47 protein-coding genes and 1 other annotated feature are annotated in these 57,671 nt (G+C 46.3%); of the genes, 40 read left to right on the top strand and 7 right to left on the bottom strand.

Translation table 11 applies throughout. The annotated features are described in order from the left end of the window. The first annotated feature begins 60 nt into the window (after window positions 1–60). From AB4114_RS21680 to leuS, 10 genes are all read left to right on the top strand, one after another. Window positions 61–555, top strand: coding sequence for a YqeG family HAD IIIA-type phosphatase (locus AB4114_RS21680; RefSeq protein WP_441990323.1), 495 nt, complete (start codon window positions 61–63; stop codon window positions 553–555). 9 nt (window positions 556–564) lie between these two features. Next, window positions 565–1,680, top strand: a complete 1,116-nt coding sequence (yqeH, locus tag AB4114_RS21675; protein WP_441990322.1) for a ribosome biogenesis GTPase YqeH — start codon at window positions 565–567, stop codon at window positions 1,678–1,680. A gap of 17 nt (window positions 1,681–1,697) precedes the next feature. Beyond that, window positions 1,698–2,561, top strand: coding sequence for a shikimate dehydrogenase (aroE, locus tag AB4114_RS21670; protein WP_441990321.1), 864 nt, complete (start codon window positions 1,698–1,700; stop codon window positions 2,559–2,561). Window positions 2,562–2,581: 20 nt separating this feature from the next. Beyond that, complete coding sequence (gene yhbY / locus AB4114_RS21665) at window positions 2,582–2,875, top strand: ribosome assembly RNA-binding protein YhbY (RefSeq protein WP_441990320.1); 294 nt, start codon at window positions 2,582–2,584, stop codon at window positions 2,873–2,875. Between the two features lie 12 nt (window positions 2,876–2,887). Beyond that, on the top strand, window positions 2,888–3,475 hold the full coding sequence (nadD, locus tag AB4114_RS21660; protein WP_441990319.1) for a nicotinate-nucleotide adenylyltransferase: 588 nt from the start codon (window positions 2,888–2,890) through the stop codon (window positions 3,473–3,475). After that, window positions 3,465–4,037, top strand: coding sequence for a bis(5'-nucleosyl)-tetraphosphatase (symmetrical) YqeK (yqeK, locus tag AB4114_RS21655; protein ID WP_441990318.1), 573 nt, complete (start codon window positions 3,465–3,467; stop codon window positions 4,035–4,037). The genes nadD and yqeK overlap by 11 nt, the downstream gene beginning before the upstream one ends. Window positions 4,038–4,056: 19 nt before the next feature. Then, window positions 4,057–4,404 (top strand): ribosome silencing factor, encoded by a 348-nt coding sequence (gene rsfS, locus AB4114_RS21650; RefSeq protein WP_028557974.1) that lies wholly within the window; start codon window positions 4,057–4,059, stop codon window positions 4,402–4,404. Next, complete coding sequence (locus AB4114_RS21645; protein ID WP_441990317.1) at window positions 4,401–5,297, top strand: CvfB family protein; 897 nt, start codon at window positions 4,401–4,403, stop codon at window positions 5,295–5,297. Before rsfS ends, AB4114_RS21645 begins: the two co-directional genes overlap by 4 nt. Window position 5,298: 1 nt before the next feature. Next, window positions 5,299–6,060, top strand: coding sequence for a class I SAM-dependent DNA methyltransferase (locus AB4114_RS21640; RefSeq protein WP_441990316.1), 762 nt, complete (start codon window positions 5,299–5,301; stop codon window positions 6,058–6,060). A gap of 74 nt (window positions 6,061–6,134) precedes the next feature. Continuing rightward, window positions 6,135–6,378: a binding site (T-box leader), on the top strand. A gap of 76 nt (window positions 6,379–6,454) precedes the next feature. After that, the gene (leuS, locus tag AB4114_RS21635; protein ID WP_441990315.1) at window positions 6,455–8,914 is read left to right on the top strand and encodes a leucine--tRNA ligase; all 2,460 of its coding nucleotides are present in this window, start codon (window positions 6,455–6,457) and stop codon (window positions 8,912–8,914) included. Between the two features lie 28 nt (window positions 8,915–8,942). On the opposite strand, the gene comER is transcribed toward leuS, so the two are convergent. Then, entirely contained in the window at window positions 8,943–9,776 is an 834-nt protein-coding gene (comER, locus tag AB4114_RS21630) for a late competence protein ComER (protein ID WP_441990314.1), read from the bottom strand. Window positions 9,777–9,969: 193 nt separating this feature from the next. On the opposite strand from comER, the gene AB4114_RS21625 reads away from it, so the two are divergent. Both AB4114_RS21625 and AB4114_RS21620 read left to right on the top strand, forming a co-directional pair. Then, entirely contained in the window at window positions 9,970–10,572 is a 603-nt protein-coding gene (locus AB4114_RS21625) for a ComEA family DNA-binding protein (RefSeq protein WP_441990313.1), read from the top strand. 103 nt (window positions 10,573–10,675) lie between these two features. Then, window positions 10,676–11,188 carry a deoxycytidylate deaminase gene (locus AB4114_RS21620; RefSeq protein ID WP_441990312.1) on the top strand — a complete coding sequence of 171 codons (513 nt, stop codon included), beginning with the start codon at window positions 10,676–10,678 and terminating at the stop codon, window positions 11,186–11,188. Window positions 11,189–11,349: 161 nt separating this feature from the next. Here AB4114_RS21620 and AB4114_RS21615 read toward each other — a convergent pair whose 3' ends face one another. Together AB4114_RS21615 and AB4114_RS21610 are read right to left on the bottom strand one after the other, a co-directional pair. Further along, window positions 11,350–12,621: an MFS transporter gene (locus AB4114_RS21615; protein ID WP_441990311.1), complete on the bottom strand. Its 1,272-nt coding sequence runs from the start codon at window positions 12,619–12,621 to the stop codon at window positions 11,350–11,352. Between the two features lie 12 nt (window positions 12,622–12,633). Beyond that, complete coding sequence (locus tag AB4114_RS21610) at window positions 12,634–13,089, bottom strand: MarR family winged helix-turn-helix transcriptional regulator (protein ID WP_441990310.1); 456 nt, start codon at window positions 13,087–13,089, stop codon at window positions 12,634–12,636. Window positions 13,090–13,353: 264 nt separating this feature from the next. Here AB4114_RS21610 and AB4114_RS21605 point away from each other — a divergent pair, with 264 nt between their 5' ends. From AB4114_RS21605 to holA, 4 genes are all read left to right on the top strand, one after another. Continuing rightward, the gene (locus AB4114_RS21605) at window positions 13,354–15,927 is read left to right on the top strand and encodes a DNA internalization-related competence protein ComEC/Rec2 (RefSeq protein ID WP_441990309.1); all 2,574 of its coding nucleotides are present in this window, start codon (window positions 13,354–13,356) and stop codon (window positions 15,925–15,927) included. Between the two features lie 250 nt (window positions 15,928–16,177). Next, a complete protein-coding gene (locus tag AB4114_RS21600; protein WP_171635196.1) occupies window positions 16,178–16,726 on the top strand; it encodes an RNA polymerase sigma factor in 549 nt (182 codons plus the stop codon). Beyond that, on the top strand, window positions 16,723–17,958 hold the full coding sequence (locus AB4114_RS21595) for a zf-HC2 domain-containing protein (RefSeq protein ID WP_441990308.1): 1,236 nt from the start codon (window positions 16,723–16,725) through the stop codon (window positions 17,956–17,958). Before AB4114_RS21600 ends, AB4114_RS21595 begins: the two co-directional genes overlap by 4 nt. Window positions 17,959–18,165: 207 nt before the next feature. Continuing rightward, window positions 18,166–19,185 carry a DNA polymerase III subunit delta gene (holA, locus tag AB4114_RS21590; RefSeq protein ID WP_441990307.1) on the top strand — a complete coding sequence of 340 codons (1,020 nt, stop codon included), beginning with the start codon at window positions 18,166–18,168 and terminating at the stop codon, window positions 19,183–19,185. Between the two features lie 88 nt (window positions 19,186–19,273). Here the strand turns inward: holA and rpsT are convergent, their stop codons facing one another. Beyond that, entirely contained in the window at window positions 19,274–19,525 is a 252-nt protein-coding gene (gene rpsT, locus AB4114_RS21585) for a 30S ribosomal protein S20 (protein WP_056609803.1), read from the bottom strand. Window positions 19,526–19,997: 472 nt separating this feature from the next. Continuing rightward, entirely contained in the window at window positions 19,998–20,678 is a 681-nt protein-coding gene (locus AB4114_RS21580) for a DNA-binding response regulator (protein WP_441990306.1), read from the bottom strand. A 256-nt stretch (window positions 20,679–20,934) separates the two neighbouring features. Here AB4114_RS21580 and gpr point away from each other — a divergent pair, with 256 nt between their 5' ends. From gpr to AB4114_RS21510, 14 genes are all read left to right on the top strand, one after another. After that, complete coding sequence (gene gpr / locus AB4114_RS21575) at window positions 20,935–21,933, top strand: GPR endopeptidase (protein WP_441990305.1); 999 nt, start codon at window positions 20,935–20,937, stop codon at window positions 21,931–21,933. A 336-nt stretch (window positions 21,934–22,269) separates the two neighbouring features. Next, window positions 22,270–23,499, top strand: a complete 1,230-nt coding sequence (gene spoIIP / locus AB4114_RS21570; RefSeq protein WP_441990304.1) for a stage II sporulation protein P — start codon at window positions 22,270–22,272, stop codon at window positions 23,497–23,499. A 32-nt stretch (window positions 23,500–23,531) separates the two neighbouring features. After that, window positions 23,532–23,924 carry a hypothetical protein gene (locus AB4114_RS21565; RefSeq protein ID WP_441990303.1) on the top strand — a complete coding sequence of 131 codons (393 nt, stop codon included), beginning with the start codon at window positions 23,532–23,534 and terminating at the stop codon, window positions 23,922–23,924. 73 nt (window positions 23,925–23,997) lie between these two features. Beyond that, the gene (gene lepA, locus AB4114_RS21560; RefSeq protein WP_436235820.1) at window positions 23,998–25,812 is read left to right on the top strand and encodes a translation elongation factor 4; all 1,815 of its coding nucleotides are present in this window, start codon (window positions 23,998–24,000) and stop codon (window positions 25,810–25,812) included. Window positions 25,813–25,895: 83 nt separating this feature from the next. Then, a complete protein-coding gene (gene hemW / locus AB4114_RS21555) occupies window positions 25,896–27,047 on the top strand; it encodes a radical SAM family heme chaperone HemW (protein WP_441990302.1) in 1,152 nt (383 codons plus the stop codon). Window positions 27,048–27,188: 141 nt separating this feature from the next. Next, window positions 27,189–27,662, top strand: a complete 474-nt coding sequence (locus AB4114_RS21550; RefSeq protein ID WP_312886367.1) for an N-acetyltransferase — start codon at window positions 27,189–27,191, stop codon at window positions 27,660–27,662. 110 nt (window positions 27,663–27,772) lie between these two features. Next, the gene (gene hrcA / locus AB4114_RS21545; RefSeq protein ID WP_441990301.1) at window positions 27,773–28,801 is read left to right on the top strand and encodes a heat-inducible transcriptional repressor HrcA; all 1,029 of its coding nucleotides are present in this window, start codon (window positions 27,773–27,775) and stop codon (window positions 28,799–28,801) included. Window positions 28,802–28,818: 17 nt separating this feature from the next. Next, window positions 28,819–30,342: a TCP-1/cpn60 chaperonin family protein gene (locus AB4114_RS21540; protein WP_441990300.1), complete on the top strand. Its 1,524-nt coding sequence runs from the start codon at window positions 28,819–28,821 to the stop codon at window positions 30,340–30,342. Window positions 30,343–30,424: 82 nt separating this feature from the next. After that, complete coding sequence (gene grpE, locus AB4114_RS21535) at window positions 30,425–30,988, top strand: nucleotide exchange factor GrpE (RefSeq protein ID WP_441990299.1); 564 nt, start codon at window positions 30,425–30,427, stop codon at window positions 30,986–30,988. Window positions 30,989–31,203: 215 nt separating this feature from the next. Continuing rightward, entirely contained in the window at window positions 31,204–33,042 is a 1,839-nt protein-coding gene (gene dnaK / locus AB4114_RS21530; protein ID WP_441990298.1) for a molecular chaperone DnaK, read from the top strand. A gap of 125 nt (window positions 33,043–33,167) precedes the next feature. Then, the gene (gene dnaJ, locus AB4114_RS21525) at window positions 33,168–34,301 is read left to right on the top strand and encodes a molecular chaperone DnaJ (RefSeq protein WP_441990297.1); all 1,134 of its coding nucleotides are present in this window, start codon (window positions 33,168–33,170) and stop codon (window positions 34,299–34,301) included. 222 nt (window positions 34,302–34,523) lie between these two features. Next, window positions 34,524–36,674: an alkaline phosphatase PhoX gene (locus AB4114_RS21520; protein ID WP_441990296.1), complete on the top strand. Its 2,151-nt coding sequence runs from the start codon at window positions 34,524–34,526 to the stop codon at window positions 36,672–36,674. Between the two features lie 190 nt (window positions 36,675–36,864). Then, window positions 36,865–37,020, top strand: coding sequence for a YfhD family protein (locus AB4114_RS21515; protein ID WP_441990295.1), 156 nt, complete (start codon window positions 36,865–36,867; stop codon window positions 37,018–37,020). After that, the gene (locus AB4114_RS21510; protein ID WP_441990294.1) at window positions 37,020–37,295 is read left to right on the top strand and encodes a hypothetical protein; all 276 of its coding nucleotides are present in this window, start codon (window positions 37,020–37,022) and stop codon (window positions 37,293–37,295) included. Before AB4114_RS21515 ends, AB4114_RS21510 begins: the two co-directional genes overlap by 1 nt. A gap of 81 nt (window positions 37,296–37,376) precedes the next feature. On the opposite strand, the gene AB4114_RS21505 is transcribed toward AB4114_RS21510, so the two are convergent. Then, window positions 37,377–38,183: a glycerophosphodiester phosphodiesterase gene (locus AB4114_RS21505; protein WP_441990293.1), complete on the bottom strand. Its 807-nt coding sequence runs from the start codon at window positions 38,181–38,183 to the stop codon at window positions 37,377–37,379. A gap of 209 nt (window positions 38,184–38,392) precedes the next feature. Between AB4114_RS21505 and prmA the strand changes: the two genes are divergently transcribed. The 5 genes from prmA (at window position 38,393) to deoC (ending at window position 43,094) form a co-directional block, all read left to right on the top strand. Beyond that, entirely contained in the window at window positions 38,393–39,367 is a 975-nt protein-coding gene (gene prmA / locus AB4114_RS21500; RefSeq protein ID WP_441990292.1) for a 50S ribosomal protein L11 methyltransferase, read from the top strand. 10 nt (window positions 39,368–39,377) lie between these two features. Continuing rightward, the gene (locus AB4114_RS21495) at window positions 39,378–40,049 is read left to right on the top strand and encodes a site-2 protease family protein (protein ID WP_441990291.1); all 672 of its coding nucleotides are present in this window, start codon (window positions 39,378–39,380) and stop codon (window positions 40,047–40,049) included. A gap of 123 nt (window positions 40,050–40,172) precedes the next feature. Continuing rightward, entirely contained in the window at window positions 40,173–40,940 is a 768-nt protein-coding gene (locus AB4114_RS21490; protein WP_441990290.1) for a 16S rRNA (uracil(1498)-N(3))-methyltransferase, read from the top strand. 6 nt (window positions 40,941–40,946) lie between these two features. After that, window positions 40,947–42,281 carry a tRNA (N(6)-L-threonylcarbamoyladenosine(37)-C(2))-methylthiotransferase MtaB gene (gene mtaB, locus AB4114_RS21485; protein ID WP_441990289.1) on the top strand — a complete coding sequence of 445 codons (1,335 nt, stop codon included), beginning with the start codon at window positions 40,947–40,949 and terminating at the stop codon, window positions 42,279–42,281. 132 nt (window positions 42,282–42,413) lie between these two features. Then, the gene (gene deoC, locus AB4114_RS21480; RefSeq protein WP_171635220.1) at window positions 42,414–43,094 is read left to right on the top strand and encodes a deoxyribose-phosphate aldolase; all 681 of its coding nucleotides are present in this window, start codon (window positions 42,414–42,416) and stop codon (window positions 43,092–43,094) included. Here deoC and AB4114_RS21475 read toward each other — a convergent pair. Further along, window positions 43,057–44,064, bottom strand: a complete 1,008-nt coding sequence (locus AB4114_RS21475; protein ID WP_441990288.1) for a Na/Pi cotransporter family protein — start codon at window positions 44,062–44,064, stop codon at window positions 43,057–43,059. The genes deoC and AB4114_RS21475 overlap by 38 nt on opposite strands. Before the next feature lie 119 nt (window positions 44,065–44,183). On the opposite strand from AB4114_RS21475, the gene AB4114_RS21470 reads away from it, so the two are divergent. From AB4114_RS21470 to AB4114_RS21450, 5 genes are all read left to right on the top strand, one after another. After that, window positions 44,184–45,557, top strand: coding sequence for a class I SAM-dependent rRNA methyltransferase (locus tag AB4114_RS21470; RefSeq protein ID WP_441990287.1), 1,374 nt, complete (start codon window positions 44,184–44,186; stop codon window positions 45,555–45,557). 605 nt (window positions 45,558–46,162) lie between these two features. Further along, the gene (gene addB / locus AB4114_RS21465; protein ID WP_441990286.1) at window positions 46,163–49,693 is read left to right on the top strand and encodes a helicase-exonuclease AddAB subunit AddB; all 3,531 of its coding nucleotides are present in this window, start codon (window positions 46,163–46,165) and stop codon (window positions 49,691–49,693) included. A gap of 21 nt (window positions 49,694–49,714) precedes the next feature. Beyond that, the gene (gene addA / locus AB4114_RS21460; protein ID WP_441990285.1) at window positions 49,715–53,677 is read left to right on the top strand and encodes a helicase-exonuclease AddAB subunit AddA; all 3,963 of its coding nucleotides are present in this window, start codon (window positions 49,715–49,717) and stop codon (window positions 53,675–53,677) included. Window positions 53,678–53,720: 43 nt separating this feature from the next. After that, on the top strand, window positions 53,721–54,902 hold the full coding sequence (locus AB4114_RS21455) for an exonuclease SbcCD subunit D (protein WP_441990284.1): 1,182 nt from the start codon (window positions 53,721–53,723) through the stop codon (window positions 54,900–54,902). 112 nt (window positions 54,903–55,014) lie between these two features. Continuing rightward, on the top strand, window positions 55,015–57,671 hold a 2,657-nt coding region (locus AB4114_RS21450; protein ID WP_441990283.1), incomplete at its 3' end, for an AAA family ATPase.

Genomic DNA, 57,671 nt, shown 5'->3' with positions numbered 1-57,671 from the left:
AACGAGGCACTATGATATAGTTTCACGTATATGTCAAGGAAGCAGTTGGAGGGAATTTGTTTGCTGAAAAAGCTTGTACCCAGACAGTCTGTTCATACAATTTATGATATTGATGCCAATCACCTGTGGGGATTCGGTATTCGCGGAATTATAACGGATCTTGATAATACACTTGTCGGTGCAGCGGATCCACATGCGACACCTGAGTTAATAGAATGGCTGAATCATTTGCAGCAGATCGGCTTCAAAGTAGTCATTGTGTCGAACAACCATCATAACCGGGTGTCGACCTTTGCTAAGCCATTGGGCATTCCGTTTATTCACCGTGCCAAAAAACCGACGAATGCTTCCTTCCATAAAGCGATGAAGTTGCTTGGAACGAATGCGCGACAGACGACTGTTATCGGGGATCAAATGCTGACAGATGTGCTGGGCGGCAATCGAATGGGGTTATACACGATCCTCGTTCAACCCATCTCAAGAAAAGATGAAGGCTTCTTCACGAAAGTGAACCGCCAAATTGAGAAATGGGCTCTAGCAAGGATGAAGAAATAGGGAGGTTTCATGAGTACAGAAACAATACAACATTGTGCGGGTTGCGGCATAGGGCTGCAAACAGAAGACAAAAGTAAGCTGGGCTTTATACCAGAGGCTGCCTTGCAAAAGGATCCTTTGATTTGCCAGCGCTGTTATCGGATTAAGCATTATAATGAGTCTTCGAGTATTACCCTTCAACAAGATGACTTCCTGAAATTATTAGGACATGTTGGACAAACGAAGGCGTTAGTCGTGAAAATCGTGGATATTTTTGATTTTGAAGGCAGTATGATTAGTTCACTTGCCCGATTCATTGGTAATAATCCCGTTTTACTCGTGGTTAACAAAATTGATTTACTTCCGAAAGTGACGAATGCCAACAAGATCATCAACTGGGTGCAGCGCAGAGTCAAGGAAGAGAACCTCAAGGTTGTTGATATCGTGCTTTGCAGCGCGAAGAAAAACATCGGTTTCGATCGTGTTATTTCGGCTGTACAAGAATATCGTGGCAACATGGACGTGTACGTGGTTGGTGCTACGAACGTAGGGAAATCGACGCTCATTAATCGCCTGATCAGTGATTACAGTGATCTCGAAGCTGAATTGACGACGTCACAATATCCGGGAACTACGCTTGATCTAGTCAAAATCCCACTCGATGATGGGAAATTCATTATTGATACGCCTGGGATTGTCTACAAGCATCGTCTTACGGAGGTAGTGAAGAAGCGTGATTTAACGCCACTCATGCCGGACAAACCGTTGAAACCAATGGTATTTCAACTTAATGAGGGACAAACGTTATTTTTTGGTGCGTTAGTTCGTTTTGATTTTATCCAAGGTGAGCATCAATCCTTCACGATATATACGTCGAATGCCATTCAGATTCATCGTACGAAGTTAGAGAAAGCGGATCAGTTATATGAAGAACACWAGGGTGTCATGCTGACGCCTCCGGCACAGGCTGATCTTGAAGAGCTTCCGAAGCTGGTCAAACATCCGTTGCACATTCCGAAGGGGAAACAGATGGATGTGCTGATCTCTGGATTAGGCTGGATTAAAGTGAATAGTTTAGCAGGTGCTGGGCTTGCTGTACATGCACCGAAAGGTATCAAAGTCATTACACGGGAGTCGTTGATTTAGGGGGACATAGGGAGATCATGGAGAAACCAGTGACGCCGATCGATAGTCATACAGTTTTGTACGGGGTTTTCGGGGATCCGATCAGGCATTCTCGTTCACCGATAATGTTGAATCGTGCTTTTCAGGAAGCGGGCATCAATGGGGTATATGCAGCGTTTCATGTTAAGCCAGAAGCGCTTGGGGAAGCAGTTCGGGGAATTAGGGCACTGGGGTATCGCGGAGTGAATGTGACGATTCCTCATAAAGTTGATGTCATGAATTACCTCGATGAGATCGATGAAGGAGCTTTGATCGTTGGCGCAGTGAATACCATTGTGAATGAGAATGGGAAGCTCAAAGGCTTTAATACGGATGGGATCGGATATGTTCGTTCTTTGAAAGAAGAGACGGGCATCGAGCTCAAAGGTAAACGAGTTCTAGTTCTTGGGGCAGGCGGCGCGGCGAGAGGTGTAGCTTATGCACTTGCGAAAGAAGGTGCGAGCTGCATTTATATCGCGAATCGTACCAAGGAGCGTGCAATCGAATTGGCAGCCACAATTGGCGCTTTCACCGAAACCGTTGGTTTAGGGATGGACGAGCTGGAGAACGTTGTGGACAATGTTGAATTCGTCCTGAATACGACTTCCGCGGGTATGCATCCTAATGTTGATGAGCTCCCTTTACCGCTTCACATGCTCCGACCGCATCATCTCGTTAGTGATCTTATTTATAACCCGCGGATCACGAGATTTCTTCGTGAAGCGGAAGCAATTGGCGCGCGCATTCATGGCGGGCTTGGCATGTTTATTTATCAAGGCGCATATGCCTTCGAGTATTGGACGGGAACCCCTGCGCCGGTTGCGGCGATGAGACAGGTGGTAGAACAGTCATTAACTGAATAAGAATGAATAGAGGGACATCCATGTTAACAGGCAAACAGAAAAGACATTTGCGCTCTTTGGCGCACCATGTAGATCCAATTTTTCAAGTAGGTAAAGGTGGCGTAAATGAGCATTTAATTCGTCACATTCAAGAAGCTATTGAGGTGCGTGAATTGATCAAAATCACCGTGCTCAACAATAGCGGTGAAGATCGCCAAGAAGTCGGAGCGGAGTTGTCCGAGAAATCAGGCGCGGAGCTGGTTCAGGTTATTGGTAAAATCGTTGTGTTGTACAAAGAATCGCGTGACAATAAGAAGATTGAACTGCCGCGCTAATGAGGTGGACGTATGCTTGTCGGAATTATGGGAGGCACGTTCGATCCCATTCATACCGGTCATTTAATCGCAGCTGAACGTGCGAGGGTGGAAGGGGGCTTGGACGAGGTTTGGCTAATGCCAGCGAACGTCCCGCCGCATAAACCTAATGCCCCAAAAGGAACGAGCCAGCAGCGTTGGGAGATGGTTTGCCTTGCTGCAGAAGGCAATCCTTTTTTTCGTCCTATCGATATCGAAATTAACAAAGGCGGCGTATCTTATAGTATCGATACGATCGAGCTGTTGAAATCGCAATATCCGGACATCGCGTTCACTTACATTATTGGCGCGGATATGGTTCAGTATTTGCCGCAGTGGCATCGCATCGATGACATCGTGCGGCATATTCATTTTATTGGATTAGCCAGACCTGGTTATGAACTGGACTTGAAACAGCTTCCCGAACATATACGAAACCGAGTGAAGCTTGTTCCGATGCCCCTCGTTGAAATATCATCGACAGCTATTCGGGCGTTGAGGCAGAAGAGGGATCCTGTCAGGTATCTTGTGCCAGATAAGGTTGGGCAATTCATGGAGGTGAATGGCTTATATGAAACGTGAAGACCTCATGGCAGCTGTGAAGGAGCAAATGCCGGAGCGGCGTTGGCAGCATACGCTTGGTGTGATGGAAACGAGCGTTATGCTGGCTGAACGATTTGGCGGGGATGCGGTCAAAGCGGATGTTGCAGCGATTTTGCACGATTATTGCAAGTATTGGCCAACTGGTGAGCAAGCTAAGATTATTCGTGAGAACGATTTACCGCAAGATTTGTTAGTTTTCGATAAGGAGCTATGGCATTCACACGCAGGCGCTTTCATCGCGAAGACGCAATTCGGGATCGACGACGAGGAAATTTTAGATGCGATTCGGTTTCATACGTCTGGTCGAGAACAGATGACGCTGCTCGACAAAATTGTTTGCTTGGCAGATTATATGGAGCCAGGTCGTGATTTTCCAGGAGTCGAATCTATTCGTGAACTGGCAAAGACGAGTCTTGAACGCGCGTTGATTGCCGGTTTTGACTCCACGATCAACTTCTTGATTTCCAAAGGAAAGCGCATTTATCCATTAACAATTCTGACACGGAATGATTTATTGGAACAAATACAACTACACACCTAATGACATGGAGGATGATTGCATGAGTAAAAACCCAGAAGAAATATTAGCATTCGTTGTTGAGGCAGCGGAAGACAAGAAAGCGGCAGATATCGTTAGCCTGAATTTGAAAGGTGTATCCTTAATTGCTGATTATTTCGTTATTTGTCACGGGAATTCGGAAACACAAGTTCAAGCGATTGCGGGCGAGGCTCGTAAAAAAGCACACGAACATGGTGTTCATATTCGAGGGTTTGAAGGCGTTGATACCGCAAGATGGGTACTGCTTGATTTAGGGGATGTTGTTCTCCACGTTTTCCATCGTGATGACCGTGAATACTATAACATCGAAAGACTTTGGTCCGATGCTAAAGTTGTGGAACGCGTATGAGAATGGAAGCAGGATCCCTTGTTACCTTAGAGGTAGCAAGGGAAGTTCCACCAAACGGCTTTTTCCTCACGGATGGCTACCAAGATTTTCTACTACCATACGCGGAAATCGTAGATAATCGAATTAGTCCGGGAGATAAAGTGGAAGTTTTCTTATTCCACGATACTCAGGATCGAATCATGGCCACTATGAAACGTCCACTTCTGACCATGGGTCAGGTGGGGCTTCTAGAGGTTGTTGATATTCATCCGCGTTTTGGCTATTTCTTAGAAATGGGTCTAGGGCGTCATCTTCTTTTACCATATCGCAATGTGCCTGAGTTCGAAGATCTTCGCCCTCAAGTTGGGGACAAAGTGTTTGCAACGCTTGCACACGACCGACAAGGTCGATTGATTGCGAAGCTGGCACTTGAAGAAGATTTGGCACCGCTTTGTGTGAGAGCGCCATCGAGCTGGACGAACCAATGGGTGAAAGCACGGGTGTATCGCCCTCTGCAAATGGGTACTTTTGTCATATGTGAAGCAGGAGTCCTAGGGTATGGCGTCATCGGTCTTATCATCCCACAAGAGCGTACACGGTTACTTCGCGTAGGTGAGCAAGTGGATGTTAGGATTGCTTTCGTCCGTGAAGAAGATGGACGAGTTAATCTATCCATGAGGCTTCCTAAGGAAAAAGGACGCGATGAAGATGCAGATCGCATTCTTGAAGTGCTGCGTGAACGCCCAGGAAATGCGATGCCATTTTCGGATAAAACACAAGCTGATGTAATTAAAGATAAATTCGGACTAAGTAAGGCAGCCTTCAAACGTGCCTTAGGTAAACTTATGAAAGATGGGCTCATCTATCAGGAAGCAGATTGGACCTATCTGAAACAAGAGGAGACGCAAGGCTGAGATGAGTTACGAAAAATTCGCCTACACGTACGATCGCTTGATGAACAGCATGCCGTATGAAGACTGGCTTCGATTTATTAAGGAAAGTTTCGTGCGGTTTGGCGTAAAGCCTGCAACGCTCGTTGATTTAGGTTGCGGAACAGGTAATTTGTCGATTCCATTGGCTGCTGAAGGCATTATGGTGAGTGGCATTGATCTCTCCGAGGATATGTTGGCTGTCGCTGAGCAGAAGTATAGCGAACAGCCCAGCCAACTTCGCGGCGGTGGCATTCGTTGGATTCAGCAAGATATACGTGAATGGGAGCTTGGCGAGGAAGTGGATGTCGCGATCTCTTGTTGTGACAGCCTCAACTATTTGCTAGAGGAAGAGGATATTGTGGATGCTTTCCGTCAAACATGGGCGGGACTCAAGCCAGGTGGGTTATTCCTCTTTGACGTACATCCGCCACAGCAATTGTTCGCCTATGCAGAATCGCAGCCTTTTTTTCTAAACGAAGACGATGTTGCTTACATTTGGACAAGCGAATTAGATGAGGAACGTGTTCAGATTGAACATGAATTAACGATCTTCGTTAAGGACAGCGGCCAGCAGGAAACCTTCCGTCGCATTGACGAAACGCATGAACAACGAGCGTATCGCTTGCAGTGGTTGGAACAAATGCTGATCGAGGTAGGTTTTCGTGAGGTGCATCAAGCAGCCGACTTTACGTGGGAACAACCAACAGAGAAGACGGAGCGCGCTTTCTTTATTGCGAAAAAATAATACTGATGACAGGATTTGCCCTCGGCTTGACAGTTCGGCATTATTTTACATATAATCAAAGCTAATCAGTTGTATGGAAAGCTTAGATGAGGAATAGTACCTTGTACAGCATCTTTYAGAGAGTCGGAGCTAGGGTGTGAGCCGGCAGATGTTCGTCTAGAGAACTCGCCTCGGAGCTAGAAGGTGAACCGCCTGATCCTTGATCAGATGCGCTAGCTGGATCGTCTCACCCGCGTTAAGGGGCAGAGTGAACACAGGTGAAGAACGCCTTGTGTTAACTAGGGTGGTACCACGGGAATTATACCTCTCGTCCCTAGCGATATCCGCTAGCGATGTGAGGTTTTTTTGTGCGTATTTGCATACATGAGCAGTAACTTAGGGAGGCATGGAAGGTATGACACAAGAATTGAAAGAAACAAAAGAACAACAAGGCTATAACCCACAAGCCATTGAACCGAAATGGCAGGCCTACTGGGATGCGAAGAAAACATTTAAGGTATTGGAAAATTCGGATAAACCGAAATTTTATGCCTTGGATATGTTTCCCTATCCATCCGGTGCTGGCTTGCACGTAGGGCATCCAGAAGGCTACACAGCGACAGATATCGTTTCCCGTTTCAAACGGATGAGAGGCTTTAATGTCCTTCACCCGATGGGATGGGATGCGTTCGGTCTTCCTGCTGAGCAATATGCTTTAGACACAGGAAATGACCCGCGTGAATTTACGAAAAAAAATATTGATACGTTCCGCCGTCAAATTAAATCACTTGGTTTCTCTTACGATTGGGATCGTGAGATTAGCACGACGGATCCGGAGTACTACAAATGGACGCAGTGGATATTCATCCAACTGTACAATAAAGGTCTTGCTTACGTTGATGAAGTTCCAGTTAACTGGTGTCCGGCACTAGGTACTGTACTCGCAAATGAGGAAGTTATTGACGGACTAAGCGAGCGTGGTAGCCATCCGGTTATTCGGAAACCGATGCGTCAGTGGATTTTGAGAATTACGGAGTATGCGGAGCGTTTGCTTGAAGATCTTGAGGAGCTTGATTGGTCCGAAAGTATTAAGGATATGCAGCGCAATTGGATTGGGAAATCAACGGGTGCAGAAGTTACATTCGCGATTGAGGGTCAAAGCGAGAAGAGCCTTACGGTATTTACAACTCGTCCAGATACATTGTTCGGAGCAACTTATTGTGTATTAGCGCCGGAGCATGAGCTTGTTGCACAGATCACAACAGAAGCGCAATCAGCAGCCATCAAAGAATATCAAGAGAAAGCTTCACGCAAAAGCGATTTGGAGCGTACTGATTTGGCGAAAGACAAATCAGGTGTGTTCACAGGAGCTTATGCGATCAACCCAGTTAATGACACGAAAGTGCCAATCTGGATCGCTGATTATGTCCTTGGCGGTTACGGCACAGGGGCGATCATGGCGGTTCCAGGACACGACCAACGTGACTGGGAATTTGCGAAGCAATTTGATTTGCCAATTATCGAAGTGGTCCAAGGCGGAGATGTGGAGAAGGAAGCCTATGCAGGCGATGGCAAACATGTGAATTCCGGTCCAATCGATGGAATGAACATCGAGCAAGGCATCAGCCATATGATCGCTTGGTTAGAGCAAAATGGTAAAGGCCGCGGCAAAGTAACGTACCGTTTGAGAGACTGGCTGTTCAGCCGTCAACGCTACTGGGGTGAGCCGATTCCGATTCTTCACCTTGAAGATGGCACCATGAAACCTGTTCCTGTGGATCAACTGCCATTATTGCTTCCACAAGTGGATGAAATCAAACCGTCCGGTACTGGGGAGTCACCGCTTGCTAACGTTTCTGAATGGGTGAATACGATTGACCCAGAAACAGGTATGAAAGCTCGTCGTGAGACGAATACGATGCCACAATGGGCGGGAAGCTGCTGGTATTATCTGCGTTTCATCGATCCAAAGAATGATCAAGCCTTCTGTTCGGATGAGCTGCAAAAGCAATGGTTGCCGGTTGATCTATACATCGGTGGAGCAGAGCACGCAGTTCTTCACTTGCTGTATGCGCGCTTCTGGCATAAAGTGCTTTACGATCTAGGTTTTGTCCATACCAAAGAGCCTTTCCATAAGCTTGTTAACCAAGGGATGATTCTTGGCGAGAACATGGAGAAAATGAGTAAATCACGCGGCAATGTTGTGAATCCAGATGATATCGTGAGCGATCAAGGTGCGGATACACTTCGTATTTATGAAATGTTCATGGGACCATTGGAAGCGACGAAACCGTGGAATACAACAGGAGTAGACGGGATCTACCGTTTCTTGAATCGCGTGTGGAGGCTGTTCGTTGATGATAACGGTCAGGTCCACGCCAAAATCAGCGGGGATGAAACGCTAGGCAGCGATACATTCAAACGTACATGGCACCGTTCGATCAAGAAAATTACGGAAGATTTCGATGCGCTTCGCTTCAATACTGCGATTAGCCAAATGATGATCTTCGTCAACGAGGCTTACAAAACAGAGCGCCTGCCACTAGAAGCAATGAAAAACTTCGTGCAAATGCTTTCCCCGATCGCACCTCACTTAGCAGAAGAGCTTTGGGAGAAATTAGGCGGCGTGGAATCCATTACGTACGAAGCATGGCCAGCTTATGATGAAGCATGGACCGTGGATAATGAAGTTGAAATCGTTGTGCAGATCAATGGGAAAATTGTTGATCGTGTGATGATTTCCAAAGATACAGATGAAGCAGCGATGGAGAAAATGGCTTTTGAACTCGACAAAGTCAAAGAAGCGACCGCCGGAAAGGCCGTTCGCAAATTGATTGTTGTAAAGGGTAAATTAGTCAACATCGTTGTAAGTTAAGAAATGAAGGTGTAATGCGTTGGGAAGGCTACTGCTTTTGATTTAAGGCGAAAAGCTGCTCAGCCTTCTCAATGTCTTCTTCATATTTCGCATGTGTCGCATTAATAACTTGAGAGAAAACTCCGCAAAGCTCTTTTTCCAAAATACGCAAACCCTCTGCCGTAATGCCTCCAGGAACAGATACCCGCTTTTGTAAGCTAACAGGGTTGAAGCCTCCCGTAGTAAGTAACTTTCCTGTACCTAACGTCATTTCACTTGCCAGCAATGTGGCCTCTTCAGCAGAAATACCCGTTTCCTCTACAGCCGCATCAATGAATGCTTGAATAAAGCTAGCTAGAAAAGCAGGCCCACAACTAGATAAATCTGATGAAATTCTCGTATAATTCTCGGATACACGTATGGGTGTAGAAATATGTGTGAAAATATTTTCAAGCCATTCTTTATCTTCAGGCTGCATGCGATTTCCGTGAATACATAACGTAGCACCACTTAAAACGTAGTTCGTGATACTCGGTATGATTTTACTTATTTTAGCTGGTAAAAGACCTTCCAAATGCTTAATCAGAATAGGACTCGTGATGGATATTATAAATTGAGAGGAAAGCACGTCCTCTTTGATTTCATCAATAACCTTTATGAATTCAGATGGTTTCACACATAAGAAAATCAAATCACTTCCACGCACGACTTCACGATTCGTTTCTGCCACGATCAGGCCAGGATAGTTCTCCGCGAGTAGTTCAACTTTACGTAATGTTCGATTGCTAGCAATAATTTGCTCGGGATTGAATGCCCCGGAATGAATGAATGCTTCAATCAGTATACTTCCCATACTTCCAGTACCGATGAATCCAGCTTTCATCAAGTGATCCCTCCCGATAAAATCAGTCTTTATACGAATACCAACCTATAATCGCGGTCGCTCAGCCATGGATGGCAAGGATAGAGGTCCAAGCATCGTCTCAATCGTATCGTGACTAGTTGTGTAGTCATTGGGACGCTTTTTCAAGTATATGGCTGCTCAAACGCAAATATGCTAAGAAAGAAGGTAGTTTGTGGATTTTTTTGGAAATAAAATGAAGCGAATCGGGCTGATTCTTGGCGCTGTTTCGCTCTTTGTTTGGGTTGTATGGCCATTTCTACGTGGTGGACAGCCAACCATTCAAACAGCGTTCATGCCAATCAATACGCAGATGGAAGAATTGCTTTTGCAAGGGGAAAATGAGAAAAAAGCGGCAGCAGGGAAATCTGTCCCCGTTGTTACTGCAAAACCAAAAGCAACACCAAAGGCGAATTCGAATGAAGCATCGTCATCTTCAGAAGTGATATCCACACCCTCAAGTACAACGGGAGCATCCACGCAAACTTCACTCTCGACCTCAGCGCCTCATCCAACCTCTGCTGCTAGTCCTGTACCTCCTCTAATAACTGTAGCTCCATCGAATGAAGCTCAGAAGGGACTTCTAGATTTAAACACGGCTACACTGGAGCAGTTAGATAAACTGCCTGGGATCGGTGAAAGTAAAGCCAAAGCTATTCTTGAGTACCGTATGAAAAAGGGACGTTTCAAGCGAGTCGAAGAACTCAAGGATGTGAAAGGGATCGGAGAGAAAATGTTCGAGAAGCTGAAGGGATCAATATTTGTAGGGCCAGTCTAGCGTCGTCTTTTCATTTCTAGCAAAATATGAGAAAATACTAGAAATCGTTTTAACTACGAAAATAGTATTGGAGTACTTAGTCATCAGGAGGGAGTCAATCATCATGAGCATCCGGAAAGATTGGGATACGTATTTCCTCGATATTGCCTATATGGCGTCCACACGGTCGCGGTGTAATCGCAGACATGTTGGAGCGGTACTTGTTCAAGGGAAGAAGTTGCTCGGAACCGCGTATAATGGAGCACCGATGGGTGTAGCGGATTGCACGGAAGCAGGCTGCATGCTTGTGGAAGAAATCGAGCTGAAGGTCGTTGCCGATGTAGAAGAAGTCGTGCGGAAACACCGTTGCATACGTACCATTCATGCGGAGCAGAATTTGTTGCTATTTACCGATCGGGAAGATCGCGAGGGTTCTACCGTATATGTTACGGATCAGCCTTGCTGGACCTGTGCGAACATGTTGGCTAACAGCGGAGTGACAGAGATCGTGTTTCATCGGGGGTATCCGAAGGATCATGAGAAGGTTAGCGAGTTGATGGGAGCTAGAGGGATTTCATTCCGCCAGATGACCGCATATGAGCCGCCAGCGGGTACGGTATCTGAGGTCGTGAACTAACTAGCACAGCGCCAGATTTGACGAAGCCAAGAGAGACCGCGATCATGCAAATGTGCTTGTTTGATTCGTATTCGACAGCTAGGGAATTGGTCATTGTTTTGACAACTCCCATAGCTGCTTATACGGCAGTGCCTATGCTTGAGCGACTACATGTAAAGGTTTTACAACAGTACTGCCTGTTCTTTGGGCTTTTTAAGATGGCGCTGTATACGAATAGCGAATAAAGCGGCAATGAAGCAGGTAAGACCAGCAATGAAGAAAGATTGCGAGTAGCTGCCAAGCCAGTCACGCATTAGACCTGCTCCGTATGCGGCAAAAGAGGCACCGATCTGGTGAGCCACCACAATCCAGCCGAATATCATGCCAGATTTTTCTTTACCGAAAGTTTCACCTGCAAGTTTAGCGGTAGGCGGTACGGTTGCGATCCAATCGAGTCCGTAAAATACCGAGAACACGACTAGCATGTACGGAGTAGTAGCCAAGGCATACGGTAAAAAAATGAGGGATAAACCGCGCAGACCGTAGTACCAGAAAAGTAGCCAGCGGCTGTCGAATCGATCAGTTAACCAGCCAGATATCGTTGTTCCGAATAAATCAAAAGCGCCCATCATGGCTAGAAGCCCAGCAGCGGCAACTTCCATCATCCCGTAATCTCCGCAAGCGGCAATGAGGTGAGTGCCGATCAAACCATTTGTCGAGAATCCACAAATGAAGAAGGTGCCCGCGAGCAGCCAAAATGTTTTATTTTTAGATGCAATAACGAGGTTCTGGATAGGGGTAAGAAATACATTGCCCTTGAAAGGCTCTGGCTTTACAACCTCTATAGTACCGTATGGCGCTGCACCAACATCTGAAGGATTGTTCTTCATCCATATGGCTACCAGAATAAAGACAACTACGATAGCGGCTACCGCTGCATACATGGCATACCGCCAGCCGTAATCGGAAGTCACCATTGCAATCAATGGGAGGAATAGCAACTGACCAGTTGCTGCACTTGCCGTCAGTATGCCAACTACGAGTCCCTTACGCTTGACGAACCATATATTGCTGACAGTGATGCCAAGCACGTTTGCCATCATTCCGCTTGCAAGACCCGAAACGACTCCCCACAGTAAATCGAACTGCCACAAGGAAGTAATCAGCGGCGTGACGGCGAGGCTAGCACCTAGAACGGACAATGCTAGCATTACAACCTTGCGGATACCTAAGCGCAATAACAGTGCTGCAGAAAACGGACCAACAAGTCCATATAATAAAATTCCGATAGAAGCAACACTTGATATAGCCCCGCGGCTCCAGCCGAATTCTTCTTGGAAAGGGATCATCAAGACGCTTGGCATGGAACGTATGCCTGCTGACACCAGTAATGTGACAAACGTTAGCAATACAATAATCCAGCCGTAATAAAACTTGCTAGTTGTTTGATTCATGTTCTACACCTCTTAAATTTCTAATTTCTCACTGGCCGATTCCAAAGATTGCGTCAAGATCATAGCAACCTCATCTCCAAGAATAGCCTTATAGGTCCGAAGAAGCTCCTTCGATGCTGCACGAAGCGAAGGCTCGAGTTCAATAGCTTTTTCTGTGGGAAAGACGAGTACAGTTTTTCCTTTAACTTGGCGCTCTACGAGTCGTTTTTGCTCCAGCTTATCGATAAATCTGGTAAGCGTAGATGGCGTAATATGGAGCTTTTCTGAAAGCTCTTTCTGAGGAATTCCAGGTTTTGCAACAACCAGTCTGAGTAAATAACCATAAGCAGGTGCAAGCCCTGTTGTTGCAAAAGCATCGTCGGCCATTCGGCTAATTGCCCGACTTAGCCGATTTGTAGTGAAGTATAAGCATTGATGCAAAAAAGCTTCGTTGTCATCCGTTTCTGGTGTTTGAACGTTGATAGTCATGTCATGTTCTCCTTTGTATTTTGTATGTACAACGAATATAATCCATGTGCTTTTGCCTGTCAATTGTATTTATTAAACAAGATCGTGTTCAGGTTAGCGGATGAGGATGTAAAGAGATAGTTCAAAGGATCCATAACCGTGAACTAAACTGAATGTTGTTAAGGGGAAGAACCTCTTTCTAGAAGCATCCCATTGTGGCTGCGCTAGAGAGAGGTTTTTTGTTTGGAATTGTAAGGAAGTAAAAATGAAGGAGTGAACTTGCAAGTGAAAAGACCAGTTGTTCAAGGATGCTGTCTGTGGATAAGTGGCTATGTGCTCGCGATCTATACCGAGCTCGCTTGGTTGACATGGATGACAAGCGCGCTGCTGTTAGCCGCGCTGGTCATCCTCTACGCGCTGCGTCTGCCTGGCCGGCAGCCGCTGGGCGCCTTGCTGCTGGTCGTAATAGCCTACGGCTATTATCAAGGGACCGACCAGCGCAACATTACTGCGCTGCCGCTGGCGCAGCAGCAGCAGCAGATCAGCCCTGACGGCAGCGAGGTCACGCTGCTCGGCCAGTTTGCCAGCCCTGTCACCATTGACGGTGACAGGGCTAGCTTCACCTTGGAAGCGGAGTCCGTCCGCTTCCAAGACAACACCGCTTTCCCGCTCGGCGGGGAAAGCGTGCAGGTCTCGCTGCGCCTGATGGAGCAGGCGCAGCAGACGATCGCGTCGGGCTGGCGCCGCGGCGACGCCCTCACGCTAACGGGGACGCTGCGCAGCCCGTCCCCGGCCCGCAACTTCGGCGGCTTCGACTACCGCCGATATTTGCGCCTTCACCACACCCATTGGCTGCTTTCAGCCAAAGGGGTGGATCAGGCGCAGGTGCAGCCTGCGGCAGCGCACTTCAGCGTCGTCCAGCTGCTGCGCTGGAACGACGAGCTGCGCGCTGCGCTCAGCAGGCGCATGGACGTGATCTTTCCCGCGTCGCAGGCGGGATTCATGAAAAGCATGCTGATCGGCCTTACGGATGATCTGGACCCAGATCGCTTCCAGCAATTTTCGGAGCTGGGACTGACACATATTTTAGCAATATCAGGCTTGAATATTGCTGTTTTTTTAGGCGTGTGCATCTGGATCTTGCGCCGTTTTAAAGTCACCAAAGAAACCTATTTGCTCATCTGCATGGGCCTGATCCCGTTCTACGTCCTCGTGACTGGGGCATCGCCGTCCATTGTCAGGGCAGGGCTTATGTCGATGATCGCCCTGTATGCCGCTCGGCGTGGAGGTATGAAAGAGGTGTTGCACATACTAGCCGTGGCAGCGTGGGCTATGCTTGTATGGGACCCTTACTTTTTGCTAGATGTAAGCTTTCAACTTTCCTTTCTAGTCACACTTGGACTCATCCTCGGCGTGCAACGCGTAACGGTATTGCTCTCACCGTACCTAAATTCGCCCACGCTCAAAAACACCCTCGCCATCACACTCGTTTCCCAATCCGTCTCTTTTCCGGTATCCATTTACTATTTCAATCAGTTTTCCTTGTTATCTTGGATCGCGAACGCAGTGTTAGTCCCTGTCATCAGCATGATCGTGTTTCCAGCAGGCTTGGTTGCCTTAGCGCTAGGGCTAATTTACATTCCTTTAGGTCAAAGAATAGGACTACTCATCTCCTGGCTGAATCAAGCGATTTTCTGGATTACGGATCAACTACAACAGATTCCTCATCTCACCATGATTTGGCCATCGCCAAGTATGGCTTGGATCTGTTTTTACTATGGATTCCTAGTTATTATCTATGTACTCTGGCATCGCAGTTACCTAAGTTCGAAGGATGAGCTCCCCATTTTATTGGAAGTCGACAGCAGGAAAAGTCCACAGAGAATCCCTATCAAACTCAGTTTACTCCTGGCAATAGGCGGCTTTCTCTTCCTGTTATGGATGGGGTATTCACCAAATCGCTTTCAACGAACAGGTCTTGTCCAATTTATCGATGTGGGGCAAGGGGACGCCATCCTTATTCGAACGCCATACGGTCGCCATGTATTAATCGATGGAGGAGGGACGCTCACGTTCCGTAAGCCAGGTGATGATTGGAAAATTCGTAAGGATCCGTTTGAAGTAGGCCAAAAACTACTAGTTCCTCTCCTGAAAAAAAGAGGCATTCAAAGTCTAGATCTTCTCGTACTTACCCATGAGGATGCGGACCACAGTGGCGGTTTACAGGCTGTTATAGAACAAATTCCAGTGAAGCAATTTCTATTTAACGGAACATTTAAGGAAAGCAGCTCCATGACGACCTTTTTTTCTGCACTGGTTCAAAAGGAAGTTCCTTTATTACCTGCGCAAGTAGATGATTGGATCGACATCGATCCTGTTACGAAATTGCAGGTGATTTATCCGCTTGAAACGAATCCGACAATGATTGAAATTGTCAAAGAGCAGAATGCGAGATCCGTTGTTTTCTTGCTCGAAATGCGAGGAACACGCTGGCTGTTTACAGGAGATATGGAGAAAGAATCCGAAGCGGCCGTGCTGGATTTTTTACGTGATCATCCTGCTCTACTAGCTTCAACCAGCACCGGTGCTAGTATCAGCAACAACAACAAAATCGATGTCCTAAAAGTTGCCCACCATGGCAGCAAGACCTCAACTACCTCAGAATGGTTAACGTATTGGAAACCTGCTGTGGCAGTCATCTCGGTGGGCGCTATGAATACCTATGGCCATCCTTCTCCAGAAATTACAGATCGCTTGGTCAACGCGAATGTGGCCATTTATCGCACAGATCGAATGGGGGAAGTGCAGATGGAGGTGCGGAATTCGGGGATTTTTACAAGAATGAAGTTTTGGAACTAGATAAGTAAAGGAGTTAGGAGGTATAGGCCATAGCAGCAGCATTTCCTGATGGAATGCTCTTATATGGCTTTTTCTTTTGCAAAAATCAACTATTGTGAAACTAATTATCATTTTATACGTCTAAAAGATGTTATGTGGCTCATTATTTGTTATTCTGATAGATGCAAGTTATTAATATATTAATTCTAAAAAAATTGCAACCTTATGAGATGCCATTGCGTCTGTAAGAATGCAAGGGGGAGGGATCCCAGTGATAGCACCCGAACTGGTAAGATCAGCACAAGCCGGTGACCGTGATGCGCTCATTACCCTATTGCGAGAGATTGAGTCTCACGTTTATCGGACGGCTTATTATATTTTGAATAATGAACAGGATGCGCTTGATGCTTCGCAGGAGGCTCTTCTTCGGATTTATACCAAAATTAATTCCTATGAAGAAAAAGCCTTGTTCAAAACGTGGGTGCAGCGGATTGTTACGAACATCTGCATCGATAAATTTCGCAGAGCGAAACCAACGGTCTCTATGGATGAACATGAGATGACTTTTACAGCTGATAATGATGTAGAACAGGAAATATTGACAGGTTACCTAGCTCAGGATATTAGAGAGGCTATTGAAAAGCTTCCCGAACACCATCGCACTGTAGTTGTTCTACGTTATTTGCAGGACTTTTCGTATCATGAAATTGCAGAATCGCTAAACTTACCACTCAATACGGTGAAGTCTTACTTATTTCGAGCTAGACACACCTTACAGTCGTTACTCCAAGATTATCAGAAAGGAGGTGTTCGGGGATGAAATGTCAAGAGGTGATGATGTACATGCAAAGACAGCTAGATGGAGATTTAGCTCCAAAAGAAGAAAATGAGCTGCATGCTCACCTTATGCATTGTTTGGACTGTGCACAGATGTTTGAGCGTCTGCAGGCATTGTCGAACGAATTGTCCCAGCTTCCTAAGGTTACGCCGCCTTTCAGTTTGGTTGATGCGATTATGCCACAGTTGCTTGAATTGGATAAACAAAATGAAATGCCAATAACGGACAATGTCGTTGTCTTCCCATCGAAGGTTGCTAGGGTAGAATTAGAAGAAGACATGCCTAAGCTCACAGGGTTGAGCCGATTTAGAGAACAGTTCTCGTGGAAAGTCGCAAGCGGCGTTGTTGCCGCGGGATTGATTATTGGATTTTTCGCATTTAATATGCAGAATCCTGTTCTCGACAATGCGGACGGTATTATGTCTCGTTCAAGCTCTGATTCCAAAAGCGCACCTGAGCAGCGTGTAACTGGAACAACAGAAATGAATCAAAATATAGGCAACCAAGATATCGCGAAAAACCAGGAGAATGCTACCTCTAAAGAAGGATCACCAGTTGCGCCAACAGCAGATTCATTTGCAAAAGGGATARACACAGCTAACACTTCTAGTGGCAACGGTGGGAATTCGCCGCAGGCTACTTCCAACGCACAGTTAGAAAAACCAGGTGCATATAGTTCACCAGCTACTGGCGGTGACATGCAGACGAACAAGGTAGCACCATCTACATCGGCTCCAGAGCGGTTGAGAGATCCGGATGCATCAGTTCCAAAGCCCAATAAGGTTGATTCAAAAGCAGAAGTCACTCCGCCTGCCGCTGGCTTAAGCGTACCCCAATCGTCGTTAGAGCCGAAGCCGACGGAATCACCAGCCAGGAAAATAGCTCCGGCTCCGGCACCAACCGTTGACACATCGAGTTCAGACCGAATAAGTGCAAGTCAAGGTATTCTCTCATTCACCGTTCCTCCAGGGGAGGCTAAGCTAAAGTCTGCCACGGGTATATATGAGGCAACGATTGAAGATGCGCACGTGGTCATTCGAAACACCCTCACGCTTGAGCTTGTATTTGCTTCCAAGCATGTATGGCAGGCAGAGGATCAAATCAAGTTGTTGGAATGGTCGAAGGATGACAAGCTATTTTATGAGGTTACTAGTAAAGGATTGCTTCAAACGATTCTTATCGATGTCAAAGAGAAAACAGAAGCCAATAAATAAAACTAAATTTCGTTGCACCAATTTGGCTGAAATTGCGTAAACTATCTTAGGGAACATGGAACAGTTCATTCATCCACACGAGTTAAGGTTTCTAGGGCCTTGAATCGGTGTTTAAATAGACTGGCGAAGGGATTGCATCAAAGTCTTCGGGCTTTGACGTAATCCCTTTGTTGTTGTTAAAATAAACAAGAGGGGTGGATGCTAGCCATGGATGCCAAAAGAGCATTAAAAGATATACAAGCAGGTCGTCCAGCACCCGTTTATTTGTGCTACGGACCTGAGAAATATAAAATGCGCGAATTTATTCAGATTTTAACGGATTCATTAATGGGGCTAGAAGACCGGGAATTTGCAGTAAGTAAATTCGATTTGAGTGAAATGCCACTTTCATCTGCGCTAGATGATGCAGAAACATTACCATTTATGGTGCCGAAGAAACTAGTTATTGCTAAAAATGCGATGTTTTTCACTGGTGCGAAGGAAAATACGAAGCTAGAGCACAATATGGATCGCTTAACAGCCTATTTGAAATCACCTGCGGAACATACGGTCGTGGTATTCACAGTAGATGCCGATAAATTGGACGAGCGTAAGAAGATTGTAAAGGCTTTAAAGGACATGGAGGCCGCTGTGCCGTTCCTTTCTTTGAGTGCAGAGGAATTAACAGATTGGGTTGCTAAACAAGCGAAAACGCTAGGCTTTACATTCTCTGGTGGCGCGGCAGACCAGTTGATCCTGTATACCGGGGGTAATTTGCAATCGTTATCGGCCGAACTTGAGAAGATTTCCTTATATGTCGGTGCTGAGGGAGTGGCTTCGCCTGACGTTATTGATCAATTGGTCGCTCGGAGCACGGAGCAGAACGTATTCATACTTATTGAAGATATCGTGAATGTGCGGTTGGAGCGGGCATTTGTGATCTTAGAAGAGCTTCTGAAGCAGCGAGAGGAGCCGATCAAAATCGCGTCGCTTATCGCCAGACAGTTCCGGATCATGTTGCAGGTGAAGGAGCTTGGCAAGCAGGGCTATTCGCAGCAACAGATGGCTTCACAGATTGGTTTGCATCCTTTTGCGGTCAAAGTTGCCGAAGGGCAGGCCCGAAAGTACGATGGGGAGAAGCTGAGCCGAATTATGGGTGAGCTRGCTGATCTTGATTTGCAGATGAAAACGGGGAAAATCGATAAAGTGTTAGGGTTGGAACTATTTCTTCTTAGGCTCGCTGCCTAGGAAGATGATTCGTCATTAAACAGGTCCTTAAATGGAAAAAAGACTAATTCTCCTAGGAGAATTAGTCTTTTGCTTTTATGTCCGTGAATTACGCTTGAGCCGAAAGAGCGTTTAGCTTTTTAGCTAGACGGGACTTCTTGCGGTTAGCGGCATTTTTATGAATTAAACCTTTAGAAGCAGCTTTGTCTAATTTCTTAGAAGCAGAAACTAAAGCTTCAGGGGTTAAAGCTGTTTCGAAAGCTTTCACAGCAGTACGCAAAGCGGACTTGTGGGAAGCGTTGCGAAGACGACGCTTTTCGCTAACTTTTACTCGTTTAATAGCGGATTTAATGTTTGGCATGAAATTCACCTCCTACTTACAAAACACGTTCAACGTTACATTTGTATGTTTGCTGACAACTTTAAGTATTCTACCACGCAATATTTTAAATTGCAAGAGCTGTCAATAGGTTTTCAGTGGTCTTTAGTGGCGGTTCTGCTGTTCATGATCTATGTTGCTCGCTGCAATTCACTTTAGTTCACCCCAGAAACTGCGATAGTCCGATTTCCCCGAACTAAATCGAGCATTCCTTGCTTTGAGTGGCGAATAGTCAGGTTCTGCCGAACTAATTAGCCATTTTAAATGTGCAGAGGCTGATTTGAGCGTTTTCGTTGTGTGTTTTAGGACTAATTAAGTTCTGAAGAGGCAGACATTAAGATTAATTCGATAATTTCGGACTAAATGGTGTGTGGATGGGGCTGAAGTGGGAGTGCATTAGAAGTGGCAGTAACAGTAACAGTAACAGTAGCAGTAGCAGGAAACCAGCACTTGGTCACAACAAGGGAGGAGTGCGAGTCGCATCTACGACCCAAGTGTGGACCCTTGCCACGCCTTGGACTCCCGGATAAAGCCATTTTTTCTCTTCTAAGAGCMTAATGTGCTTTCTCGCAGTATCATACCCACAACGCAGCACTTCCTTGACATCCGCAAGCTTGACCGGGCGATCCAAACGTAAGGCTAACCGGAGAATATCTCTTTCTTGGCTACTTAACTGATTTATAGTAATTTCTTGCTCCCCAAATAATCTTCCTATAAGCTGCTGTATCAGCGCTTGCCAAAGACGTGGTCGTTCCCTTATGTCATCTAGGCTAATTCGCACGATGATCCATCCGTCATTCACAAGGTGCATATGTCGGACCCATTGGTTCGAGTATTGTCTTCGATCCATTTTATCATAGTGAGTCCCGTAAGGGTCGATCTCAAAAGCAATGCGAATACCCGAACGGACATAAGCAAAGTCGAGATATCTTTTACCGTCCGCGAAATCAACAATTTCATACTCTGGATGTAAATAATTGAAATGTCCAAAAGCGTTCCACCATAGATAACGGAGAAACTCTATCTCAGCAAAGGCATGACCGGTCTGTAATTTCCGTAGAGCTTCTCCTTTCCTTTTGGATTCATGCGAGTTCAACCATTCTTTGTGTGCACAGTCAAATTGATTTAAGGTCATTCCAACACTCTCCATTCCAAATAAAAATAGCGCCGTCCAACAACTCTAATGAGTAGTTGAAACGGCGCATGCTTTGCGTGTGAAGATCTAGCCTATCTAGTTACATTGAGGATATCATCACCATGCTATTCTGACAAGCATTTACAAATGTCCGATTTTCAAATCTAGCGGTTTTCAGTGGTTTTTATCTCTGCATAACCCCGCGGCATCTGTCACACAATAAGCAACACAGCGCAAGTATGAAAGGGGACCTCCAATGGACTTAGGCATATTTAACACACAGACCGATCTTGCACTCGATGCAAGGGATATGGCCCATGCAGCCAATCAGGGGCAACCGATTCCTGGTATTGAACAGGAGTTCACACGGGAAAACGGGATTCGCGTAACCAAAATTAACGTCCTGAACGAAGAAGGCTCCAAAGCGCTTGGTAAGCTTCTGGGTCATTATATAACGATTGAGGTACCTGCACTGCGGGAGAAAGATAGTCAGCTTCAAGATCGGGTGGCAACTAAGCTCGCTCAGGAGTTTGAGCAGTTTTTGCGCCAAGTTGGTATTCCGAAAAATGCGAAAGCCCTGATTATTGGACTGGGCAATGGGAATGTGACTCCCGATGCTTTGGGACCGCTCGTCGTTGAAAATATTATGGTGACGCGCCATTATTTTGAACTGGTACCTGAAGATGTGAGCCCAGGCTACCGAGCTGTGAGTGCTGTTGCGCCTGGAGTACTTGGTACGACGGGGATCGAAAGCAGCGACATCGTGCAAGGCATTGTGGATAAATCTAAACCTGATTTCATCATCGCTATAGATGCTCTGGCCTCTAGATCTTTGGATCGAGTCAATACGACCATTCAGATCGCAGATACTGGTATCCATCCAGGTTCAGGCATTGGCAATAAGCGCAAAGGTTTGACGAAGGAGAATCTAGGGATTCCAGTTATTGCGATTGGTGTACCAACGGTCGTATACGCTTCAACAATTGTGAATAATGCTTTTGATCTCATGCAGAAGCATTTCAGCGGTCAAACGAGCAATACGGGGCAGATATTTGGACTTCTCGATAATATCAATGAAGAAGAGCGGCTACAGCTTGTTAAAGAGGTGTTAAACCCCGTAGGGCACGATTTACTCGTTACCCCGAAGGAAATTGACCAGTTTATTGAGGATATTGCCAATATCATCGCCAGCGGCTTAAACGCGGCTTTACATGACGCTGTAGATGCCGATAACGTAGCTGCGTATACGCATTAATGAAATGAGAGAACTGAGCCCACTTATGTGGGGGCAGTTCTCTTTGGCGTTGGAGCTGCCTATCAAAATCAGGTAGAGAACCTCTCATCCTATCTATGATAAAAACTTCTATCGAAGCCCTTCGAGGATGAGCGACCGCGTTTTAGCAGAGAGACTTTGGTCTCCGACCAAAGATCCCTATAAATGGTTGTTTTTATCGCCAATAAGAATTTGTTCTTCCGAATCTCGGAAACTTGTAAATTCTTATGTGGTTAAAAAAAATCTAGCGAAACCTAGTTCTATCGTTCGGGCTCGTTTCATAGATTGAATTAAGATAGTTTAGGAGGCATGGTAACTATGAAATGGACATCAGCCACATGGAATTTCAGCCAAGTTCGTAAAACCTTTCAGAGCGCCAGTTCCGTCGGGAAAACGTTTATGGTTCTCAGCACCTCGACCTTAGCGCTATTCGTTCTCATTGGTCTGGGTGGTGTCCTGCAAAGCCGATTAATGTCCACATCGCCTGTTTCATCCATGAAAGGTCTCGCTGCCTCTGTCACGAATCAGTTTTTTATCGATATGTTGGGTATGGAAGTCCCTCATTTAAATAAGGATCAGAAAAAGTTCACTTTCTCCCAACACAACGTGTTTCACTTCGCTTTTCAAATGATGACGGATATTAATCCAAGTGATCCTAAGAGCTTAGTCGCAAGTGAAGTGCCTGGTATGGAGTTGAATAAGTCGACGGTATTGGTAAGAGGGAGCGAAACGAATCCAAGTGCCCCCTACGATTTAAATCCAATATCAAGTGATTTGGAAGCGGAAGCTAGATTTCCACAGCCATCGCCATCCGTAGAGCCGACACCTATTAGCTCTACATCCCCTTCACCAAACACAGTTGCACAACCACCGAAAACAGCTGGAGATAATATCGCCTTTATCTATCAAACACATAGTAATGAGTCTTTTTTACCAGAGTTGAAAGGTGTAACAGATCCAGATAAAGCCTACAGTGATAAAGTGAATATCATCTCCGTCGGGCAACGGTTAGCTCAGAATTTAGAGAGAGATGGTATTGGTGCTGTGCATTCTTCGACTGTTTATCCGAGTACTGTCAAAGGGTTTGAATATCCGTATTCGTACAAGTATTCGGCCAAAACGCTTCAGGAAGCGATGGCTTCGCACAAGGATTTACAGTACTTCTTCGATATTCATCGCGATTCAGCAGCACGTAGTAAAACAACAGCCACGATTGAAGGCAAGGATGTTGCACAGGTGTATTTTATAATCGGCGGAAAAAACCCGAACTGGAAAAAGAACGAAGAATTTGCAAGAAAAATTCATCAAGTGCTGGAAGAGAAGCATCCTGGCGTCTCAAAGGGGATTCATGCGAAAGAAGCCAGCGAGGGCAACGGGTTGTATAACCAAAATATTTCGCCAAATAGTATTCTGATCGAGGTAGGAGGGCCTTACAATACCCTTGAGGAATGCTACCGGACGACAGATTGGCTGGCAGAAGCGATATCCGAAGTTATTTTGAACGCGAAAAAAGTGGATGCACCTGTGACTACACCTAAAAACTCGTAAACGAACGAGTAACAATAAAGGAGGGAAATACAATGAGGCTGAGGCACTTTTATATCAAAGTTGGCTTGTTTGGACTCCTGCTGCTGTTTTGTATCTTGTTCGGCGTCAGTCTAGCATCCAGCGGCATGGAACGCATAGAAGGTCCTCAGCCTTCCTCCAAAGCAGCCCAACAAGTCGCTCCAACCAAGGCACCGGGAAAAGTAGTAACGACGGTTGCCCAAGCAGCGCCTACACCGACACCAGTTGGCAAAGACACGGTTGTAAAAGGGGAACAGACGACAGAACCACAAGCTGAACCTGTTGCCATTCATGACAATTCCTTGAACCGTGTAGGGAATAAATTAGGCGAACTTTTACAGATAACGGCGCATCATGGCATTAAATTGTTTATTTCTTTGTTTGATGCTGTTTTAGGCAAAGGTTAGGTGTGCATTGCTCCGACTTCTCACAACTGCTATAATGAAAATTATTTGCATGTAGTGGGGGTTAGTCTTTAGCATGACGGACATTCGAGAAAGACAACAAAGAATTCGCAACTTTTCAATTATCGCTCATATCGATCACGGTAAATCAACACTAGCTGATCGTATTCTGGAATATACAGGTGCATTGTCTTCTCGTGAAATGCAAGAGCAAGTTCTCGACCAGATGGATCTGGAGCGTGAACGTGGGATTACGATTAAACTTCAAGCGGTAAGATTGGCTTACCGTGCGGATGATGGCGTTGACTACATCCTTAACCTGATTGATACACCTGGACACGTAGACTTTACCTATGAGGTTTCACGAAGCCTTGCGGCTTGTGAAGGCGCTCTGTTGGTCGTAGACGCGGCTCAAGGAATTGAGGCTCAGACGCTAGCTAACGTGTATCTCGCATTAGAGAATAACCTAGAAATTTTACCTGTCATTAATAAAATTGATTTACCTAGCGCAGACCCGGATAAAGTTAAGCAAGAGATCGAAGACGTAATCGGGCTTGACGCTAGTGATGCTGTACATGCATCAGCTAAAGCGGGGATCGGTATTAAAGAGATTATCGAACAAATTTGCCTGAAGGTACCAGCTCCGCAAGGTAATCCTGATGCGCCGCTCAAAGCATTGATTTTCGACTCCCATTACGATAGCTACAAAGGCGTAATCGTCTACGTGCGTGTCGTTGATGGTGCGATCAAAGCTGGCTCCAAGATCAAAATGATGGCGACAGGCAAAGTGTTTGAAGTTATTGAAGTCGGTGCTTTCAAACCAAGAATGTCATCGGTTCCTTCCCTTGAGGTCGGAGATGTTGGGTTTATCGTTGCCGGTATTAAAAATGTTGGAGACACGCGTGTCGGTGACACGGTGACGGAAGCAGATCGTCCTTCACCTGATGCATTACCAGGTTACCGCCGGATTAATCCAATGGTATTCTGCGGATTGTATCCGATTGAAACGACCGATTACAACGATCTTCGTGAAGCGTTGCAAAAGCTTGAACTGAACGATGCTTCCTTACGTTTTGAGCCTGAAACCTCGACAGCCCTAGGCTTTGGCTTCCGTTGTGGATTCTTAGGACTCCTGCACATGGAAATCATTCAAGAGCGTATCGAGCGTGAATTTAACATTCCACTGATTACAACGGCACCGAGCGTTATTTATCGGATTACGTTAACGAATGGTGATGTCATGGAAATTGACAATCCATCGAACTATCCGGATCCACAACGAATTGATTTCGTTGAGGAACCTTACGTGAAAGCTTCTGTCATCGTGCCTAATGATTATGTGGGTACAATCATGGAACTTTGCCAAGGTAAACGCGGTGAATATATGAATATGGAATACTTAGATACGAATCGTGTTACATTGACTTACGAGATCCCGCTATCTGAGATTGTCTACGATTTCTTCGATATGCTGAAGTCACGGACGAAGGGCTATGCTTCCTTTGACTACGAGGTTTCGGGCTACAAGAAATCCAATCTAGTGAAAATGGACATCCTGCTTAATTCCGAGCAAGTGGATGCGCTATCCTTCATCGTTCACCGTGATACCGCGTATCATCGTGGCAAAATCATTTGTGACAAGCTCAAGGAGCTTATCCCGCGGCAAATGTTTGAGGTGCCGATTCAAGCGGCAATTGGACAGAAAATCGTGGCGCGTGAGACAGTTAAAGCGATGCGTAAGAACGTACTTGCAAAGTGTTACGGCGGTGACATTTCCCGTAAGCGTAAATTGTTAGACAAGCAAAAAGAAGGTAAAAAACGCATGAAGCAGGTCGGCAGCGTAGAAGTGCCGCAAGAAGCGTTCATGGCTGTTTTGAAAATCGACGAATAGATGCAGGGAACTCAAAGCTGGGGTGGCAGCGTACGCTGTCCCTTGGCTTTTTGTCAATTGTGACCGTGGAAAGGAACACCCTTATGTTAGTTACTTATACAACGCCTACGGCAGTGTACATTCATATCCCGTTTTGCACAAATAAATGCCATTATTGCGACTTCAACTCGTACGTGCTCAAAGGCCAACCCGTCATGGAATATCTAGATGCCCTTGAGCGTGAAATGGAGCTGACAGTTCGGAATCATCCACCTCAGAAGGTGGAGACGATCTTTGTCGGCGGTGGAACGCCAACGGTGCTGCTTCCAGATCAAATGGAACGCTTCTTACGTATCGTACGCACGTATTTCCCAGCGGATAGTACAGAAGTTGAATTTTCGATGGAAGCCAATCCGGGAACAACGGACGAAGATAAACTTGCTGTCATGAAAGCTGGCGGTGTGAATCGGATCAGCTTTGGTGTACAATCTTTTAACAATGACATCCTTGCGGCAATCGGCCGTATTCATAATACAGATGATGTGCATAGAAGCATTGCCAATGCCAAGAAACTAGGCTTCGATAATTTATCCATTGATCTTATGTTCGGGCTTCCGAAGCAAACGGTGGACATTATGCAGGCTACATTAGATGAGGCGCTGTCACTCGATTTGCAGCATTATTCGATATACAGTTTGAAAGTAGAAGAAAACACGTTATTCCACACCTTGTTCAATAAAAATCAGCTGCCGCTCCCGAGTGAAGATGAGGAAGTCGATATGTACGAGTTGATTATGAAAAGGCTGGAAGAAGCGGGTTACAAGCAATACGAAATCAGTAACTTTGCCAAACCTGGCCGCGAAAGCAGACATAATACGATGTATTGGCGCAACCGCTCTTATTACGGATTAGGCGCTGGTGCACATGGGTATATGAATGGTAAGCGCCATGTGAATGTGAAGGGCATCCAACCTTACATTGATGCAACGAAGCTTGGGTTACCGATCATGGAACAATTCGACGTGACACCACAAGAAGCGATGGAAGACTTTATGATGGTTGGCTTGCGGCTCCTAGAAGGTGTGCGAAGCAAAGACTTCATGGATCAATTCGGAGAGACAATCGAATCCCACTTCGGAACTACTTTGCAAGGCTGGATAAACAAAAAGCTGATTGAGCAAACGCCAGAAGGATATCGTCTATCCAAACACGGTATTTTGTTAGGAAATGAAGTCTTTGCCTCGTTCTTAAGCTAAACCGAAATAGCGCAAAAAACGCTTGTGCATTTATACGTATTGTTGTATATTTATACATGAATCCACAAGCGAAACAGCGGAAAGCCGCAGGGCGCTAGCGTGGCTTTTATGCATTTTTGTGTGAATGGTGGGTGGGGAAGCGTGAATACATCAACTACGGTATCCGTAAGAAAAGCTTCAGTGGATGATATCGATAAGCTTTTTGAAATTATACAGGGGTATGCCAAGCAAGGCATCATGCTGCCGCGGAGCAGGGAAATGCTCCAAGATCAAATTGATACATTTGTTGTCGCTGAATTCGATGGCTTATTAATAGGCTGCGGTTCATTGACGAGGCTGGGGCCAGATCTTGTTGAGATTCGCTCACTTGGGATGACGCCTGGCTACAAGGGTCAAGGAATCGGCGGCAAACTGGTTGATTTCTTAGTTGAAGAGGCAAGAAGTCAAGGAATTATTAAAGTTATGGCACTTACTTATGAAGTAGCTTTCTTTCAGAAAAACGGCTTTACACTCGTTCCGAAGGAGATTTTTCCTGAGAAGGTTTGGAGAGACTGTATGCATTGCAAAAAACAGTATTGTTGCGACGAAATCGCCGTACTTAAACGTTTGGATTGACTTGACAACAGACCTTAGGGTCTGTTATTTTTGTATTAGGATTTAGCACTCACTAAATACGAGTGCTAACGAAGGTGGCAAATAGTGAGAAGTGAGGAGGAGGGGTACTCATGTTGACAGAGCGCCAACGCATGATTTTAAGTGCAATCATTGATGATTACGTTCGTTCAGCGGAGCCAATTGGTTCGCGAAGTATTTCGAAGCGTGGGAATGTTGGTTTTAGTCCAGCGACCATTCGTAACGAAATGTCAGATCTCGAAGAAATGGGCTATCTTGAGCAGCCTCATACGTCCGCAGGTCGTATTCCTTCACACAAAGGTTATCGCTATTATGTCGATCATTTGTTGAAGCACGGCTCCTTGCATAGTCAAGATTTGGACTCCATGAAGGGGGCTTTCGCAGAACGTATTCAAGAGATGGAAGGTGTTATTCAGCACGTTGCTGGTATGCTATCCAGTCTTACGAATTACACGTCTATTGTGCTCGGTCCTGAAGTGTTTAGCACGACATTGAAGCATATCCAAATCATTCCGATCTCGGACACAACGGCTGTTGCGATCCTAGTGATGAATACGGGACATGTTGAAAATAAGACAGTAACGATACCCGAAGGGATTCCGATGTCGGAAATCGAGAAGGTCGTTAATATTCTGAATACTAGGCTTAAGAATGTACCTTTGGTTCAGTTTAAATCGAAGCTTTACAATGAGATTTCTAATGAGTTAAGCAAATATGTCACTGGCTATCAAGAGCTTCTTGGTCTGGTGGAAAGCGTGCTTCAAAGTGACGAGAAGGACCGTGTTTTCCTCAGTGGGATGACGAATATGCTCACACAGCCTGAGTTCAAGGATGTGGAGAAAGTGAAGAGCATTTTTGATCTACTGGAAGAAGCACCAACCCTTATCAAGTTATTTACTCCGTCAAATGAAGGCATTGAGATTAAAATTGGTGCTGAGAATAGTATTGAAGCCATATCGAATTGCAGTTTAATTACAGCTTCCTATTCCATTGGTGGTACGCCGCTTGGAACGATTGGTATTTTGGGACCTACTCGTATGGAATACGGTAGAGTTATAGGCTTAATGGAGCATCTATCGAAGCATATGGAATTGGTCCTAGGACGTTGGTATGGCAAATGACAGGAGTCAAACCTACTATGCACGGTGAAAATGAAGAACGGTACTCGACGTTAGTGAATAATGCCGCGGCTGTCAGAGCGATTTGTTCGGCTGTCGAAGGAACCTTAGGTCCTAAAGGGCTGGATACCATGCTAGTCGGCGGCCAAGGTGATGTCATTATTACCAACGATGGTGTAACCATCTTGGAAAAGATGGATGTTACCCATCCTGCTGCTAGGTTAATGATTCAAGTCGCTCGCAGTCAACAACGCCAAATTGGCGATGGCACAACGACAGCGACAGTACTTGCCGGAGCCATGGTGCAAGAAGGCGTCGCGCAAGTTACACGCGGCGTGCCCGTCGCCAAGGTTGTCACTGGCATGCTACAGGGCATTGAATTGGCCGTAGCGAGCTTGCAGGGCCGCAGTCGTCAGATTGCAGGCCTTGGAGATCGCGCGCTGCAGCGAATTGCGTATACAGCGGGGCGCGAGCAGACAGACATTGCTAAGCTTATCATCCAAGCGGCCGAGGCAGTTGGTGAGGCGAAGCTGCGCCAAGAAGGCTATCGCTTCGCGGACAGCGTGCTCGCACATGAAGAAGCGAGCAGTGAGGTCTGGACCGGCATTCTGCTGAACCAGAAGCCGATGAACCTGCACCTCGAGCACGAGCGGCGAGATGCTCGCATCCTCGTGCTGCATGATGCCCTGGAGCCTGAGGCGGTCAGCGAAGAATCGCTGGTAACCGAGGCAGGCTTCCAGCGCTACATGCAGCTCCGGGAGCTCTTCCGCAGCAGCCTCGGCTCGCTGCTGKAGCTTGGCGTCGGTCTGATTGCATCAGACCGCGGGGTTGACCCTGAGGCGGAGCAGTTCTGCTCCGACCATGGCATTCTCGTGCTGCAGCGACTGTCCCGCCGGGACTTGCAGCTGCTGAGCGAGCACACCGGCGCTAGGCCGGTGCGGCGCACGGCGCTGCGCAAGAGCGCGCCGGAGCTGAGCGCTGCGCTCGGTCACGCGGGCTATGCCGCGTATGACGAGCGGCTGGAGCGCGTGCGCGTAGCGCGCGGTCACGGCGAGCAGCACGTGACCGTGATCGTTGGCGCCGCGACGCGCGAAGCGGCGCATGAGCGCTCGCGCATCGCGAAGGACGCTGCGTCAGCTGTGCAAGCCGCCGTGCGCGGCGGGTACTTGCCTGGCGGCGGCGCAGCGGAGATGGCCGTCGCGCATGATCTGGAGCGTGTGCGCGAGACGATGAAGGGCATGGAAGGCTTTGGTGTGGCCGCTGTCGCGGGAGCACTGCGCAAGCCGTTGTCTCAAATCGTCGTGAATGCAGGCTACAATCCGCTCGAGAAGGTTGAAGAGCTGAAAGCGGCCCAGCTTGCGCAGGATACGGACAGCCTAGGGATCGATTGTGATACGGGGTTGATCACGGATTTTGTGGAAGCAGGGATCATGGATCCGACAGATGTGAAAATTCACGCTCTGCAAGCGGCTGGGGAAGTCGCTGCCGCGGTGCTGCGTATCCATACAGTGATTAAGATGAAGCAGCCTTTTGAAGAGAACTAAAGATGGGTAAACTAATGCCCAAATGGATGATGTATGTGAATCGAGTATAACTCGTGTATTATGTTTAGGAGGTGAAGGACAATTGAGTACTGGAGATAACAAAACAGTCGAACAAGACATTGACACTACATACGCAGCCGATAACGAAGCAACGACTGGAGAAGCTGTTGCAGACGTTTCCGAGGAAGCTACGGTATCTAGCGAATTGGAACAGGCGCGTGTGCAAGCTGAAGAAAACTATCAGCGTTTATTACGCGTTCAAGCGGACTTCGACAACTTCCGTCGCCGTGCAAGAGCGGAGAAGGAAGATTTCGCGAAATACGCTTCGCTAAAATTAATTGAGCAGCTACTACCGATTGTGGATAACTTTGATCGCGMGCTGTCTTCAAGCAAAGAGACGAAGGATTTCGACGCATTGGTGAAGGGCTTGGATATGACATACCGCGGTATTGATCAACTATTAACTGCTGAAGGGCTTAAGCCTATCGAAGCTGTTGGTCATCCGTTCAATCCTGAATTCCATCAAGCAGTGATGCAAGTGGAATCCGAGGAGCATGAAGAAGGTATCGTCGTGGAAGAATTGCAAAAAGGCTACATCCTGAAAGATAAGGTCATTCGACCAGCAATGGTTAAAGTTAGCGTATAAGTCTAATTTTGATCACGAAGTAATCCAAGAAGCTTATTCGACATCGAATATTGAATTCAGCCGGAAATTCCGGTGCTCACGTAGTTTACACTACGCTCTGCTCCTCATTTCCTAGCTTCTTTCAATCTTCTCGGTGCTGAAAACCTGACTAAAGGATCTTATTTCATTCTAAAAAAACTAATGACGTTCCTATGGGACATAAGGAGGATCTTTACATGAGTAAAGTAATTGGTATTGACTTAGGTACTACAAATTCTTGCGTTGCCGTTATGGAAGGCGGAGAAGCTGTTGTTATTCCAAATCCAGAAGGTAACCGCACAACGCCATCCGTTGTAGGTTTCAAGAAAGACGGCGAGCGCGTAGTTGGTGAAACGGCTAAGCGTCAAGCGATCACAAACCCAGACAAAACAATCTCCTCCATTAAGCGTCACATTGGTACGAACCACAAAGAGAACATTGATGGCAAAGACTACACGCCACAAGAGATCTCTGCAATCATCTTGCAAAAGCTAAAAGCGGATGCAGAAGCTTACCTTGGTCAAACAGTTACGCAAGCGGTAATCACGGTTCCTGCTTACTTCAACGATAGCCAACGTCAAGCAACGAAGGATGCTGGTAAAATTGCAGGTCTTGAAGTACTTCGTATCGTCAATGAGCCAACTGCAGCAGCACTTGCATACGGTTTGGAAAAAACAGAAGATCAAACAATTCTCGTTTATGACCTTGGGGGCGGTACATTCGACGTATCCATCCTTGAGCTAGGCGATGGTTTCTTCGAAGTTAAAGCAACAAGCGGCGACAACAAATTGGGCGGAGATGACTTTGACCAAGTTGTGATGGATTACCTCGTTGCTGAATTCAAAAAAGAACAAGGCATTGACCTTTCCAAAGATAAAGCGGCAGTTCAACGTTTGAAAGATGCTGCTGAAAAAGCGAAAAAAGAACTTTCTGGTGTTCTGACTACAACGGTTTCCCTTCCGTTCATCACGGTAGCAGACGGCGTACCTCAGCATTTGGAGTTGAACTTGACGCGTGCGAAGTTCGAAGAGCTTTCCGCTGGTCTAGTTGAAAGAACATTAGGACCAACTCGTCAAGCTCTTCAAGATTCCGGTTTGTCCACAAGCCAAATCGATAAAGTTGTTCTTGTTGGTGGATCTACTCGTATTCCTGCGGTTGTAGAAGCGATTAAGAAATTAATCGGTAAAGAGCCACACAAAGGTGTTAACCCGGATGAAGTTGTTGCCCTTGGTGCAGCTGTTCAAGCTGGTGTCTTGACTGGTGAAGTGAAAGACGTTGTTCTTCTTGACGTAACTCCACTTTCCCTTGGTATCGAAACAGCAGGCGGCGTATTCACGAAAATGATCGACCGTAACACAACGATTCCTACTACAAAATCACAAGTGTACTCCACTTATGCAGATAACCAAACTAGCGTAGAGATTCACGTGCTTCAAGGTGAGCGCTCCATGGCTAGCGGTAACAAAACACTTGGCCGCTTCATGCTAGGTGACATTCCTCCAGCTCCACGCGGCGTTCCACAAATCGAAGTAAGCTTCGATATTGATGCGAACGGTATCGTTAACGTGTCTGCTTTGGATAAAGGAACAGGCAAAAGCCAAAAAATCACAATCACTTCTTCCAGCGGCTTGAGCGATGCAGAAGTTGAACAAATGGTGAAGGATGCGGAAGCACATGCTGAAGAAGATCGCGCACGTAAAGAGCTTGTAGAAGCTCGTAACGAAGCTGATCAATTGGTGTACTCCGTTGACAAAACGATCAAAGATCTTGGCGACAAAGTAGACCAAGGCGAGATCGACAAAGCGAATGCAGCGAAAGAGAAAGTTACAGCAGCTCTTGCTGGCAACGATCTTGAAACGATCAAAAAAGCAACAGAAGAATTGACTGAAGTCATTCAACAACTTTCTGTTAAATTATATGAGCAAGCTTCCCAAGATCAAGGCCCAGGTCCTGATGCTGGCGCAGGCGAAGCACCTAAAGGCAGAGAAAATGTTGTGGACGCGGACTACGAAGTGGTTGACGAACCTAAGAAATAAACATATTCTAACTAAATAGAAGTTTAAAGAAGTTTTTTAAACACTGTTTGTTACGCACGGAACGTTAGAGTCAAAGCCAACTGGAGTTTCTCCACGGCTTTGACTTTCCGTTTGTAGTCTTGAACATGGGAGTGGAACAAGTGAGTAAACGTGATTATTACGAGGTGTTAGGTCTCGGGAAAAATGCTTCACAGGAAGAGATCAAGAAGGCTTACCGTAAAATGGCACGTCAATATCACCCTGACGTGAATAAAGCGGCAGATGCAGAAGATAAGTTCAAAGAAGCGAAAGATGCTTATGATGTTCTGAGCGATGATCAGAAGAAAGCTCAATATGATCAGTTCGGTCACGTAGATCCGAATCAAGGGTTTGGCGGTGGTCAAGACTTCGGCGGCGGCTTCGGGGATATCTTTGATATGTTCTTTGGCGGCGGCGGCGGTGGTAATCGACGTAATCCGAATGCACCGCAGCGCGGTAACGATTTGCAATACACGATGACCGTGGAATTCAAAGAAGCCATTTTCGGTAAAGAAATGGATATCAACATTCCGCGTACTGAAAATTGCGACACGTGTAATGGTTCGGGTGCTAAAGCAGGAACAAAGCCAGAAACTTGCGGCGGCTGCCATGGCAGCGGGCAACAAGAAGTAGTTCAGAATACAGCATTCGGTCGTATTGTGAACCGACGCGTATGTACGTCTTGTAATGGTTCTGGTAAAATCATCAAAGAAAAATGCGGAACTTGTCATGGCGCAGGTAAAGTGAAAAAGACGCGCACGATTCACATTAAGATTCCAGCGGGTGTGGATGATGGCGCTCAACTTCGCGTTTCTGGTGAAGGTGAAGGCGGTACACGTGGAGGCCCATCTGGTGACCTTTATGTTGTTATTCGTGTGAAAAATCATGAGTTCTTCCAACGTGAAGGTAACGATGTTTACTGTGAAGTGCCATTGACTTTCATGCAGGCGGCGCTTGGTGATGAAATCGAAATCCCTACGCTAACTGAGAAAGTGAAACTCAAGATTCCAGCAGGCACGCAGACCGATACGTACTTCCGTCTTAAAGGTAAAGGTGTACCGCATCTCCGCGGCTTCGGTCAAGGAGATCAGCACGTGAAAGTTATCGTGATGACACCAACGAACTTGTCGGAAGATCAGAAGGATTTGCTGCGTCAGTTCGGCAAGCAAAGCGGCGAGCATACGCATGAGCAAAGCCAGTCTATTTTTGAACGTATGAAGAGAGCCTTCTTAGGCGACTAGAGAGAGTTATAAATCAGAAAAAAACACTTTGTTTTTAGATATAGACTAACGTTTTGTAGTCTAGCTCTATGAAACGGAGTGTTTTTTTGTATTTTAGATGGAGCTTTACAAAAAGTTTGCGTTAATTTTACACAATAACATAATTTATCTGGTACTCCCTTTACATTGGACATGTAAACTTTAAATGAATAGTATTCTTTTAATAGAGAGAGGTAGATTACATTGAAGAATCAATTTAGAACACGCAAAATAATAATACCAGTTTTAGGACTTGCTCTTTTGGCTCCAAGCGTACTTCCGAATATGGCTTACGCAGCTAACGATGTCAAAGTGAAATCAGTTGATTTCGTAGGGATGGTTGCACCTACTACCCCGGAAGATATGGCAAAAATGTACTCCAGCGCTTCTGTTCAAGTTACATATACCGACGGTACTGTAAAATCGTTCCCTTTAACTTATAAAACATTGTTTAAAACTGATGAAGCCATTAATGGCACAATTGCTGGCGTATCTCAAGATAAGAATGGCAAACCGATTATGGACACGAGTGTACCGAACAACCCAACTCCGTTTGTCTCCGATGCACCTGATTCCAACTCCTTATTTAAAATAGAAGGCGCTAAGGCGACAGCGAAAGGCGGAAATCCTCTCTCTTTAATTACACACTATGAATATATAACATTAAATAATGCTGGAAAGTCAGCTTATGGTATGGTTCCCGCTTCTATGTCGCTAACCACGCTTGATCAAAATAAAACAACGGGTGAGCTAGCAGCTACAGATCTGAAAAAAGTGGATTTTAGTGGCGTAGATGGATTATGGATTCCGTGTAATGGTTCCTTAACGCCGTGGAATACACACTTAAGCAGTGAAGAATATGAGGCGGATGCTCGTGCTTTTGAAGCGGATCCTACACAAACCTATGTAAATTCATTTGCTAGAGCGTTCTCTCAAGATGATACAAAAGTAGGAAACCCGTATGCCAATGGTTATATTCCAGAAGTAACTGTTCTTGCAGATAACACAAATACGGTAGTAAAACATTATAGTATGGGGCGTTTCTCGCACGAGCTAGGTCGTGTTGCACCTGACATGAAAACTGTCTTCTTCGGTGATGATGGTGGAAATACAATGTTGTTCCTTTATGTTGCAGATAAAGCTAAAGATCTTTCCGCTGGTACACTGTATGCGGCTAAATGGATCCAAACAAGTGATGAGAATGGTGGAGCAGCGAATCTACAGTGGATTCCGCTCGGTCATGCAACGGATGCTGAGGTTAAAAGTTATGTAGATAAAGGTTTGAAATTTAGCGATATTTTCGAAACAGCTGACAAAGATACAGCAGGATTTACAAAAATCAAATCGTATCCAAGCGGTAAAGTAGAGTGGCTGAAAGTGAAACCAGGTATGGAGAAGGCGGCTGCATTCCTTGAGTCTCGCCGTTATGGTGCAGTTGTAGGAGCGACAGCTGAATTCAACAAAATGGAAGGCGTTGCAGTAAACGCCAAGGATAATAAAGTATATGTAGCGATGTCATATGTTGAGAAATCCATGGAAAAAGATACGAAAGCTACTGATCCAACAGACGATATCCAAGTCAAAAAAATCAGAGCTGGCGTAACCTATGAGCTTGATATGAAAGGCGGACAAACTGATCGCAGCAAGCAGCCAATTAACAGTGAATACGTTCCTTCTATGATGAAGGGTCTAATTGTTGGTCAAGATTTGGCAAAAGCCGATAGCAAAGGGAATACGGCAGTTGAGGATCTTGTTGCGAACCCTGATAATCTATCTTACTCAGATGAGTTAAGAACTTTGTTTATTGGCGAAGACAGCGGCATGCATGCGAATAACTTCACTTGGGCTTATAACGTAGATACGAAAAAGCTTTCTCGTATTCTTTCTATTCCAGCTGGTGGAGAAGCTACAGGACTGCAAGTAGTAGATAACTTGAATGGCTTCAGCTACGTCATGAGCAATATGCAGCATCCCGGAGATGAAATGATTTTGCCGGAACCGCTGAAAGGCCAAGTTGATGCAATTATTAATAAGATCTATGACAATAAGCGTGCTGGCAGCGTAGGCTACATTAGTGGAATCCCAACTTCAGGCCAAATGCTGGAGTGGATGTCTACGGATAAGTCTCTATCTACTCTCCGTGATATGGCTGAGGCTGTTGGCGCAACGGTAAAATGGAATGAAGCGGATCGTAGCGTTACAGTGACCAAAGGCAGTCATTCCCTGATTGTAAAAATTAATGATAATTTAGCTATGGTTGATGGTCAATCCGTTCAATTGCCGTACGCAACTCGTATTGAAAACGAAAAAACGATGATGTCTACATCTGTTCTGAGCAGTTTCTTAAATCGTTAATTTTATCGAATTTGGAAGAGATCATTGCGGTGCATTTCGCACCCCTGGTCTCTTCATTTTATTAGGAGGTAATTTTAAGAATGTCATTGAAAAAAAAGCGGAGTAACAGTTAAGTCATTCTTTGCATAAAAATGAATCTCTTTGGAATAATAAAATTGGTTTACTTATACCGATTCAGGGAGGTTCAGACATGAGCGAGAACAACAAGCGTAAGCAACAAGATGCCAATCATCTTCCTATTGTTAAAAACGAGGATGTTGAGTTCGCAGCAGAAGTAGCAGACAAGGATGATTTCGAGGCTTCTGAGCGCGCGCAAGCGGCGGATGATCGTCAGGAAGATCAGTAATGGCGGAAAGAGGGATTCTAGCCTATTTTCATTCCCCCGAACAAGCGGAAGGTGTTGCTTCCAAATTAAAAGCCTTGCGCGCGGTGGATGTGCAGGTTGATCGTTTTACGAATGATATCGGCAGTGGAATTGAGATATCCATGGCGGACAGCATGATTAGTCAAGATCATGAGGTCGATGCGGTGGGACTTGATATTGTATTGGCTGCAGTCATTGACGAGCAGTGTTATGAACAAGCGATCCGCGTAATTGAAACAGCTGGCGGATCGGTTTAAACAAGAAGCACCTGTTCCATTGGACCTCAAGTTTCGGGGTCGACGGGACAGGTGCTTTTTAACTGTGAAAGTAGTGGGTAATTATTCAACACTCATCAAGTTGACGAGCTTATCCGGATAGTTCGTAATAATGCTGGACACACCAAGCGCCAACATCCGTCTCATCATCCGTGTATCATTAACCGTCCAAACATAAACTTCTTTATGGTTATTCTCGGCTAGCCTCATGAAAGATTCATTCACAAGGGGATAGGCCGCAGAAATGACTTCATAATCAGAGCTTTTCATTAGTTGTTCGAGACCATCTGTGTTTTGGCCAACGATGAGACCAGTCTTAATGGAGGAGTTAAGCGTTTTCACCTTATGCAAAAGCTCCGTATCGAAAGAGGTCACCGTGCATTCTTTTACAAAATCATGCGATTGGATAATGTCCACTGTTTTTTGTGCAAGCTCCACTACATGGCCATTATTTTTCAACTCGATATTTAGCTTCAAATGACCTTTGGCGAGTGAAATAACTTCATCCAGCGTGGGGACATGCTCATCTTTAAAATCCTTATGATACCAATTTCCTGCACTTGCTTGTTTGAGTTCAGTTGAGGTGACGTCCCACATGTTTTTGTTGATGCCAGTCGTCCTATATGCACTATTGTCATGCATTAGCATGACGACACCATCAGCCGTTTCTTGCACATCTAACTCCGCATATCCTGCGTGATTGGTGATGGCTTGTTGAAACGCAGCTAGTGTATTCTCAGGTGTAGTCCCTGAGCTTCCGCGATGAGCTGTAACTTGACTGTAATTATCAGCCATCATGGTTTTGGTAGTCAGTGGCGCAATAAGTGCCATTGCAAGGAAAATTGGAAGAACCATAAGTGTTTTCCGCATAAGATGTCTCCGTTCTTACGATACATAATAATGATGACTAATTCAATGTAGCACCTAAGTGTTAGATCTGTGTTAAGAAAAATAAAAAAGCGCTTACATGTATGACTCCATTTTACCCCAGAAGCGAAGTGTAGTACAATGTTCTTTGTGAAAATAGACCTATTGGGTTCGTTTTACATAGGGAATAACCGACAGGAGGAGCAATACCGATGCTTTGGCAAGAATTAACTGTACATACGACAGAAGAAGCGATTGAAATGATAACCAACTTTGTTCATGAATTGGGAGCCGGAGGTGTTTCCATTGAAGAAACCGGTACCTTAAATAAAGAGAGAGATACGTCGTTTGGTCAATTATACGAAACGCCATTTAACGATATCCCGGAAGGTAGAGCTGTAATCAAAGGTTACTTCTACCATGGTACCGACATGGAGCCTGTTTTGGCAAATTTGAAAGCGTCTGTGGAACAATTGACGGATTTTGATATTGATACGGGGAATCCGACGTTTGAGGTTGTTGAAGTCGATGATGAAGACTGGGCGCATGCATGGAAAACATATTTTAAACCGATTCGCGTATCCGATCGCTTGACGATTAAACCTACATGGGAAGAATACACGGCTTCGCCAGGTGAATTGATCTTGGAACTCGACCCAGGTATGGCGTTTGGGACAGGAACTCATGCTACAACGTCACTTTGTTTGAAAACGTTGGAGAAGGTGCTTCAGCCAGGTGACGATGTGATCGATGTCGGAACTGGCTCAGGAATTCTTTCCATTGCAGCAGCTAAGCTTGGTGCGAAGCATGTACTTGCAGTGGATTTGGATCCCGTAGCGGTTACAAGTGCGTTGGATAATACGAAGCAAAATCAACTCGAAGAACAAATTACTGTGAAACTTAGTGATCTTCTTGGCGTACTTAAAGAAAGCGAGTCAGAAGGGGATGCGGGATTAGGAGTTTCCATTCCTGTTCAGCTCGTTGTTGCGAATATTTTGGCTGAGGTTATTGTCATGTTCGTTGATGATGTGTACGAGGTGTTGCAGCAGGGCGGATATTACATAACTTCAGGGATCATAACGAATAAAGAAGCAGATGTAGAAAAAGCACTGGTTGCAGCTAAATTCACGATCGTAGAGAAAAACTATGATTCGAATTGGGTTGTGATCGTAGCTAGAAAGCTGTAGGTGTTGGCTCATGGGAGGCTTATTATTTTACGATTGGAGCACGTTGCCGTTTGTGATTTTGGTACTCGTGCTTTCGTTTACGATTCATGAATGGGCGCATGCGTATAGTGCCTATAAATTGGGCGATGATACGGCATATCGATTTGGCCGCGTTTCATTGAATCCAATGGTCCATCTGGACCTTTTTGGATCCATTATGATGCTGATTGCAGGCTTTGGTTGGGCGAAGCCTGTGCCCGTAAACCGTGGAAATTTCAAGCATCCTCGCTTGTATGGGATTATGGTGACCGCGGCGGGCCCGCTTAGTAACTTGATTATGGCCTTTATTACCATTATTATTGTCGTGCTTTTTGAGAAATACGGCTGGTTGAATGGGATGTCAAAGGGAAGTGGAGAAGCGATTGTTCAGTTCTTAAATAAAATGCTGAGTATCAATATCACGTTATTTTTATTTAACTTAATTCCAATTCCTCCGCTTGATGGCTATCGAATTATTCAAGATTTGGTTGATTTCAAATATACGGAAGCTGTTCAAAAATTTGAACAATGGGCATCGGTTATTTTTCTTGTCATTGTATTCGTAGGCCCGCTGCGTCGCGTAACTCTTGATCCGTATTTGAGATTAGGAAATAAAATCATTATCCAATTCTATGATATGGTCTCAGGTATATTGGGCATGTAACCTCACCAGATAGTTCCATATGGATTTTCGGACTCAAACGAGGTATGATGGTGTGTGGAAGTTCTACCTACAACAAGCTGTTCAAATGAAGTTCACATGAACGAAGATAGAGAGGCTTTGACTATGCAACGTTATTTTCTCCCGCCCCAGCAGTTCCATGCTTCTACACAAACAGTCACCATTGAGGGTGACGACGCTCATCATCTTGGTCGCGTCATGCGAGCAGAAGTAGGAGATCAAGTGATTTGCAGCAATGGTGTGGATCGTGAGGTGCTCGTTCGGATCACTCACCTGGATAAGGGAGCTGTTACCGCGGAAATCGTGGAAGAGCTCGCGATGGATGCGGAAGCGTCAGTTGACGTATGGATTGCACAGAGCTTACCCAAAGGCGATAAGATGGAGCTTATTATTCAAAAAGGGACCGAGATCGGGGCAGCCCGGTTTCTTCCTTTTTTATCGGAACGAACCATTGTACAGTACGATGCGAAGAAAGAAGCTAAGCGCACGGAGCGCTGGCAGAAAATCGCGAAGGAAGCGGCAGAGCAAGCCCATCGCAACCGTGTGCCGCAGATTGAATCCGTCTATGCATGGAAGCAACTGTTACAACGGGCGAAGGAAGCAGATGTCGCTTGGATTTGTTATGAGAAAGAAGATGGTCAACAACTAAAACCTGCGATTCAGTCTGCGATATCAGCGGGTCAAATTGCACCAGGTAAGCAAGTGTTGATTGCGGTAGGCCCCGAGGGTGGATTCACAGAGCAAGAAATTAAGCAAGCTGAAGAAGCTGGCTTTCGCTCGGTTTCGCTGGGGAATCGTATTTTACGGACGGAGACGGCTGCAATGGTTGGCCTTACGTGTCTGTTCTATGAAACCGGAGAAATGGGAGGATAAGCGAAGATGGCAACGGTAGCGTTTCATACACTAGGATGTAAAGTAAACTTTTATGATACAGAAGCAATTTGGCAGCTTTTCAAAAATGAGGGCTATGAGCAAGTTGATTTCGAAAATACAGCGGATGTCTATGTCATTAATACATGTACAGTTACGAACACAGGGGATAAGAAAAGTCGGCAAATGATCCGTCGTGCGATTCGTCGTAATCCAGAAGCAATCGTTGCTGTAACAGGCTGTTATGCGCAAACGTCACCTGCTGAAATTATGGCGATTCCAGGTGTGGACATGGTGATCGGGACGCAGGACCGTGAGAGAATCATTCCACTTGTGAAGCAATTTGAGTCGGATCGTCAACCGATTAACGCGGTTCGCAACATCATGAAAACACGCACTTTCGAAGAATTGGACGTGCCTGATTTTGCTGATCGTACAAGGGCTTTTCTGAAAATTCAAGAAGGCTGTAACAATTTCTGTACCTTCTGCATTATTCCATGGTCACGTGGACTCATGCGTAGTCGGGAACCGCAAAGCGTAATTGCACAGGCGGAGCAACTGGTTGCAGCAGGTTATCAAGAAATCGTACTCACAGGTATTCATACTGGGGGCTATGGCGAAGATATTGAAGACTACAGTTTAGCGAAGCTTTTGAAGGATTTGGATAAAGTAGAAGGTTTGAAGCGAATTCGAATTTCTTCGATTGAAGCTAGCCAAATTACAGATGAAGTGATTGACGTTCTGAAGTCCTCGGACAAAATGTGCCGTCATCTGCATATCCCGTTGCAAGCGGGGGATGATCAGGTGTTAGCACGGATGCGTCGGAAGTATACAACTGCTGAGTTCGCTCGTAAAATTGAGCGTCTGCACGAAATTATGCCAGATGTCGCCATCACGACGGATGTTATTGTTGGTTTCCCAGGTGAGACAGAAGAGATGTTCCGTGATGGTTACAAGTTCATGGAGCAAATGAAGTTCTCCGAAATGCACGTTTTCCCTTACTCCAAGCGGACGGGTACGCCTGCTGCACGGATGGAGGATCAAGTGGATGAAGAAATCAAAAATGCGCGTGTTCACGAACTCATTGATCTATCTGAGAAAATGCAATTAGCCTACGCGCAGAAATTTGTTGGGCAAGTGTTGGAAGTCATTCCTGAACGCACCTACAAAGGCGCCCCAGATAGTGGATTGTACAGTGGTTATTCCGATAACTATGTGCAGTTAGTTTTTGAAGGATCGGAAGATATGATCGGTCAAGTATGCCGTGTGAAGGTTACGGAAGCCGGTGTCAATGAAAGCAAGGGTCAACTCGTACGCATTCTTGAAGGCGTAGTGAATTTGTAAGTAAAGTTGTAAGGCAATTACCCACCTCTACGCGTGGTCGTTCCTTTAGAATGACTGCGATAGAGGTTTTCTCGATTACACGGGAGCTCAGAGCTATGGATGAAAAGACTAAATCAGATGAGGTGCTTCATAATGACATTAAACGCGAAAGAAATTGCTAGTTATATCGACCATACGTTACTGAAAGCAGATGCGAGCACAGCGGCAATTCACAAATTGTGTGAGGAGGCTGCGCAGCATCAATTTTTCAGTGTGTGTGTAAATTCACAGTTTGTAGCAACTGCTGCCAAAGCATTGGAAGGAACAGGTGTTAAGGTTGCAGCTGTAGTTGGCTTCCCACTTGGTGCGAGCTTGAGTGAAGTTAAAGCATTCGAAGCGGCAAAAGCTGTTGAAAACGGAGCTGCTGAAATCGATACTGTATTGCCAATTGGATTGCTTTTGGAAGGACAACTGGATGCGGTTCGTTCCGATATTAAGCAAGTCGTGGATGCTGTAAAAGGTAAAGCTATCGTCAAAGTGATCATGGAAACAGGTTTCCTGAATGATGAGCAGAAAGCAACAGCTTGTCGTCTCTCGGAAGAAGCTGGTGCTCATTTTGTGAAAACATCGACTGGCTTCGGACCTGGTGGAGCTACGGTAGAAGATGTTCGCTTAATGCGTCAACATGTATCCAGTACGATTGGCGTTAAAGCTTCTGGTGGAGTTCGCGATGTAGAAACAGCGATTGCAATGATTGAAGCGGGAGCAACGAGATTAGGGACTAGCTCCGGTGTAGCTATTGTGAACGGAACTCAAGGCGCTTCCACATACTAAGATAGCAGAGAGGCAATGCAATTAGGGAACCTACGATGTTGAAAATGGTTTGGGACCTTGCGATTTGCGATGCGGCATCACTTGCTAATAGCGCGGAAAGACTGACGAGCCAGTGGATGACTGGATAAAAGAGGATCGCGCCTCCCACATTCAGCAGCACATGCGACCAGGCGACATAACGCCCGGCGCGTGAGCTGCTCATGCCAGCGATCACGGCAGTGACACAGGTGCCGACGTTGGCACCGATGGTAATGGCAACCCCGAGCTCGACGGGGATAGCCCCTGTGGCGGCGAGACTCATCGCCATCGCTATGACGGCTGCGCTGCTATGCACGAGCGCGGTCACCGCTGCGCCTGCGAGGATGCCCCAGAGCAGGCTCGTTTGCGCCTGGTGCACGAACCAGGCGAACAGACCACGGGACTGCAGCGCAGGCCCGATGGTTTGCATGATCTCGATGCCGAGCAGCACGAGAGAGAAGCCAGCCACCGCCAGCGAGCCGTAGCGGACGCTGCGCAGCCATTGGCGGCCGCCGTGCCCAGCTGCGGTCTGATCGAGGCCAAGCCCTTGCGCTGCAGGCGGCAAGGGCCCAGCCAGCCAGCTCGCCAGCCAAACGCTGGCGCTGGCGATTAGGATCGGCACACCGATGCCACCCAAGCTGAGCCCGATCAGCTCAGTGGTGAGGCACGTGCCGATGTTGGTTCCGAGAATCACGCCTAGTGTTCTCGGGAAGGACAGGACGCCAGCGCCGACGAGGCCGATGGCGATGACTGTGATGGCGGTGCTGCTCTGCAGCGCCGCGGTGAGCACGGTGCCGGTGATAAGACCGCGCACCGGTGTTCGGGTAAACCGCTCCAGCCACAGCTGGAGGCGGGGGCCAGCCCAGGTCTGCAGCGAGGTTTCCATTAGCTTCATTCCGAACAGAAATAAGATAAAGCCTGTAACAACAGGCAATAGAATAGCATGAATCATGAGAGGATCTCCTTTTCGTGAGCGTACGACGTTTTCAACCAATATATGTGACCGTAAAGACAAGCATGACAAGCCAGATGGTATAGGTGAACGGTTTCACGCAAAGGACGGCTAAAATAATGGCAGCAGTATTTTTACATAAGAAACGCAAACCCCGCTTGGAGCAAGGACATCCGTGGGTGTATAAGAGTGAAATTGAGCGTACGGATGGGGACATTGTGCCTGGACAGCTTGTATCCGTTCAGAATCACCTAGGCAAATATCTGGCAACCGGCTATTACAACGAAGCTTCACAGCTTACGGTACGTATTGTATCGTATAGCCCCATTGAGGCGATGACGAAGGAGTTTTTCGTCGAAAGATTCACACGTTGTTTCCTACATCGCCAGCGCTTTGTGAAAGGAGCACAGTCTTATCGTCTGGTATATGGAGAAGCTGATTTCTTGCCAGGACTTATTGTTGATAAATTCGAGAACACATTAGTTGTTCAGCTTTTGACTTTGGGAATGGACCTGTGCCGAGACCAGATTGTCGAAGCGCTTGTACAAGTTATGAAACCAGTAGGGATCTATGAGCGAAGTGACGTTTCCATTCGTGAACTGGAAGGTCTGAAGCAGACAAAGGGACTTCTGTATGGCGATTGTGCGAAGCATGTTGATATTTTGGAAAATGGCCTTCGCATTCGCGTTGATATTGAGGAAGGGCAGAAGACGGGGTACTTCTTCGACCAACGTGAGAATCGCGCGGCGATCGCTCCGTTGATGACTGGCTGGGGTCACCGCAGTGGCATCAATTTGACGGAAGTTGAAGAGAACGGCGTAACGCAAATGCTCCCGGTGAACGCTAATGGCAAAGTTGTTACATTTCCTCTGTGGGACGGCGCTTCTGTGCTGGAGTGTTTCTCTCATACGGGAAGCTTCACACTGAATGCTTGTCAATTTGGAGCGAAAAAAGTTACGTGCCTTGATATTTCCGAGCACGCGATTGAAAGCGCGCGAACTAACGTTGCTTTGAATGGCTTCGAGGATCGTGTCGAATTCGTCGTCGCGGATGCGTTTGAGTACTTGCGTACGCAGGTGAAGGGCTTGGATGAGCGCAAGCTTCGCTCTGTGGCTGGTGCTGCTGGACAAGCTAAGATAGACACCTCGAAGCCTGTTGGTACAGGTGGGCGTACTTGGGACGTGGTTATTCTAGATCCACCAGCCTTCGCCAAAACCAAAAGTGCGGTGGAAGGAGCTTGCCGCGGCTATAAGGACATCAACTTGCATGGAATGAAGCTTGTGAATGAAGGGGGCTATCTCGTCACAGCAAGCTGCTCGTATCACATGCATCCTGAGCTATTCCTTGAAACGATTCATGCAGCAGCAACGGATGCAGGTAAGCTACTACGCTTAATTGAGTTCCGTGGTGCAGGGATGGACCACCCGCGTATTCTTGGCGTGGATGAAGGACATTATTTGAAGTTTGCGATTTTTGAAGTGCGCAGCAAATAAAGGTGAAGTGAGCAAAGTCGGTTAATCTGGCTTTGCTTTTTTGTTGTGTATGCGGGGAATCATAGTCGATTTACCTCAAAAGTGTCCGATTTTTCTACTAGTATAGGTTCTGATTACTCCTCTGCACCTATTAGTCCAAAAATGCCGATTTAATCCCGCTGTCTGTTTCAAAAAATATATTTTAGTCCTAAAAAGCCTAACTAAATCACCACAAACAACTGTCACACAGCGATAAAAGGTAAATAATTCGGCAGAATCGGACTACTGGACTGTTATTACAAGTAAATCTTGTTTTAGTTCGGAGATATCGGACTAAGCAACTACCAGCGAAGCGCTATTGTGATCAGGAGTGAAGTAGTGCTAGTAGTGTATTTTATAAAGATCGAGTTACAATAGTTTCATAGACGATTCCTTTTCGTTTTTTGCGTTCCATGTTATACTAATAGAATATACGTTCGCATATCGATCGCCGATTAAACTCCTGAGATCCCCCTCCATCATCTACCACGCCGACTCATCACTAAAAATATGATAGAATAGAGAGATTGAATACGAGAATTGCTTACGAAGCAAGCTTTCCGACGGAAAGTGTTAGGAGGTCCTGAATGTCCATTCGATTCGTGATTGGTAGAGCCGGAAGCGGCAAGAGTGAACGCTGTCTAACGGAAATGAAACAGCAGCTGGCATCGGCACCCGAAGGTGATCCGTTGATTTTGCTTGTTCCTGAACAAGCTACATTTCAAGCTGAGCATGCACTGGTATCGGATCCAAGTATTCGAGGTATGATCCGCGCGCAAGTGTTAAGTTTTCACCGATTAGCATGGCGCGTTATGCAAGAAGAAGGCGGGACGGCGCGGCTGCCTATAGATGATACAGGAAAGAAACTGTTGTTAACGAGCATTTTACATAAATACAAGGATAAACTCCGGCTCTTTGGTCATTCTGCTGAGCAAATGGGCTTTGTAGATCGACTGAATCAGCTTTTTACGGAAATGAAACGCTATTGTGTGACGGCAGAACAGCTGGAAGCGCATGAAAATAAACGAGTAACGAACCTTGGTGAACACGGCTTACTAAGGGACAAAATGCATGATATCCAACTCGTGTATCGCCAATTTGAGTCAGAACTTGCGAGGCAGTATTTGGACGGCGAAGATTACTTGACGCTGCTCGCAGAGCAAGTCCCGAACTCGGTTTATTTGCGTTCAGCGTCAGTTTGGATTGATGGATTTCATGGCTTTACACCTCAAGAATTCAAGGTGCTTGGTGCGCTATTTGCTGCTTGTAAGCAAGTAACGATTACGTTATGTCTGGATCGCGAGCTGCAGGCGGGGGATACCCCTGATGAATTGGATTTATTTCATCCCACAGCTACGACGATGGTACGTTTGCAAGATATGATATGGCAGCTTGGACTTGATGCGGCTGAAGTTCTACATCTCGATCAAGAGCGTTCTCCACGATATGAGGATAGTCCAGCACTTGCCTATTTGGAGCAGAATTTTGATCGTCGAATAGGAGGTGGAGCACCGAAATATAAGCCTTCTCCAGGAGAGAAGATTGGCGACCAGCTCGTTATTAGGGAAGCTGTGCATCGTCGTGCAGAGGTTGAAGGTGCAGTTCGTGACATGCTTCAGTTAGTTCGGGAGCATGGTGTGCGCTGGCGTGAAATGGCCATCATGGTGCGGAATATGGAAGGGTATCAAGATCTGTTAAACATGGTGCTTACCGATTATGAGATCCCTCACTTTTTCGATCAGAAGCGCTCAGTGCTGCATCATCCACTCGTGGAATTCATTCGCTCTGCGCTCGAGGTTATACAGCATAATTGGCATTATGATGCCGTTTTCCGTTGTATCAAAACGGACTTACTGCTGCCTCTTGATGCGACAACGCAAAGGACTGAGCTAGATAAATTAGAGAATTATGTACTTGCATTCGGGATTCAAGGTTATAGATGGACGGATGGCAAGCCATGGACGTATAAGTTTCGTGCCAATTTGGAGCAAGCAGAAGATGGGGTAAATGAACAAACAGCGGAGCTTCAAGCTTTAAATACGAGCAAATCGTGGGTTGTTGGTCCATTGCTTGCATTATCCAATCGCCTGTCACAAGCGCGTTCGGTCAAAGCTCAGGTCGAAGCTGTTTATGAGCTATTGGTAACCGTTCAAGCGCCAGAGAAATTAGAAGCATGGACACAGCAAGCAACACGTGATGGTAAGCCAGAAATGGCTCGCGAGCACGGTCAAATGTGGAACAGTGTCATGGATATGCTGGATCAATTGGTGGAAACCATGGGCGATGATGAACTTTCCTTAGAGCTGTTTAACGGCCTGATTGAAACAGGAATGGAGAGCATGAAGCTGGGGTTAGTTCCGCCATCGATGGATCAATTGTTGATCGGAAGTATGGATCGAACTCGCTCAAGCGGGATTCGGTATGCGTATATTTTAGGTGTAAATGACGGGGTTATTCCTGCTCAGATGGCTGAAAAAGGTGTGCTCACAGAAGCAGAACGCAGTGTTCTAATGGACTCCGGATTACCAATGGCAGATGGAAGCCGTCGAAAGCTGTTGGATGAGCAATTTATCGTCTATACATCGTTGACTGTACCAGGCAAGCGGCTTTGGATGAGTTATCCGTTAGCAGATGAAGAGGGGAAATCGTTGTTGCCTTCGGAGTTGATCAGACAGATGCGACAGCTTTTTCCAGGAACGGAAGAACCTCTACTTCTGGCAGAACCTTCAGCGGAAGCCCCCGAAAGTGAGCAAGCTGCCTATCTGTCGCATCCGACACAGGCGATCTCCTATTTGGCTGTTCGTATGAAGCATTGGATGCTGGGTGGCCGAATATCTGAGCTATGGTGGGATGCGTACAATTGGTACGCGGAACAACCCGTTTGGCAGACGAAACTACAATCGCTGGTAATGGCGTTGCAATATACAAACAAAGAGAAGGGGCTTACCACCTCTACGAGCAAAATGTTATATGGTCAGCACTTACGTGCTAGCGTTTCGCGAATGGAGAAGTATGTAGCCTGTCCGTTCTCGCACTTCATATCACATGGCTTAAGGCTTCAAGAACGTCGCGTCTATCGCTTAGATGCGCCGGATATAGGTCAATTGTTCCACGCAGCATTGAATCAGTTCGTTCAGAAGCTGCAGCAGGACCAGCTAGATTGGGGTTCTCTTTCCGCAGAGCAATGTATGGAGAGGTCAGCACAAGTTGTGGACGAGCTTGCTCCGAGACTTCAAGGAGAAATTCTCCTTAGTTCAAGTCGTTACGCTTATATAGCTCGGAAACTGAAGCAAGTGGTAGGTAGGGCAGCAGTTATTCTCGGCGAACACGCCAAACATGGTCAATTTCAGCCACTAGGATTGGAGATTGATTTTGGACCAGGCAAGGACTTGCCATCGCTAACGTTCGAATTGGAAAACGGTTGTACGATGGAGATTATCGGCCGAATCGATCGTGTGGATCGAGCGGATGGTGAGAATGGTGTGCTTTTACGAGTGATTGATTACAAATCCAGTCAAACAGCTTTGCAGCTCTCTGAAGTGTACTACGGACTATCTCTTCAGATGCTGACGTACTTGGACGTTATTCTTACGCACGCGGAAATATGGCTTGGTGCCCACGCAAAGCCAGCAGGTGTGCTTTATTTCCACGTGCATAATCCAATGCTCCAACAAAAGAATGCTCTTGATCCTGCCTCTGTCGAGAAAGAGCTGCGTAAACGTTTCAAAATGAAGGGTTTGATTACGGCTGATGCCGAAGTCGCCGGATTGATGGATGATGAGCTTATTCATAGCTCTGGGCATTCACAACTTATCCCTGTTGCTTTAAAGAAAGATGGGAGTTTCTACTCGACTTCATCGGTAGCGACGGACGAGCAGTGGGATACGCTGCGGACCTATGTACGCAAACAAGTGAAACAAATTGGTACGAACATTACGGATGGACATGTTGATATTGCTCCTTATCGATTAGGGAAAAAATCAGCCTGTCAACATTGCTCGTATACGTCGATTTGTCAAATAGATCCCTTATTTGAAGGGAATGAGATCCAAGTCTTTCGACCGCGTGCGAAGGATCAAGTATGGACGGAGTTGGCAGCGCAGGTGGGCCAGTCGTGAAGGTAGAAAGGAGCGTACAAGGTGACACTACAGCAAGAACCTAAGCCTATCGGTAGTACATGGACGGATGATCAATGGGACGCGATAACCCTAAAAGGTCAGAATATGTTGGTTGCCGCTGCTGCGGGATCTGGTAAGACAGCCGTACTCGTTGAACGTATCATTCGACGGATCTCCAACGAGTGGGAGCCAATCGATGTAGATCGATTACTCGTTGCTACCTTTACGAAGGCTGCAGCTTCCGAAATGAAGCATCGTATTCGAGAAGCGCTTGAGAAAGAACTCATGAAACAGCCGCATTCCCAACATTTGCGTAAGCAGTTAGCACTCATGGGGAAAGCGTCCATTACAACGCTGCATTCCTTTTGTTTAGAGGTTGTACAACGTTATTTTAGTCTTATCCAATTAGATCCTGGCTTTCGKATCGCGAATGAAACAGAAGCTGATTTACTTCGTCAAGATCTGCTTGGCGAGATGCTAGAAGAATATTATGCGGCAAGTGCTGAGAACAGTGCCTTTTGGCAATTGGTGGATTCATTCAGTGGTGAGCGCAACGATAACGCAATTATGCAACTCATTCAGAAATTATACGATGTATCTCGCAGTCATCCTTGGCCAGAGCACTGGTTAAGAGGAACAGCTTCTATGTTCGGGCCGCGAGCACATCAAGCTGACCAAGAGAATTTGGATGAGGCAAACGCGATTGTTGAAGAAGCTTTGCCTTATGTTGCCGCGACATCTGCGCCTGTGGATTATTCACTATGGGAGCAAAGTCTTATTCGTGATCTTTCCCTTGAATTAGAGGGAGCAGCGGACTTGCTAGGACAAGCCATGCATATCGCAGAATTCCCGGGAGGACCTGCCCCGTATATCGATAATTTACGCGATGATTTGCTGCTCGTTCAGAATTTGCTTGAAACAACGACATACCCATGGTCCGTCTTGTATCTTGGTTTTCAGACGGTTGAGTTCGGCAAGCTCAAAGCCTGCAAAGGCGATGATTATGATAAAGGGCTGCAAGAAGAAGTCAAAGCACTACGGAACAAGGCCAAGGACCAAATTAACAAATTAAAAGAAGAATTGTTCGGCCGGACACCAGAGCAATTTTATCAAGAGATTGTCATAATGGCTCCTTTGTTGCACGTCCTTGTCGATCTTATCGTTGATTTTGGCGAAAGATACCAAGCGGCTAAAGCAGCGAAGGGTCTGATTGACTTTGCTGATTTGGAGCATTACTGTTTGCAGATTCTTAGTGCACCTGGGTCCATGCCTGGTGAATTATATCCTTCGGAGGCTGCACAAGCATATCGGAAACAATTTGCTGAAGTGCTCCTGGATGAATACCAGGATACGAATCGTGTCCAAGAAGCCATTGTTGAGTTGATTTCAACAGCTAAACCTGGGAATCGCTTTATGGTCGGTGATGTGAAGCAAAGTATCTATCGCTTTMGACTGGCAGAGCCAGGTCTATTTTTAGAGAAATACAAAGCGTATCGATCTAACAAAGAGTCCACCTCTGGTGGAGAAATGACCGGTGGAAGAATTGACTTAGCTAGAAATTTCCGAAGTCGTCTGCAAGTCGTCGATGCCGTTAACTTTATTTTCAAACAAATGATGAATGAAACTGTCGGTGAAATTGCTTATGATGAGCGTGCGGAGCTGGTCTATGGAGCGGGATATCCGCCTTCGCTATCCGATTGTTCTGTGGAGATGCTGATCATTGACCGTGCGAAAGATGGCGCTGACAAAAGTGATGCGTTTATGGAAGAATCGGAAGAAAATAGTGAAGAGTTTAACGCTGAAAGCACTGAAAATACTGCGGATCCTGCATTGGAAGCAGAAGAACTGGAAACCGCACAGTTGGAGGCACGTACGATCGCTCTTCAAATCAAGGGTTTGTTAAGAGCTGAGAATCAAGAAGCTTTTCAGGTTTTTGATAAAAGAACTGGCGGCAATCGGCCGGCAGCCTACAGGGATATCGTAATTTTACTCCGAGCAACCCAAGCATGGTCTCCCATTATAATCGACGAGCTGAAGAAGCAGGGAATACCTGCTTATGCTGAGCTCAGCACAGGGTACTTCTCGGCAACCGAAGTCGAGACGATGCTCTCCTTATTGAAGGTCATCGACAATCCGTATCAGGATGTACCTTTGGCTGCTGTTTTGCGATCACCTATGGTGGGGTTAACTGCTGAAGATTTAGCACAAATTCGAGTTGCGGATAAATCTGTAGCTTTCTACGAGTCTGTACTGCGTACCGCTACGCAAAATACCCAACATGAGAATGATCAGTTGTCAACGAAATTGACCGTGTTTCTAGAACAATTAGAACAATGGCGTAATGACGCGAGGCAGGGCTCACTTGCTGACTTGATCTGGAGCATCTTTAGACAAACCGGCTATTATGATTTCGCTGGCGGTCTGCCTGGCGGCATGCAAAGACAAGCCAATTTACGGGCGCTCTATGATAGAGCTAGACAATACGAGAGTACATCCTTGCGTGGATTATTCCGTTTTTTACGATTTATTGAACGGATGAAAGAAAGCGGTGGCGATCTTGGAACCGCGCGTGCGTTGGGTGAACAGGAAGACGTTGTACGAATTATGTCTATTCATAAGAGTAAGGGTTTGGAATTTCCTGTGGTGTTCGTAGCGGGAATGGCGAAAATGTTTAATCAACGCGATTTGAATGAGGCATTTTTATTGCATAAAGAGCTTGGCTTTGGGCCGAGATTTGTAGATACGACACTTCGTGTCAGTTACCCGACGTTACCTTCACTTGCCATTAAAAAGAGGCTGAAGCTAGAGCTTCTTGCTGAAGAAATGCGAGTTCTTTATGTAGCTCTTACGAGAGCGCGAGAGAAATTGTACCTATTAGGTACTGTGAAATCTCTCGATAAACTTCTGCGCGGATGGGGACGTCACTTATCAAGAGAGGCTTGGTACTTGCCTGATTTTGAGTTGGCTAAAGCGAAGAGCTATCTGGATTGGGTAGGACCGGCATTGCTTCGTCATCCTGATGCAGCCTTGTGGCGAGATAGACTTGGCATTAGTGAGATGTCTTCTGATGTACGTTTGCTGCGTGATTCCTCGCAATGGAAACTATCGGTCATTACGCCAGAGAGCTTGCAGCAATTGGATGTGTTAGAAGATGCGGCATTCGAGCCAGATCAGGATCGATTTATGGCCATTCAGCAACGAGAGGTTGTCACTACATCGGGGAAATGGAAAGATGTTTTAGATGAGCGTTTGTCCTGGCAATATGATTTTCCAGATGCACCTAAACATTTTGCCAAGACGACAGTTTCGGAGATGAAACGATTATCTGAAATCAACCGAATTGCAGATGAGTTGGAGTCACCGAACGCTGTGGATACCGCATCTATACTGGGGCCTACGTCAGTAACCAGTCAACCAGCTCCTTCGATTTGGCGTAGACCGAGATTTATGGAAGAGAAGAAGCTTACTGCGGCAGAGAAAGGGACTGTCGTTCATGCCGTTATGCAAAATATGTCCCTATCGGAATTGCCTACAGAGGCAAGTATCCAATCAACACTCCAGGAGATGTTGGACAAACAAACAATGACGCAGGACCAGCGCGATGTGGTCGATATTCCTGTCATATTGAAGTTTTTTGAGACGTCGGTTGGCAAAAGAATGATTCAGTCACATCATATTCAACGTGAGGTTCCATTCAGTTATGGACTTCCTGCAGATGAGGTTTATTCGGAGACGGATCCATCTACGCTTGGTGAGACAGTGCTCATTCAAGGGGTCATTGACTGTCTATTTGAAGATGAACTGGGACTCGTTCTCGTTGATTATAAAACGGATGCTGTTAGAGGAAGCACGGAAGCGGAACTTCAGCTACGCTATGAGAAGCAAATAAGCTTGTACGCGCGAGCTGTGGAACATATCTGGAAACGTCCGATCCACGGAAAGTTCCTTTATTTCTTTGATGGAGCGAAGTTGGTAGAAATGTAGTCATAGAATGCGAAGCCAACCAAGGGGTGGAAGGAGATGAGACATGCGAATTTTACACACAGCGGATTGGCATTTTGGACGAGCCTTGGAAGGTCGAAGCCGGATGGAAGAACAAATCGCGTTTGTGGATGAGCTCGTACGCATCGTGGATGATCAAGCTATTGATCTCGTGTTGATTGCAGGAGATATTTATGACAGCGTGAATCCGCCTGCTGCAGCGGAGCAGTTGTTTTATGAAGGCATTGCCAGATTAGCAGATGGCGGGAAAAGGCATGTAGCGATTATTTCAGGCAACCATGATCATCCGGATCGACTTGCAGCTTCGGGTCCGCTAGCAGCAACGCAAGGCATCACATTGATAGGTTTGCCGATTCCAGAAATTCAGTCGATTGGCATAGCACGTACGGGTGAACTTGCCCGACTAATCGCTTTGCCGTATCCATCGGAGTCACGATTGAAGGAGTTGTTGTCCGAGGTTGCGGAGGAAGAAGTGCTGCGCAGCAAATATTCGGAGCGAGTTGGGGCACTCATTCGTAAACAAGCTGCTTTCTTTGAAGCTAGCACAGTGAATTTGATTATGAGTCATTTGTATGTTCTGGGAGGGCATGAAACGGAATCTGAACGACCTATTCAGGTTGGCGGCGCTTATACAGTTGATACAACGGCTTTGACAGCGGGTGCGCAATACGTTGCGTTAGGTCATTTGCATCGCCCTCAAAATGTGAAGGCAGCATCACCCATTCGATATAGTGGATCACCGCTTGCCTACAGCTTCTCGGAAGCGGGTCAAGCCAAGTCGGTTACGATACTTGATCTTGCCCCAGGACAGGTAGCCGAACCAGAAGAGATTTTCTTAACCTCGGGACGCCCCTTAGTAAGCTGGAAGGCGAAGGAAGGGATAGGACAAGTTCATCAATGGTTAGATGAGCAACGCGATAGCACGGCTTGGATCGATTTGGAGATTACGATGACATCTGCGATGTCCATTGAACAAATACAATCGTTGCGTAAAGCGTATGAAGGATTCATTCACATTCGCCCCATTTATCCGGAAATGGAAGTTGTTCGTTCGGCGATGCCAAGAGCAGCTTTTTCGATGGAAGAGCATTTCACGCGCTTCTATGCGCGCCAAACGGGAGGCGCACAGCCTGAGCCTGCATTAGTTCAATTATTTTTGGAACTGCTGCAAGAGAAAGATCTGGGGGATTCCTCTGGAGGCGAGTAATTGAACAGGAAGAGGTCTACGACTACGTACGTGAAAAGATAGCATGCGAAGTGTTTTCCCCAATTAGTGCTTGTGGATAACTTTGCGATGTGTATGAAAGGAGGAAAATACATTGCGTCCAATTCAGTTACAGATGTCTGGTTTGCAAAGCTATCGAGAGCTGCAAACGATTGATTTTAGCCAACTCGTGGATGCGGGTGTGTTTGGTATTTTTGGACCAACAGGCAGCGGGAAATCATCGATCTTAGATGCGATAACGCTATCCCTCTACGGCAAAGTAGAAAGGGCAAGCGGTGGCACACAAGCGATCATGAATCATGCGGAGCAAACACTGTTCGTTTCTTTTACATTTGAATTGACGAACGCATCGAGCACAGCGCGCTACCGAGTAGAGCGGCAATTCAAGCGCGGAGCTGAAATGTCCATTAACGGAACGAGTTCACGTCTCTTACATATACGCGATAACGAAACGATTGTGCTTGCGGATAAGGCAGGCGAAGTCAATCAACAGGTTCAGAACATACTCGGTCTGTCCATGCAGGATTTTACAAGAGCAGTTGTACTCCCACAAGGAAAGTTCGCAGAGTTTCTGACTTTGACAGGCAAAGATCGCAGGCAAATGCTGCAACGTCTTTTCCATCTTGAAACCTATGGGGATCAATTAAGCGCAAAGGTCAGCTCTAAAGTAAAGGAAACGGACAGTGCCGTTAAACAGCTTGCTGCTGAACAGCAGGGCTTGGGCGATGCGACGACAGCGGCTTTGGAGGAAGCGAATAGAAGACTTCTTGAAACGGAACAAGAGGCGGTTCGAAGTCGACTTCATCTGGAGCAACAGGAAAAGGCTTACGAAGAAAACAAACAAGTCTATCAATGGATAAAGGAATCGGAAGGTCTTGAACAAGAGCAGCGAAAGCATCATGAACAAGAAGCGCATATTGCTGAAAAAGAAGAGATCCTAAAGCTGGCTGAACAAGCGGACCGGGTTATTCCCTACTTGGATCAACATAAACTAGCTGTTATAGATGTGTTGTCAAGCCAAGCACTTCTTGAAACGGCAACTTCATCTCTATCGAGCTCAGAAACTGATTTTCAGCAAGCATCGCTTGCTTTTGATAAAGCGGGGCAGGATCTAGTCGCACAAGAAGGGCCATTATTGCTGCGTTTGGATCAATTGGAACAAGCGCTTGTGATTGGACAGGAGCTCGAACAAGTGCAGTCGCAAATTCAAGCAGCTCAAACACAAGAAGCTGGGGTTAAATCAGCCTTATTGAGTTTGCATGCGGATATGTCGAAAGCGCATGAAACGAAACAAAAAGCGGTGGCCAAACAAACAGAACTGAAAGCTCAATTAAAACTGGTTGAGACGGATGCTGCGAAGAGGCAACAATTGCAATATGCTGTGCAGGAGAAAAAGGCCATACTTCTTCTTCAGACTCAAGAGCTAGAAGCACAAAGAAACAAAGTTGATAAAGTGAATGCATGTAACACTGTGGAGCAATCGAGAGCATTGATTTTGGACAAACAGAGAGTGTTGTATACTCGGCTTTTAAGTTGGTTTGAAGCTAGTGCTTCGACTGAAGGGCAATTGCAGAAACAACAAGGCTTATTTACAGCTTTCTCGACTGGCCTGCAAGGATGGTTGGAGGAGCAAAGAAAGCAATTGAAGCACCAAGAACGTCATGCCTTGGCTGCTTTGTTGGCTGCAGAATTGGAAATGGGAGAATCGTGCCCCGTGTGTGGTGCTCTAGAGCATCCAGCACTGCATAAGAGTAGCGTAAACGCAGAGGATCCGGATAAGAACAGCGTCTCTGAAAACTTACTGCATCAAATCGAGCCGTACTTGCAGCAAGCGAAAGAAAGTCAGTATCAAGGGTTGCAACTCATTCGAAGAATGAAGGATCAACACAAGCGGGCTGCTGAATTGAGTTTCCCTGATGAAACGATAAGTAAGCAAATACCTGAATTTGCTGGCCGCGATCTTGCTCTTCAAGAAGCTGCCGCAGGTCAAGAAATCGGTGCTCAAGTAAGTCCACTTAGTTCGCTTATGGTCATGAGCTTGGAAGATTGGCAAAAGGCATGGGAGCGTGTGAACTCTGCTTCACAAACCGTTGCATCTCAAGTGGAAGAGTCTGGGAAGGCTTTTGAGCATTTGCTCAAAGAACATGTACAATTGACACAACAAGATCTAGTTTTAGGTGCACAAGCGCAAGCGGCTGCTAGCTCAGTTGTGGAAGCTGAAGTTAAATTAAGCAAGCTATCGGTTACCATTCAAGAACAAATGCTCGAATGGCAAGAGCGATTTGCGGAGCTAAACTGGGAAATTGTTGAAGAACAACTCCAACAGATGCTGGATCATGAGCGGACTGCGGATGAGCTGCGTGGACGCATTGAGAAAAGCATTCCTTTCCTCGAGGAGCTTCTCGTTAACATCGAGAAGCTACAGCATGCTGCGCAGGAGCACGAGCGTACGGCTTTGCAGCTCCATGAGCGCCTGCAAGGGCTCGCGCTGCTCGCCGCCGACAAGTCGCGGCAGCTCGCTCTGCGCGCGCCAGGCGCGGCGGTGCCGCAGCTCATCGCGGAGGCGACCTCCGCGCTTGCACAGCTGCGGCAGCTCGCGCAGATGACCAAGCTCGCGCACGCTGCTGCGCAGCGCGAGCAGTCCCTGGCGGCGCAGCGCTACAGCGCCKCCGCCGAAGCCGCTGCCGCCGCGGCGCGGCAGCTGGCGCAGACCGAGCGCGCGCTGGCCGGCGCGCTCGAGAAAGGCGGCTT

Origin of the sequence: Paenibacillus sp. 2RAB27 (genome assembly GCF_052115445.1) — a bacterium.
Classification (GTDB): domain Bacteria; phylum Bacillota; class Bacilli; order Paenibacillales; family NBRC-103111; genus Paenibacillus_E.
Note: the sequence above shows the minus strand (reverse complement) of the source record. Positions and strands in the feature narration are given on the sequence as shown.

What these genes read in the sequence shown, in the direction of transcription:
- aroE (WP_441990321.1), top strand. Translation starts at nt 1,698, where the DNA reads ATGGAGAAACCAGTGACGCCGATCGATAGTCATACAGTTTTGTACGGG.
- yhbY (WP_441990320.1), top strand. Translation starts at nt 2,582, where the DNA reads ATGTTAACAGGCAAACAGAAAAGACATTTGCGCTCTTTGGCGCACCAT.
- nadD (WP_441990319.1), top strand. Translation starts at nt 2,888, where the DNA reads ATGCTTGTCGGAATTATGGGAGGCACGTTCGATCCCATTCATACCGGT.
- yqeK (WP_441990318.1), top strand. Translation starts at nt 3,465, where the DNA reads ATGAAACGTGAAGACCTCATGGCAGCTGTGAAGGAGCAAATGCCGGAG.
- rsfS (WP_028557974.1), top strand. Translation starts at nt 4,057, where the DNA reads ATGAGTAAAAACCCAGAAGAAATATTAGCATTCGTTGTTGAGGCAGCG.
- AB4114_RS21645 (WP_441990317.1), top strand. Translation starts at nt 4,401, where the DNA reads ATGAGAATGGAAGCAGGATCCCTTGTTACCTTAGAGGTAGCAAGGGAA.
- AB4114_RS21640 (WP_441990316.1), top strand. Translation starts at nt 5,299, where the DNA reads ATGAGTTACGAAAAATTCGCCTACACGTACGATCGCTTGATGAACAGC.
- leuS (WP_441990315.1), top strand. Translation starts at nt 6,455, where the DNA reads ATGACACAAGAATTGAAAGAAACAAAAGAACAACAAGGCTATAACCCA.
- comER (WP_441990314.1), bottom strand. Translation starts at nt 9,776, where the DNA reads ATGAAAGCTGGATTCATCGGTACTGGAAGTATGGGAAGTATACTGATT.
- AB4114_RS21620 (WP_441990312.1), top strand. Translation starts at nt 10,676, where the DNA reads ATGAGCATCCGGAAAGATTGGGATACGTATTTCCTCGATATTGCCTAT.
- AB4114_RS21615 (WP_441990311.1), bottom strand. Translation starts at nt 12,621, where the DNA reads ATGAATCAAACAACTAGCAAGTTTTATTACGGCTGGATTATTGTATTG.
- AB4114_RS21610 (WP_441990310.1), bottom strand. Translation starts at nt 13,089, where the DNA reads ATGACTATCAACGTTCAAACACCAGAAACGGATGACAACGAAGCTTTT.
- rpsT (WP_056609803.1), bottom strand. Translation starts at nt 19,525, where the DNA reads ATGCCAAACATTAAATCCGCTATTAAACGAGTAAAAGTTAGCGAAAAG.
- gpr (WP_441990305.1), top strand. Translation starts at nt 20,935, where the DNA reads ATGGACTTAGGCATATTTAACACACAGACCGATCTTGCACTCGATGCA.
- spoIIP (WP_441990304.1), top strand. Translation starts at nt 22,270, where the DNA reads ATGAAATGGACATCAGCCACATGGAATTTCAGCCAAGTTCGTAAAACC.
- AB4114_RS21565 (WP_441990303.1), top strand. Translation starts at nt 23,532, where the DNA reads ATGAGGCTGAGGCACTTTTATATCAAAGTTGGCTTGTTTGGACTCCTG.
- lepA (WP_436235820.1), top strand. Translation starts at nt 23,998, where the DNA reads ATGACGGACATTCGAGAAAGACAACAAAGAATTCGCAACTTTTCAATT.
- hemW (WP_441990302.1), top strand. Translation starts at nt 25,896, where the DNA reads ATGTTAGTTACTTATACAACGCCTACGGCAGTGTACATTCATATCCCG.
- hrcA (WP_441990301.1), top strand. Translation starts at nt 27,773, where the DNA reads ATGTTGACAGAGCGCCAACGCATGATTTTAAGTGCAATCATTGATGAT.
- dnaK (WP_441990298.1), top strand. Translation starts at nt 31,204, where the DNA reads ATGAGTAAAGTAATTGGTATTGACTTAGGTACTACAAATTCTTGCGTT.
- dnaJ (WP_441990297.1), top strand. Translation starts at nt 33,168, where the DNA reads ATGGGAGTGGAACAAGTGAGTAAACGTGATTATTACGAGGTGTTAGGT.
- AB4114_RS21515 (WP_441990295.1), top strand. Translation starts at nt 36,865, where the DNA reads ATGAGCGAGAACAACAAGCGTAAGCAACAAGATGCCAATCATCTTCCT.
- AB4114_RS21510 (WP_441990294.1), top strand. Translation starts at nt 37,020, where the DNA reads ATGGCGGAAAGAGGGATTCTAGCCTATTTTCATTCCCCCGAACAAGCG.
- AB4114_RS21505 (WP_441990293.1), bottom strand. Translation starts at nt 38,183, where the DNA reads ATGCGGAAAACACTTATGGTTCTTCCAATTTTCCTTGCAATGGCACTT.
- prmA (WP_441990292.1), top strand. Translation starts at nt 38,393, where the DNA reads ATGCTTTGGCAAGAATTAACTGTACATACGACAGAAGAAGCGATTGAA.
- AB4114_RS21495 (WP_441990291.1), top strand. Translation starts at nt 39,378, where the DNA reads ATGGGAGGCTTATTATTTTACGATTGGAGCACGTTGCCGTTTGTGATT.
- AB4114_RS21490 (WP_441990290.1), top strand. Translation starts at nt 40,173, where the DNA reads ATGCAACGTTATTTTCTCCCGCCCCAGCAGTTCCATGCTTCTACACAA.
- mtaB (WP_441990289.1), top strand. Translation starts at nt 40,947, where the DNA reads ATGGCAACGGTAGCGTTTCATACACTAGGATGTAAAGTAAACTTTTAT.
- deoC (WP_171635220.1), top strand. Translation starts at nt 42,414, where the DNA reads ATGACATTAAACGCGAAAGAAATTGCTAGTTATATCGACCATACGTTA.
- AB4114_RS21475 (WP_441990288.1), bottom strand. Translation starts at nt 44,064, where the DNA reads ATGATTCATGCTATTCTATTGCCTGTTGTTACAGGCTTTATCTTATTT.
- AB4114_RS21470 (WP_441990287.1), top strand. Translation starts at nt 44,184, where the DNA reads ATGGCAGCAGTATTTTTACATAAGAAACGCAAACCCCGCTTGGAGCAA.
- addB (WP_441990286.1), top strand. Translation starts at nt 46,163, where the DNA reads ATGTCCATTCGATTCGTGATTGGTAGAGCCGGAAGCGGCAAGAGTGAA.
- AB4114_RS21455 (WP_441990284.1), top strand. Translation starts at nt 53,721, where the DNA reads ATGCGAATTTTACACACAGCGGATTGGCATTTTGGACGAGCCTTGGAA.